General features: G+C 56.0%; 61 protein-coding genes and 1 tRNA gene (2 of these 62 cut by a window edge). 29 read left to right on the top strand and 33 right to left on the bottom strand.

Annotated features, from left to right (window positions below):
- The 9 genes from rpmC to GOV90_RS14505 form a co-directional block, all read right to left on the bottom strand.
- Nucleotides 1-117, bottom strand: the 5' portion of a protein-coding gene (gene rpmC / locus GOV90_RS14545; RefSeq protein ID WP_010437082.1) for a 50S ribosomal protein L29. 90 nt of this gene lie to the left of the window's left edge; only the first 117 of its 207 coding nucleotides appear in the window; it begins with the start codon at nucleotides 115-117; the stop codon falls past the left edge of the window.
- A 432-nt stretch (nucleotides 118-549) separates the two neighbouring features.
- On the bottom strand, nucleotides 550-1170 hold the full coding sequence (locus GOV90_RS14540) for a 2OG-Fe(II) oxygenase family protein (RefSeq protein ID WP_171091999.1): 621 nt from the start codon (nucleotides 1168-1170) through the stop codon (nucleotides 550-552).
- A 235-nt stretch (nucleotides 1171-1405) separates the two neighbouring features.
- Nucleotides 1406-1819 carry a 50S ribosomal protein L16 gene (rplP, locus tag GOV90_RS14535; RefSeq protein ID WP_117872242.1) on the bottom strand — a complete coding sequence of 138 codons (414 nt, stop codon included), beginning with the start codon at nucleotides 1817-1819 and terminating at the stop codon, nucleotides 1406-1408.
- A gap of 12 nt (nucleotides 1820-1831) precedes the next feature.
- Nucleotides 1832-2539 (bottom strand): 30S ribosomal protein S3, encoded by a 708-nt coding sequence (gene rpsC, locus GOV90_RS14530; RefSeq protein ID WP_171091997.1) that lies wholly within the window; start codon nucleotides 2537-2539, stop codon nucleotides 1832-1834.
- Nucleotides 2539-2919, bottom strand: a complete 381-nt coding sequence (rplV, locus tag GOV90_RS14525; RefSeq protein WP_039538267.1) for a 50S ribosomal protein L22 — start codon at nucleotides 2917-2919, stop codon at nucleotides 2539-2541. Before rplV ends, rpsC begins: the two co-directional genes overlap by 1 nt.
- Nucleotides 2920-2922: 3 nt before the next feature.
- On the bottom strand, nucleotides 2923-3201 hold the full coding sequence (gene rpsS, locus GOV90_RS14520; protein WP_005980699.1) for a 30S ribosomal protein S19: 279 nt from the start codon (nucleotides 3199-3201) through the stop codon (nucleotides 2923-2925).
- A 3-nt stretch (nucleotides 3202-3204) separates the two neighbouring features.
- Nucleotides 3205-4047 carry a 50S ribosomal protein L2 gene (gene rplB / locus GOV90_RS14515; protein ID WP_008757664.1) on the bottom strand — a complete coding sequence of 281 codons (843 nt, stop codon included), beginning with the start codon at nucleotides 4045-4047 and terminating at the stop codon, nucleotides 3205-3207.
- Nucleotides 4048-4299: 252 nt separating this feature from the next.
- The gene (locus tag GOV90_RS14510) at nucleotides 4300-5364 is read right to left on the bottom strand and encodes a hypothetical protein (protein ID WP_171091995.1); all 1065 of its coding nucleotides are present in this window, start codon (nucleotides 5362-5364) and stop codon (nucleotides 4300-4302) included.
- A 355-nt stretch (nucleotides 5365-5719) separates the two neighbouring features.
- On the bottom strand, nucleotides 5720-6754 hold the full coding sequence (locus GOV90_RS14505; protein WP_171091993.1) for a fatty acid desaturase: 1035 nt from the start codon (nucleotides 6752-6754) through the stop codon (nucleotides 5720-5722).
- A gap of 318 nt (nucleotides 6755-7072) precedes the next feature.
- Here GOV90_RS14505 and rplO point away from each other — a divergent pair, with 318 nt between their 5' ends.
- The 20 genes from rplO to GOV90_RS14405 all read left to right on the top strand — a co-directional run bounded on the left by rplO (nucleotide 7073) and on the right by GOV90_RS14405 (nucleotide 26687).
- On the top strand, nucleotides 7073-7546 hold the full coding sequence (rplO, locus tag GOV90_RS14500; RefSeq protein WP_171091991.1) for a 50S ribosomal protein L15: 474 nt from the start codon (nucleotides 7073-7075) through the stop codon (nucleotides 7544-7546).
- 109 nt (nucleotides 7547-7655) lie between these two features.
- Nucleotides 7656-9020: a preprotein translocase subunit SecY gene (secY, locus tag GOV90_RS14495; protein WP_171091989.1), complete on the top strand. Its 1365-nt coding sequence runs from the start codon at nucleotides 7656-7658 to the stop codon at nucleotides 9018-9020.
- On the top strand, nucleotides 9017-9592 hold the full coding sequence (locus tag GOV90_RS14490) for an adenylate kinase (RefSeq protein WP_171091987.1): 576 nt from the start codon (nucleotides 9017-9019) through the stop codon (nucleotides 9590-9592). The genes secY and GOV90_RS14490 overlap by 4 nt, the downstream gene beginning before the upstream one ends.
- Before the next feature lie 201 nt (nucleotides 9593-9793).
- Complete coding sequence (rpsM, locus tag GOV90_RS14485) at nucleotides 9794-10162, top strand: 30S ribosomal protein S13 (protein WP_170332212.1); 369 nt, start codon at nucleotides 9794-9796, stop codon at nucleotides 10160-10162.
- Nucleotides 10163-10177: 15 nt separating this feature from the next.
- The gene (gene rpsK, locus GOV90_RS14480) at nucleotides 10178-10567 is read left to right on the top strand and encodes a 30S ribosomal protein S11 (protein ID WP_008757289.1); all 390 of its coding nucleotides are present in this window, start codon (nucleotides 10178-10180) and stop codon (nucleotides 10565-10567) included.
- A 114-nt stretch (nucleotides 10568-10681) separates the two neighbouring features.
- Nucleotides 10682-11698: a DNA-directed RNA polymerase subunit alpha gene (locus tag GOV90_RS14475; RefSeq protein WP_050605850.1), complete on the top strand. Its 1017-nt coding sequence runs from the start codon at nucleotides 10682-10684 to the stop codon at nucleotides 11696-11698.
- A 117-nt stretch (nucleotides 11699-11815) separates the two neighbouring features.
- Complete coding sequence (rplQ, locus tag GOV90_RS14470; protein ID WP_170387757.1) at nucleotides 11816-12238, top strand: 50S ribosomal protein L17; 423 nt, start codon at nucleotides 11816-11818, stop codon at nucleotides 12236-12238.
- Between the two features lie 139 nt (nucleotides 12239-12377).
- Nucleotides 12378-13709 carry a DUF3300 domain-containing protein gene (locus GOV90_RS14465; protein ID WP_171091985.1) on the top strand — a complete coding sequence of 444 codons (1332 nt, stop codon included), beginning with the start codon at nucleotides 12378-12380 and terminating at the stop codon, nucleotides 13707-13709.
- Between the two features lies 1 nt (nucleotide 13710).
- A complete protein-coding gene (locus GOV90_RS14460; RefSeq protein WP_171091983.1) occupies nucleotides 13711-14601 on the top strand; it encodes a DUF2950 family protein in 891 nt (296 codons plus the stop codon).
- Between the two features lie 123 nt (nucleotides 14602-14724).
- Nucleotides 14725-15780, top strand: coding sequence for a TauD/TfdA family dioxygenase (locus GOV90_RS14455; RefSeq protein WP_171091981.1), 1056 nt, complete (start codon nucleotides 14725-14727; stop codon nucleotides 15778-15780).
- 74 nt (nucleotides 15781-15854) lie between these two features.
- Nucleotides 15855-17240 carry a trypsin-like peptidase domain-containing protein gene (locus tag GOV90_RS14450; protein ID WP_171091978.1) on the top strand — a complete coding sequence of 462 codons (1386 nt, stop codon included), beginning with the start codon at nucleotides 15855-15857 and terminating at the stop codon, nucleotides 17238-17240.
- Between the two features lie 3 nt (nucleotides 17241-17243).
- On the top strand, nucleotides 17244-18554 hold the full coding sequence (locus tag GOV90_RS14445; protein WP_171091976.1) for a replication-associated recombination protein A: 1311 nt from the start codon (nucleotides 17244-17246) through the stop codon (nucleotides 18552-18554).
- Nucleotides 18555-18652: 98 nt separating this feature from the next.
- On the top strand, nucleotides 18653-19459 hold the full coding sequence (locus GOV90_RS14440) for a crotonase/enoyl-CoA hydratase family protein (protein WP_171091974.1): 807 nt from the start codon (nucleotides 18653-18655) through the stop codon (nucleotides 19457-19459).
- Between the two features lie 120 nt (nucleotides 19460-19579).
- Nucleotides 19580-20623 (top strand): RluA family pseudouridine synthase, encoded by a 1044-nt coding sequence (locus GOV90_RS14435; RefSeq protein WP_171092035.1) that lies wholly within the window; start codon nucleotides 19580-19582, stop codon nucleotides 20621-20623.
- The gene (locus GOV90_RS14430; RefSeq protein ID WP_171091972.1) at nucleotides 20620-21291 is read left to right on the top strand and encodes an HAD-IA family hydrolase; all 672 of its coding nucleotides are present in this window, start codon (nucleotides 20620-20622) and stop codon (nucleotides 21289-21291) included. The genes GOV90_RS14435 and GOV90_RS14430 overlap by 4 nt, the downstream gene beginning before the upstream one ends.
- 3 nt (nucleotides 21292-21294) lie before the next feature.
- The gene (locus GOV90_RS14425; protein ID WP_171091971.1) at nucleotides 21295-22002 is read left to right on the top strand and encodes an ATP12 family chaperone protein; all 708 of its coding nucleotides are present in this window, start codon (nucleotides 21295-21297) and stop codon (nucleotides 22000-22002) included.
- Between the two features lie 205 nt (nucleotides 22003-22207).
- A complete protein-coding gene (locus tag GOV90_RS14420) occupies nucleotides 22208-23224 on the top strand; it encodes an amino acid ABC transporter substrate-binding protein (RefSeq protein WP_171091969.1) in 1017 nt (338 codons plus the stop codon).
- Nucleotides 23225-23348: 124 nt separating this feature from the next.
- Nucleotides 23349-24581 (top strand): amino acid ABC transporter permease, encoded by a 1233-nt coding sequence (locus GOV90_RS14415; RefSeq protein ID WP_171091967.1) that lies wholly within the window; start codon nucleotides 23349-23351, stop codon nucleotides 24579-24581.
- Between the two features lie 3 nt (nucleotides 24582-24584).
- Nucleotides 24585-25883 carry an amino acid ABC transporter permease gene (locus tag GOV90_RS14410; protein ID WP_171091965.1) on the top strand — a complete coding sequence of 433 codons (1299 nt, stop codon included), beginning with the start codon at nucleotides 24585-24587 and terminating at the stop codon, nucleotides 25881-25883.
- Between the two features lie 12 nt (nucleotides 25884-25895).
- A complete protein-coding gene (locus GOV90_RS14405) occupies nucleotides 25896-26687 on the top strand; it encodes an amino acid ABC transporter ATP-binding protein (RefSeq protein ID WP_171091963.1) in 792 nt (263 codons plus the stop codon).
- 45 nt (nucleotides 26688-26732) lie between these two features.
- Here the strand turns inward: GOV90_RS14405 and GOV90_RS14400 are convergent, their stop codons facing one another.
- The 11 genes from GOV90_RS14400 to rpmH form a co-directional block, all read right to left on the bottom strand.
- Nucleotides 26733-27230: a histidine phosphatase family protein gene (locus GOV90_RS14400; protein WP_171091961.1), complete on the bottom strand. Its 498-nt coding sequence runs from the start codon at nucleotides 27228-27230 to the stop codon at nucleotides 26733-26735.
- On the bottom strand, nucleotides 27227-27913 hold the full coding sequence (locus GOV90_RS14395; protein WP_171091959.1) for a ferredoxin: 687 nt from the start codon (nucleotides 27911-27913) through the stop codon (nucleotides 27227-27229). Before GOV90_RS14395 ends, GOV90_RS14400 begins: the two co-directional genes overlap by 4 nt.
- 22 nt (nucleotides 27914-27935) lie before the next feature.
- Nucleotides 27936-28799, bottom strand: a complete 864-nt coding sequence (argB, locus tag GOV90_RS14390; RefSeq protein WP_171091957.1) for an acetylglutamate kinase — start codon at nucleotides 28797-28799, stop codon at nucleotides 27936-27938.
- A 60-nt stretch (nucleotides 28800-28859) separates the two neighbouring features.
- Nucleotides 28860-29513 (bottom strand): ribosome biogenesis GTP-binding protein YihA/YsxC, encoded by a 654-nt coding sequence (gene yihA / locus GOV90_RS14385; RefSeq protein ID WP_171091955.1) that lies wholly within the window; start codon nucleotides 29511-29513, stop codon nucleotides 28860-28862.
- Nucleotides 29510-30247 carry an MOSC domain-containing protein gene (locus GOV90_RS14380; protein WP_171091954.1) on the bottom strand — a complete coding sequence of 246 codons (738 nt, stop codon included), beginning with the start codon at nucleotides 30245-30247 and terminating at the stop codon, nucleotides 29510-29512. Before GOV90_RS14380 ends, yihA begins: the two co-directional genes overlap by 4 nt.
- Nucleotides 30244-32073, bottom strand: a complete 1830-nt coding sequence (yidC, locus tag GOV90_RS14375; RefSeq protein WP_171106015.1) for a membrane protein insertase YidC — start codon at nucleotides 32071-32073, stop codon at nucleotides 30244-30246. Before yidC ends, GOV90_RS14380 begins: the two co-directional genes overlap by 4 nt.
- A 126-nt stretch (nucleotides 32074-32199) precedes the next feature.
- The gene (locus tag GOV90_RS14370) at nucleotides 32200-33735 is read right to left on the bottom strand and encodes a bifunctional diguanylate cyclase/phosphodiesterase (RefSeq protein ID WP_171091949.1); all 1536 of its coding nucleotides are present in this window, start codon (nucleotides 33733-33735) and stop codon (nucleotides 32200-32202) included.
- A gap of 65 nt (nucleotides 33736-33800) precedes the next feature.
- Complete coding sequence (gene ttcA, locus GOV90_RS14365) at nucleotides 33801-34694, bottom strand: tRNA 2-thiocytidine(32) synthetase TtcA (protein ID WP_171091947.1); 894 nt, start codon at nucleotides 34692-34694, stop codon at nucleotides 33801-33803.
- A gap of 56 nt (nucleotides 34695-34750) precedes the next feature.
- Nucleotides 34751-34996: a membrane protein insertion efficiency factor YidD gene (yidD, locus tag GOV90_RS14360; protein ID WP_171091944.1), complete on the bottom strand. Its 246-nt coding sequence runs from the start codon at nucleotides 34994-34996 to the stop codon at nucleotides 34751-34753.
- Entirely contained in the window at nucleotides 34993-35418 is a 426-nt protein-coding gene (gene rnpA / locus GOV90_RS14355; RefSeq protein WP_171091943.1) for a ribonuclease P protein component, read from the bottom strand. Before rnpA ends, yidD begins: the two co-directional genes overlap by 4 nt.
- 25 nt (nucleotides 35419-35443) lie before the next feature.
- The gene (rpmH, locus tag GOV90_RS14350) at nucleotides 35444-35578 is read right to left on the bottom strand and encodes a 50S ribosomal protein L34 (protein ID WP_005980833.1); all 135 of its coding nucleotides are present in this window, start codon (nucleotides 35576-35578) and stop codon (nucleotides 35444-35446) included.
- Nucleotides 35579-35874: 296 nt separating this feature from the next.
- Here rpmH and GOV90_RS14345 point away from each other — a divergent pair, with 296 nt between their 5' ends.
- The 4 genes from GOV90_RS14345 (at nucleotide 35875) to GOV90_RS14330 (ending at nucleotide 39570) form a co-directional block, all read left to right on the top strand.
- Complete coding sequence (locus GOV90_RS14345) at nucleotides 35875-36606, top strand: TVP38/TMEM64 family protein (RefSeq protein ID WP_171092033.1); 732 nt, start codon at nucleotides 35875-35877, stop codon at nucleotides 36604-36606.
- 3 nt (nucleotides 36607-36609) lie between these two features.
- On the top strand, nucleotides 36610-38028 hold the full coding sequence (locus GOV90_RS14340) for an NAD(P)/FAD-dependent oxidoreductase (protein ID WP_171091941.1): 1419 nt from the start codon (nucleotides 36610-36612) through the stop codon (nucleotides 38026-38028).
- Nucleotides 38029-38043: 15 nt separating this feature from the next.
- Nucleotides 38044-39429, top strand: a complete 1386-nt coding sequence (locus tag GOV90_RS14335) for a HAMP domain-containing sensor histidine kinase (protein ID WP_171092031.1) — start codon at nucleotides 38044-38046, stop codon at nucleotides 39427-39429.
- A gap of 64 nt (nucleotides 39430-39493) precedes the next feature.
- Nucleotides 39494-39570: transfer RNA gene (locus GOV90_RS14330), tRNA-Arg, on the top strand.
- 521 nt (nucleotides 39571-40091) lie between these two features.
- Here GOV90_RS14330 and GOV90_RS14325 read toward each other — a convergent pair.
- Complete coding sequence (locus GOV90_RS14325) at nucleotides 40092-41207, bottom strand: hypothetical protein (RefSeq protein ID WP_171091939.1); 1116 nt, start codon at nucleotides 41205-41207, stop codon at nucleotides 40092-40094.
- 89 nt (nucleotides 41208-41296) lie between these two features.
- Nucleotides 41297-42913: an amidohydrolase gene (locus GOV90_RS14320; protein WP_171091937.1), complete on the bottom strand. Its 1617-nt coding sequence runs from the start codon at nucleotides 42911-42913 to the stop codon at nucleotides 41297-41299.
- A 298-nt stretch (nucleotides 42914-43211) separates the two neighbouring features.
- On the opposite strand from GOV90_RS14320, the gene GOV90_RS14315 reads away from it, so the two are divergent.
- Nucleotides 43212-44165 carry a helix-turn-helix domain-containing protein gene (locus GOV90_RS14315; protein WP_170416191.1) on the top strand — a complete coding sequence of 318 codons (954 nt, stop codon included), beginning with the start codon at nucleotides 43212-43214 and terminating at the stop codon, nucleotides 44163-44165.
- Here the strand turns inward: GOV90_RS14315 and GOV90_RS14310 are convergent.
- From GOV90_RS14310 to GOV90_RS21075, 3 genes are read right to left on the bottom strand one after another with little or no spacing between them, the layout of a single operon-like run.
- A complete protein-coding gene (locus GOV90_RS14310) occupies nucleotides 44162-45439 on the bottom strand; it encodes a HAMP domain-containing sensor histidine kinase (RefSeq protein ID WP_171172864.1) in 1278 nt (425 codons plus the stop codon). The two genes, GOV90_RS14315 and GOV90_RS14310, sit on opposite strands and share 4 nt — an antisense overlap.
- 50 nt (nucleotides 45440-45489) lie before the next feature.
- On the bottom strand, nucleotides 45490-46149 hold the full coding sequence (locus GOV90_RS14305) for a response regulator transcription factor (RefSeq protein ID WP_171091933.1): 660 nt from the start codon (nucleotides 46147-46149) through the stop codon (nucleotides 45490-45492).
- 37 nt (nucleotides 46150-46186) lie between these two features.
- On the bottom strand, nucleotides 46187-46822 hold the full coding sequence (locus GOV90_RS21075) for a PepSY domain-containing protein (RefSeq protein ID WP_216602316.1): 636 nt from the start codon (nucleotides 46820-46822) through the stop codon (nucleotides 46187-46189).
- A gap of 192 nt (nucleotides 46823-47014) precedes the next feature.
- Between GOV90_RS21075 and GOV90_RS14295 the strand changes: the two genes are divergently transcribed.
- On the top strand, nucleotides 47015-48094 hold the full coding sequence (locus tag GOV90_RS14295) for a hypothetical protein (protein ID WP_171091235.1): 1080 nt from the start codon (nucleotides 47015-47017) through the stop codon (nucleotides 48092-48094).
- A gap of 230 nt (nucleotides 48095-48324) precedes the next feature.
- Here GOV90_RS14295 and GOV90_RS14290 read toward each other — a convergent pair whose 3' ends face one another.
- Nucleotides 48325-48513, bottom strand: coding sequence for a hypothetical protein (locus GOV90_RS14290; protein WP_171091929.1), 189 nt, complete (start codon nucleotides 48511-48513; stop codon nucleotides 48325-48327).
- Nucleotides 48514-48846: 333 nt separating this feature from the next.
- Here GOV90_RS14290 and GOV90_RS14285 point away from each other — a divergent pair, with 333 nt between their 5' ends.
- Nucleotides 48847-49236, top strand: coding sequence for a hypothetical protein (locus GOV90_RS14285; protein WP_171091928.1), 390 nt, complete (start codon nucleotides 48847-48849; stop codon nucleotides 49234-49236).
- 109 nt (nucleotides 49237-49345) lie between these two features.
- Here the strand turns inward: GOV90_RS14285 and GOV90_RS14280 are convergent, their stop codons facing one another.
- Together GOV90_RS14280 and GOV90_RS14275 are read right to left on the bottom strand one after the other, a co-directional pair.
- Nucleotides 49346-49657, bottom strand: coding sequence for a hypothetical protein (locus GOV90_RS14280; RefSeq protein WP_171091926.1), 312 nt, complete (start codon nucleotides 49655-49657; stop codon nucleotides 49346-49348).
- Between the two features lie 443 nt (nucleotides 49658-50100).
- Nucleotides 50101-50268 (bottom strand): hypothetical protein, encoded by a 168-nt coding sequence (locus GOV90_RS14275; protein ID WP_171105641.1) that lies wholly within the window; start codon nucleotides 50266-50268, stop codon nucleotides 50101-50103.
- 877 nt (nucleotides 50269-51145) lie between these two features.
- Here GOV90_RS14275 and GOV90_RS14270 point away from each other — a divergent pair.
- Nucleotides 51146-51643: an exonuclease gene (locus GOV90_RS14270; protein WP_371732488.1), complete on the top strand. Its 498-nt coding sequence runs from the start codon at nucleotides 51146-51148 to the stop codon at nucleotides 51641-51643.
- Between the two features lie 19 nt (nucleotides 51644-51662).
- Here the strand turns inward: GOV90_RS14270 and GOV90_RS21070 are convergent, their stop codons facing one another.
- The 3 genes from GOV90_RS21070 to GOV90_RS14260 all read right to left on the bottom strand — a co-directional run bounded on the left by GOV90_RS21070 (nucleotide 51663) and on the right by GOV90_RS14260 (nucleotide 53223).
- Nucleotides 51663-51890, bottom strand: coding sequence for a hypothetical protein (locus GOV90_RS21070; protein ID WP_171091923.1), 228 nt, complete (start codon nucleotides 51888-51890; stop codon nucleotides 51663-51665).
- Between the two features lie 72 nt (nucleotides 51891-51962).
- Nucleotides 51963-52367 (bottom strand): DUF4345 domain-containing protein, encoded by a 405-nt coding sequence (locus GOV90_RS14265; protein ID WP_171091921.1) that lies wholly within the window; start codon nucleotides 52365-52367, stop codon nucleotides 51963-51965.
- 28 nt (nucleotides 52368-52395) lie between these two features.
- Nucleotides 52396-53223: an NmrA family NAD(P)-binding protein gene (locus GOV90_RS14260; RefSeq protein WP_171091919.1), complete on the bottom strand. Its 828-nt coding sequence runs from the start codon at nucleotides 53221-53223 to the stop codon at nucleotides 52396-52398.
- A gap of 137 nt (nucleotides 53224-53360) precedes the next feature.
- Between GOV90_RS14260 and GOV90_RS14255 the strand changes: the two genes are divergently transcribed.
- Nucleotides 53361-54368 carry an AraC family transcriptional regulator gene (locus GOV90_RS14255; RefSeq protein WP_171091917.1) on the top strand — a complete coding sequence of 336 codons (1008 nt, stop codon included), beginning with the start codon at nucleotides 53361-53363 and terminating at the stop codon, nucleotides 54366-54368.
- Here the strand turns inward: GOV90_RS14255 and GOV90_RS14250 are convergent.
- Together GOV90_RS14250 and GOV90_RS14245 are read right to left on the bottom strand one after the other, a co-directional pair.
- Nucleotides 54335-54808, bottom strand: a complete 474-nt coding sequence (locus GOV90_RS14250) for a GNAT family N-acetyltransferase (RefSeq protein WP_171091915.1) — start codon at nucleotides 54806-54808, stop codon at nucleotides 54335-54337. The two genes, GOV90_RS14255 and GOV90_RS14250, sit on opposite strands and share 34 nt — an antisense overlap.
- A gap of 66 nt (nucleotides 54809-54874) precedes the next feature.
- Nucleotides 54875-55099 carry the 3' end of a class I SAM-dependent methyltransferase gene (locus GOV90_RS14245; RefSeq protein ID WP_171092028.1) on the bottom strand. Its footprint extends 423 nt past the window's final position, so 225 of the gene's 648 nt are visible here — the last part of the coding sequence; the start codon falls outside the window, past its right edge; the stop codon is at nucleotides 54875-54877.

Raw genomic sequence — 55099 nt, 5'->3', positions numbered from 1 at the left:
ATTTTCCAGCTGACCGGTTGCCTGTTGAAAGCGCAGGTTAAAGCTTTCTTTCTTCAGGTTGGCCAGTTCCTCGCGGAGCTGGTCCGGGGTCTTGTCACGCAGTTCTTGGGCGTTCATCGCCTTTTTCCTTTGCTCAAAACACCAGAAGGCCCCCTTGCAGGGTCACCTTGGACCTGGTGGATGAATGATAGACATGCGAATCCCCCGACTCGGCCGGGGGACTTGCAGGATGCCGCCGTATAAGGGTTTAGGGGGTGGGTGGCAAGGGAAAGTTTGGAGAGAATCTATCGGGTCAAAAAACTGATTGATCGCTACAAATCTTTACACGCTTCCAAAACCTGAAAGAATACGTAAAACGTTCCGCCCATTGTTGCTGCCCAAACAACCAATTCAAGCGTTGTGAGGTCGCCAAACCCCCGCAATCCGACCATCTTCAAGATGCTCTCTCGAAAATTCCAGCCTGTTCGATACAGCGTCAATAGGAACAACACCAAAGCGCCACCCCAGAATACCGGAGCCGCAACTTCCATTGCATGCCTGATACAGGGGTCAATCCCACTTGTAGTTGAAGCTGACACTGATCCGCTCGTCCTCGGCCATGTTCATCGGCACCTCGTGGCGCAGCCAGCTTTCCCACAGTAGGACGTCGCCTACCTGTGGCTTCATATAGATGAACGGCTGCAAATCCCGCCGTCCGCCTTTCACCCGCGTCGGCGCGGCCATCATGCGGCCTGAGCGCGGGTCTTCCAGTTTCAGCGCGCTCGCCCCTTCGGGCATCGCGACATAGGTCGTGCCCGAGATCACGCTGTGCGGGTGCAGGTGGCTGGAGTGCATACCACCTTCGGGCAGGATGTTGATCCAAAGATCCTCAAGCTTCAGCTCCCCTTCACCCAGATCAAACTCCAGATCCTTGGCAAAGGTCGCCACGTGTTGATCCAGCACTTTCACCAGATCGGCAAAAATCGGGAACCGCCAGGGCAGATCGGTCAGCGAGGCATAGCTGGTGTAGCCGGGGTAGCCGTTTTCTTCGCACCAATCCTGCCCGGCCTCGTCGTCTTCGGCGATCACAAGGCAAGAATTTTCAAGCTCCTCTGCATCGATCTTGGGACCAAATTCGGACAAAGCTGCGCGATAGAGACGGGTAACGAAAAGTGATTCAATCTGTGCCATGCGTCCTCTCTTAGACCAGTGATGCGGGGAAGGCGATGGCGGAATTGCGAGGCTCTGCCTCGCGCTCCGAGATATTTTTGGCCAGATGAAGCAGGGACCCATTTTTTATCTGGCTAAAAATACCTCGGGGGAGGCGCGGTTTGCCGTGGCGGGGGCAGCGCCCCCAACAAAAAACCCCCGCCGGTGTCCCGACGGGGGTCAATCTTTTTACGAACAGGGCCTGAGCCCCAATCGCTTACCAGTCTTCGCGAACCACGACACGGGTCTTGATCGGCAGCTTCATCGCAGCCAGGCGCAGGGCCTCGCGGGCGATGTCGTCATTGACGCCGTCGATCTCGAACATCACGCGACCGGGCTTGACCTTGCAAACCCAGCGGTCCACCGAACCCTTACCTTTACCCATACGAACTTCGATCGGCTTTGCAGTGACCGGAGTGTCGGGGAAGATACGGATCCAGACACGACCCTGACGTTTCATGTGACGGGTCATGGCACGACGTGCAGCTTCGATCTGACGCGCTGTGACGCGTTCAGGCTGCAGAGCTTTCAGACCGTAAGTGCCAAAGTTCAGATCAGAGCCGCCTTTGGCTTCACCCTTGATCCGGCCTTTGTGCATCTTGCGGAATTTTGTACGCTTTGGTTGAAGCATCTCAATTCCCCCTTAGCGACGGCCGCCTGCACCGCGAGGTGCCGGACCATCCTGGAGTTCCTGTGCTTTACGGTCACGTGCCTGCGGATCGTGCTCCATGATCTCACCTTTGAAGATCCAGACCTTGATCCCGATGATCCCGTAGGGAGTCATCGCTTCGGCATGTGCGTAATCGATGTCGGCACGCAGGGTGTGCAGAGGCACGCGACCTTCGCGGTACCACTCGGTCCGTGCGATTTCGGCACCACCCAGACGACCAGCGACGTTCACCCGGATACCCAGGGCGCCCATGCGCATGGCGTTCTGAACGGCACGCTTCATCGCGCGGCGGAACGAGACGCGGCGTTCCAGCTGCTGAGCGATCGACTCGGCAACCAGTTGACCGTCGAGTTCCGGCTTGCGCACTTCGACGATGTTCAGGTGCAGTTCGCTGTCGGTCATCTTGGCCAGCTTTTTGCGCAGAACTTCAATGTCTGCACCTTTCTTGCCGATGATGACACCCGGACGTGCGGTGTGGATCGTGACGCGGCACTTCTTGTGCGGACGTTCGATGATCACACGTGCAACACCGGCCTGCTTGCACTCTTTGTTGATGAACTCACGGATCTTGATGTCTTCCAGCAGAAGATCACCGTAGTCCTTGGTATCAGCGTACCAGCGGCTGTCCCAGGTGCGGTTGACCTGAAGGCGCATGCCGATCGGATTGACTTTATGTCCCATTAGGCTTGCTCCTCAACTTGACGCACCTTGATGGTGATCTCCGAGAACGGCTTCATGATCTTGCCGAAACGGCCACGGGCACGCGGGCGACCGCGCTTCATGACCAGGTTCTTGCCAACCCATGCTTCGGCGACGATCAGCTCGTCAACGTCCAGGTTGTGGTTGTTTTCGGCATTCGCGATTGCGGACTGCAGGCACTTCTTGACGTCCTGCGCGACACGCTTGTTGCTGAAAGTCAGGTCGGTCAGAGCCTTCTCAACTTTCTTGCCGCGGATCATTTGCGCAACCAGGTTCAGTTTCTGCGGGCTGGTGCGAAGCATGCGCGTTTTCGCCATTGCTTCGTTTTCAGCCACGCGGCGGGGGTTCTTTTCCTTGCCCATGACTTACTTCCGCTTCGCTTTTTTGTCTGCGGCGTGGCCATAATAGGTGCGGGTCGGCGAGTATTCACCGAACTTCTGACCAATCATGTCTTCCGAGACGTTGACGGGAATGTGCTTCTGGCCGTTGTACACACCAAAGGTCAGACCCACGAACTGGGGCAGAATGGTGGAACGACGCGACCAGATTTTGATGACTTCGTTGCGGCCCGACTCGCGCGCTGCTTCGGCTTTTTTCAGCACATAAGCATCGACGAAAGGACCCTTCCAAACAGAGCGAGACATAGATTAACGTCCCTTCTTCTTGGCGTGCCGCGAGCGGATGATCAGCTTCTGGGACGCTTTGTTCTTGTTGCGGGTACGCTTACCCTTGGTGTCCTTACCCCACGGCGTAACCGGTGTACGGCCACCCGAGGTACGACCTTCACCACCACCGTGCGGGTGATCGATCGGGTTCATTGCAACACCACGAACCGACGGACGCACGCCTTTGTGGCGCATACGACCGGCTTTACCGAGGTTCTGGTTCGAGTTGTCGGGGTTGGACACGGCACCGACGGTGGCCATGCATTCCTGACGGACCATGCGCAGCTCGCCCGAGCTCAGACGGATCTGAGCGTAGCCGCCATCGCGACCAACGAACTGAGCGTAAGTACCAGCCGCACGAGCGATCTGACCGCCTTTGCCAGGCTTCATCTCGATGTTGTGGACGATGGTACCAATGGGCATGCCCGAGAACGGCATTGCGTTGCCCGGCTTGATGTCGGCCTTGGCGGATGCCACGACTTTGTCACCAACAGCCAGACGCTGCGGAGCCAGGATATATGCCTGCTCGCCGTCTTCGTATTTTACCAGTGCGATGAATGCGGTCCGGTTCGGGTCATATTCGATCCGCTCGACGGTTGCCGCGACATCAAATTTGTTCCGTTTGAAGTCAACGATCCGGTAGAGACGCTTTGCGCCACCGCCGCGGCGGCGTGAAGTGATCCGTCCGGTGTTGTTCCGGCCGCCCGATTTGGTCAAACCCTCTGTGAGAGACTTGACCGGACGTCCTTTCCAAAGCTCCGAACGGTCGATCAGCACCAGCCCGCGCTGGCCCGGCGTCGTCGGCTTGTACGACTTGAGTGCCATGCTTTCTGTCTTCCGTTTAGCAAGTGCAGGGGTTTTCCCTGCTATGTGATAGGCCCCCGTAGGTGCCAAGGGTATAGGGCCCCGAAGGTCCCCGGTTACAAATATCAGAGGCCCCGGAACGAATCCGAGGCCGCAAGATTGGGTGCACTTAACAGGGTTGGGGATGGGTGTCTATAGGAGCAGAGAATTTTCCTAGGTTCCCATCCGCTATTGATTTTCCGACCTTGCGCTTGGAACAGTCGCAACGGAAATTTATAGCCTCGGAACAATTTCTGCATAGTCCTGCATAGATCCAATTTGCAAGAAGATAGGCTCCGCGTCGAATGTATTGCCGATAGGTCTAGCAGCTATTCGATACTCTTTCTGATATGAAAAGGCAAAATGCTTCATCATCTCTGGAAGGATTTTCCCATTGGGACGCCATCTGAAGGGATCAAAATATGTTACTGGCCCACAGTAAACATCGGATTGACCATACTCTTTCTTAAATGCCTTCTTTAGCTGACGCGAGAAGCTATGTGCATCACGAATGATGAGTGCTGCATTGGCCTCGAAATCAGTGGGCATCCGACGATCCAGATTGAGGCAAGTTGAGAAAAGAAAATAGTCTGGAACCACTATGGGCATGGTAATGGCACCGCCTTCGATAGGAAGGTTCGCTCCTTGGTAGTTTATATGTGTCTTTCCAGCGAGAGCTTCATTGATCGCCGGAATCCTTAACGTCTTCTGTGTTTCGAGGTCTCGTATGGATTTTAGATGCCCACCACGCGCGTAGTAGCTAGCCGGGGCAAGTCTCACCCGACCCTCTCGGAGCATTGGCTCCAAAAACTCGCGGCGTGAAAATTTGACGATACAGTTTTTTAGCCGCATTGGCATGCCTTTGAACATGGAAACGCCAGGCGGTTCGCCGTGCTCAAAGTACTTCTGTATCTCAGCATTTCCCATAGCGATAAAGTCGCCTTCAGCGCCGCCACGCGCATTGCATGCTTCCAACATATGCGTAAATGCCTCCGTCATGGACCCGGGTTTCTTAATCTCATCGGGGTCCATTCCAATCATACCATCTTCGGTTAGAATTGTTGTGTTCGCAAATACATCAATCCAGCGTTCTCGAAGCTCCTCATCCGAGCACAAAAGAAGATAAGGGTTCTGGAGATACTGTGCACGCCAGACCTCGTGGCGCGGCAGCCCTCCGTTCTCGCGTTGAGCCTGATCACAGTCTTTCAACCTTCGGTGATACCAATCAACCACGTCCGCCGGGTCTGGACCATTAGGATTTGAAGAGAACAAAGCCTGTCCAAGAGGAACACGTACCATACCAACCTCCGTCGCTGTTCAACTAGCAGTAGAAGAGGACTTTGACTTCAACAAGCCCACAAACAAAATGACAGTACCGAACGAAAGGGCCTTTTCGATTTGCTCACGCGCTTAGGGTTTCAAATCTGTGTTCAAGCCGATGAAACTCTTTACGGGGTATCATGTAATCTGCACACCAAAGCACGGGACAAGGCCGAAGGCCGCCGCTTTGGGGACGTTTGCGTCTCGCTAGGAATTCGGATGTATCTGGCACCATAAAGCGCACTGATCAGCCGTTGCAATGCCATCCCACGGGCAGTCGCAGGCGCGACGCATCGCACTGTACGGGTGGGCGGGATCAGGGACGGGTTGCCCCTCAACCATACAGCGCCCGCGCCTCGGCGAAGGACAGCAGGCGACGGCTTTGCTCATCCCACAGATGCAGCCGTGCGTTGGCGAGGCTTTCGCGGATGGTCATCCGGTTGCTGTTGGCCAGCTCATCATGATCGCGCAGCACTTCGGGCAGGCGATAGAACGGAATGCGGCTGTAGAGGTGATGCACGTGGTGGATGCCGATATTGGCGGTGAACCACTGCAATACCGACGGCAATATATAATGAGAGCTTCCGTGCAGCGCCGCTTCGTGCAGCTGCCAGTTCTCATCCGACTCCCAATGTGTGTCTTCGAACTGGTGCTGTACGTAGAACAGCCATACTCCGGCCGCTGCGGCAATCAGGGTTGAGGGCAGGAAGATCAGCAGCATCGGCATCACGCCGCCAAAATAATAGACCGTCAATAATATGACCAGAATGGCGACATTGGTGGCCATCGCACTGACCCAGAACCTGACGCTGTCTGTCAGGCCCAAGGGTAGGCGGTTCTGAAACAGGAACAGATAGCCGGGGCCAAACACAAACAGGGTGATCGGGTTCCGATAGACGCGATACCAGAACCGGTTCATCGGCGTTTTGGCCTGATATTCAGCAACAGTCAGGGTGTGGATGTCGCCCATCCCGCGCTTGCCCAAATTGCCCGAACTGTTGTGGTGCGTGGAGTGCGTGCGGCGCCATACATCATAAGGCGTCAGTGTCAGAACGCCGATCCCGCGCCCGACCCAGTCACTGACGGCCCGGTTCTTAAAGAACGCGCCGTGCCCGCAATCGTGCTGGATGGCAAATAGGCGCAGCAGAAAGGCCGCATTGAGCACGGAAATCGCAAAGGCCAGCCAATAGCAGACCGACAGCGACATCCAGGACAACGCCCAAAGCGCGAAGAAGGGGACAATGCTGACGCCCAACTCGAACGTGCTGCGCAGTTGGTCCGGTTCGCGGTATTTGGCAAGCGTTGTGACCCAGTCACGTGCGGCGGTTGTCTCCGGCTTGTCCCGAAGCGAGTGAGAAGGGTGAGTCATGCGCCTGCCAGTCTGGTGTTTTCAGGCATCCCGATAGACTACCACCCCGGCATGGCAAGTGGTTTCTGTCAAAACCGCTGCAATTCGTACTCAAATAACGGTCAGAACGCAGTGAGCTTGTCATTTAGGTATCATCTGGAAACCTCGTACAGGGGCTTGTGACCGTACCGCAGGCCAGACGGCAATCTGCAGGCTTGCCAAGCCCCGCCATCGGGCCTATACGCCTGCGGTGGCTTTCCGCCATGAGAATCAAAACCAAGAAATGCCGTGTTTGGCCCATCACGCTTCGGGGGTCATATCCGGCTTAGGAGAAGCGAAATGAAACTGAACGAATTGCGCGACAATCCTGGCGCCGCACCGAAACGCACGCGCGTTGGCCGTGGTCCGGGTTCCGGCAAAGGTAAAATGGGTGGCCGTGGTATCAAAGGCCAGAAATCCCGCTCGGGTGTGGCCATCAACGGCTACGAAGGCGGTCAGATGCCATTGTACCAGCGTCTGCCAAAGCGTGGCTTCAGCAAGCCGAACCGCAAAGCATTCGCCGTTGTTAACTTGGGCCTGATCCAGAAATTTGTCGAAGCCGGCAAGCTGGACGCCTCGGCTGCGATCACCGAAGACGCTCTGGTTGCGTCCGGTCTGGTCCGCCGCAAGCTGGACGGTATCCGCGTTCTGGCCAAAGGCGAAATCAGCGCCAAAGTGAACCTGGAAGTAACCGGTGCTTCGAAGTCTGCCGTTGAGGCAGTTGAAAAAGCGGGCGGTTCACTGAAGGTCACAAAAGCTGCTGCGGCAGAGTAATCGCTTGTGAGCGGGCCAAGACCCGCTTACATAGACCTCAGAGTTTTCCAAGACGCCGTCCGAGCCGGAAAACGGTTCCGGGCGGCGTTTGCATAAGAGAGACCGATTTATGGTATCAGCAGCAGAACAAATGGCAGCCAATACAAGCTGGGCTGCTTTGGGCAAAGCCACCGATCTGCGCAACCGCATCCTGTTCACGCTGGGTTTGCTGATCGTCTATCGTCTGGGCACCTTTATTCCGGTGCCGGGGATCGACGGGCAAGCGCTGCGCGAATTCATGGAACAGGCGGGGCAAGGCATCGGCGGCATGGTTTCGATGTTTACCGGTGGGGCGCTGGGGCGGATGGGTATCTTTGCCCTCGGCATCATGCCCTACATTTCGGCCTCGATCATTGTGCAGCTGCTGACATCCATGGTTCCCGCGCTTGAGCAACTCAAGAAAGAGGGCGAACAGGGCCGCAAGAAAATCAACCAGTACACCCGCTTCGGCACCGTGGCGCTGGCCACTGTGCAGGCCTATGGTCTAGCGGTCTCGCTGGAAGCAGGGGATCTGGCGACCGATCCGGGCATGTTCTTCCGTATGTCGACCATGATTACCCTGGTCGGCGGCACCATGTTCCTGATGTGGTTGGGTGAACAGATCACCGCGCGCGGTATCGGCAATGGTATCTCTCTGATCATCTTCGTCGGCATCATCGCCGAGGTTCCGGCCGCGCTGGCGCAGTTCTTTGCCTCGGGACGTTCGGGCGCCATCAGCCCCGCAGTGATCGTTGGCGTGATCGTGATGGTCATCGCTGTGATCACCTTTGTGGTCTTTATGGAGCGCGCGCTGCGCAAGGTTCACATTCAGTATCCGCGTCGTCAGGCCGGTATGAAAGTCTACGAAGGCGGCTCCAGCCACCTGCCGGTCAAAGTGAACCCGGCGGGCGTGATCCCTGCGATCTTTGCCAGCTCACTGCTGCTGCTGCCGGTAACGATCTCAACCTTCTCGGCGGGTGCTGCGAACGGACCGATCATGTCGTGGATGCTGGCCAATTTCGGCCCCGGACAGCCACTGTATCTGTTGTTCTTCGCTTCGATGATCGTGTTCTTTGCGTATTTCTATACGTTCAACGTGTCGTTCAAGCCCGATGACGTGGCGGACAACCTGAAAAAGCAAAACGGTTTTGTGCCGGGTATCCGTCCGGGCAAAAAGACCGCCGAGTATCTGGAATACGTGGTCAACCGCGTTCTGGTTCTGGGCTCGGCCTATCTGGCGGCGGTCTGCCTGTTGCCCGAGATTCTGCGAAACCAGTTCGCTATCCCGTTCTATTTCGGCGGCACCTCGGTTCTGATTATTGTCTCTGTAACCATGGATACAATCCAACAGGTTCAGAGCCATCTGCTGGCGCATCAATACGAAGGGCTGATTGAAAAGTCCCAACTGCGCGGTAAGAGCAAGAAACGCGGCAGGAAGGGACCCGCTCGTCGATGAACATCATTCTTTTGGGCCCCCCGGGGGCAGGCAAGGGCACGCAAGCGCAGCATCTGGTTGAAACCCGCGGCATGGTGCAACTGAGCACCGGCGACATGTTGCGCGAAGCCAAGACCAGCGGAACGGAGATGGGCCAGAAAGTTGCCGAGATCATGGACTCGGGCCAACTGGTCACCGACGAGATCGTGATCGGCCTGATCGAAGAAAAGCTGACGACCGAAAAGGGTGCAGGCTTTATCTTTGATGGCTTCCCGCGCACACTGGCGCAGGCTGACGCTTTGGCGGCTTTGCTGACTAAGATGGGCCAGTCGCTGCACACGGTGATCGAAATGCGCGTCGACGACGAGGTTCTGGTGCAGCGCATCGTGGGCCGCGCTGAAGAGGCGCGTGCGGCGGGCAAGCCGGTGCGGGCGGACGACAACGAAGACAGCGTTCGTATTCGCCTGATGGAGTACTACAAAAAGACTTCTCCGTTGATTGGGTATTATCATGCCAAGGGCGACCTGCGCCCGGTCAATGGTCTGGCCAGCATCGAAGAAGTCACCGCCTCGATCGAGGCGATTCTCGGCTGACTTCAGGTTGGGGCTTGACGCCCCTTCCAAAAGCCCATATCGACCCCCATCCCTTAAGGGAATCAAGACCGCATGCGGGATTCGTCCCAAATGCCCCGACCACCTCGAATAATGCTGAACCCTCTGGCCACACTGCCAAGGTAAAGCGTTGTGAAAAAAGGTTCTGGAGTTACGGAACCGCAACGAAAAGGAAAGTGACACGTGGCACGTATTGCCGGCGTAAACATCCCGACTGCCAAGCGGGTACCTATCGCCCTCACATATATCACCGGAATCGGCAACACCTCGGCCAAGGCGATCTGCGAAGCCGTGGGCATTGAAGCGACCCGTCGCGTCAACGAACTGTCCGATGCCGAAGTTCTGAAAATCCGCGAATACATCGACGAAAACTTCACCGTCGAAGGTGACCTGCGTCGTGAAGTTCAGATGAACGTCAAGCGCCTGATGGACCTGGGCTGCTATCGCGGTCTGCGTCACCGCCGCAACCTGCCGGTTCGCGGTCAGCGCACCCACACCAACGCTCGTACCCGCAAAGGCCCCGCAAAGGCCATCGCTGGTAAGAAGAAATAAGGGAGGGTCTGACTGATGGCACGTGACAAGACTCGCGTTAAGCGCAAAGAGCGTAAGAACATCGCATCGGGCGTTGCCCATGTGAACTCGACCTTCAACAACACCAAGATCCTGATCTCGGACGTACAGGGCAACGCCATTTCGTGGTCGTCTGCCGGTACCATGGGCTTCAAGGGATCGCGGAAATCGACCCCCTACGCCGCTCAGATGGCTGCAGAAGACGCAGGCAAAAAGGCGCAGGAACATGGCGTCAAGACGCTGGAAGTCGAAGTTCAGGGCCCCGGTTCGGGTCGTGAATCGGCTCTGCGAGCGCTGGCTGCAGTGGGCTTCAATATCACGTCGATCCGCGACGTGACCCCGATTGCTCACAACGGCTGCCGCCCGCCGAAGCGTCGCCGCGTCTAAGCGATTTTGAATTGAGCTGGGGCTGTGTATTTGCACGGCCCCAGCACGTCATTTTGAACCTCGGGCGTCTGCACCTTGTTGGTCATGGGGCGCGGACAGGAATGGAGGGATTACATGATCCACAAGAATTGGGCAGAATTGATCAAGCCGACCCAGCTGGAAGCCAAGCCGGGCAATGATCCCGCACGTCAGGCGACCCTGGTTGCCGAACCGCTGGAGCGTGGCTTTGGTCTGACCCTGGGCAACGCCCTGCGCCGCGTTCTGATGAGCTCGCTGCAAGGTGCGGCCATCACCAGCGTTCAGATCGATAACGTCCTGCACGAGTTTTCCTCGGTTGCGGGCGTTCGTGAAGACGTCACCGATATCATTCTGAACCTCAAGCAGGTTGCCCTGCGCATGGAAGTCGAAGGCCCCAAGCGCCTGTCGATCAATGCCAAAGGCCCGGCAATTGTCACTGCAGGTGACATCAGCGAAAGCGCTGGCATCGAGGTTCTGAACCGCGATCACGTCATCTGTCACCTGGACGATGGCGCCGATCTGTTCATGGAACTGACCGTCAACACCGGCAAAGGCTATGTTTCGGCTGAGAAGAACAAGCCTGAGGATGCACCTATCGGCCTGATCCCGATCGACGCGATCTATTCGCCGGTCAAAAAGGTCGCCTATGACGTTCAGCCGACCCGTGAAGGTCAGGTTCTGGACTATGACAAGCTGACCCTAAAGATCGAAACCGATGGTTCGATCACACCGGAAGACGCGTTGGCCTTTGCTGCTCGCATCCTGCAGGATCAGCTGTCGATCTTCGTCAACTTCGACGAGCCGGAATCGGCAAGCCGTCAAGACGAGGACGATGGTCTGGAGTTCAACCCGCTGCTGCTGAAGAAAGTGGACGAGCTGGAACTGTCGGTCCGTTCGGCAAACTGCCTGAAGAACGACAACATCGTTTACATCGGCGATCTGATCCAGAAAACCGAAGCCGAGATGCTGCGCACCCCGAACTTCGGCCGCAAATCGCTGAACGAGATCAAGGAAGTGCTGTCCGGAATGGGTCTGCACCTCGGCATGGATGTCGAGGATTGGCCGCCCGACAACATCGAAGATCTGGCCAAGAAATTCGAAGACGCGTTCTAAACGCGTCTTCCCCAATGCCCGGGTTTCCGGGGACGACATGGGCACTTCCGCCCCAAGGAGAGCCGGTGACACGCATCGCCGGCCAGACAAAGCAAAACGCAAGATAGGAATTGAAAAATGCGTCACGCACGTGGTTACCGCCGCCTGAACCGTACTCATGAGCACCGTAAAGCTCTGTTTGCGAACATGGCTGGCTCGCTCATCGAGCATGAGCAAATCAAGACAACTCTGCCCAAGGCAAAAGAACTGCGCCCGATCATCGAAAAGCTGGTCACTCTGGGCAAGCGCGGCGACCTGCACGCCCGCCGTCAGGCCGCAGCACAGCTGAAAGAAGACAAAGACGTCGCGAAGCTGTTCGAAGTTCTGGGCCCCCGCTACGCCGAGCGTCAGGGCGGTTATGTCCGCATCCTGAAAGCTGGCTTCCGCTATGGCGACATGGCCCCGATGGCGATCATCGAATTTGTTGATCGTGACATCGACGCCAAAGGCGCGGCTGACAAAGCTCGCGTTGCCGCCGAAGAGGCCGCAGACGAAGAATAAGAAAGCCCGGCTTTCTGATTTTGACCCCCGCGTCCCTGACGTGGGGGTTTTTTGTTTTTATGATCGTGGCGCATGTTCCGAGATTTGTTGCCAGAATCATGAACTTGGGCGATCCTCAAAGAAATTGAAGGACCGCAATATGTTTAGATATCTGATTTTTGCGCCCCTGTTTTGCGCAAGCACTGCGCTTTTCGCGCAGGAAACAACGGATGAAACGACCGAGGCGGCGTCGCAAGAAACAACTGACCTTCTGACCGACGCAGAACTGCAAACTCTGGTCGCGCCGGTTGCCTTGTATCCGGATACTCTGCTCATCCAGATACTTGTCGCCTCGACCCAGCCGCTGGAGATTGTAAAGGCCGAGCGTTTTTTAATCGACAATGCAGACCGAGATCCGGCGGAGCTTGAACCTGAAATCGAGGCCATGGGTTGGGACCCGTCGGTGAGCGTGCTTGCAACAGCGTTCCCCGCAGTCGTTGGCCAAATGGCGACGCATGTCGACTGGACCGAAACGATGGGAACAGCAATGCTGGCCCAGTCTGACGATGTGATGGATGCCGTCCAGGTGATGCGGGATCAGGCAATTGACAGCGGTGCACTGGTGTCTGGCCCGGAACAAACGGTTGAAGTCGAAGAGGATGAGACCGTCGTCATCACACCGACCAACACAGAAACCGTTTATGTTCCGCAATACGATCCTGCGACCGTCTATACCGGGCCATCAACGGGTGACGTTGTGGGGGCTGCTCTGCTGACCTTTGGCACCGTGGCGTTGATTGACGAGATTTTTGACGATGATGATGATTGGTATGGTTATTGGGGGTGTCGAAACTGCGGTGGATGGGGCGGTGGCCCGATCTACAGAAACCCGAATATCGACATAGACGTCGATGGCAACGTCAATATCGGCAACGACATTGATCTGGGTGACCGCACAGATATCGAGTGGAAACCCGATTCCAACCGACAGCAGGAAGCGCGGAACAAAATCGCCGATCACAAACGCACTGGCAGCGGTGCCGGAACATTGCCTGTTGACCGACCAAACGGCCGCACAGATGAATTGCGCTCGAAGCTCAGCCGTGAATCAGGAGCTGCCGACATAAGTCGGGACGGCTCGGGCGCTGCGGCGTTGGCGGCCGGGGCGGGCGCCGGGGCGATTGCAGGTGGTGCACTGGCCAACCGCGGCAATGACAAGCAACTGCCCAAGGTCAATCGGGGGAATGTCGACACTGACAGAGCCGCCGCGAAACAGAAGGCTGTGGACAGAACCAAGCAATCTTCTGGTGCCGCCAAGAAGCCGGTTAAAAGCAACGCCAAGACCGCGAAGAAACCCCAGGCCCAAAAGGCTGCAGTTCAGCAGAAAAAACCTGCGGCCAAAGGGAAAGCCATGCAAAAGAAAGCGTCCGGCAAGAGAACCCACAGCGCGTCAAAACGCGGGCACGCGGCCAAGGGAAAGCGGAGGAGATAAGATGCGGAATTTCATAATTTCTTCTGCCATTCTTTTGATCACGGCGAGCACAGCCGCATCCGAGGGTGCCCGATACAACAGCCCGCAAGCGGCTTTGGATGCGTTTGTCGGTGCTCTGAAGTCGGATGATCGGGACCAGTTGCTGGACGTGTTTGGGGCTGAGGCCGAAGACTTGCTTGCAACCGGCGACCCAGAAGAAGACCGAGCCAGACGAGAGGAAGTGCTTGGCATGTATGCCGAGGGCTATCGTTTCCAGCCGGACGAGGACGGTGTTGTCGTCTTGCTGGGGGAAGACAGCTGGCCCTTCCCAATCCCGATTTCTCGGGCCGGTGAGGAATGGCACTTTGACCTCGAAGCGGGCATCGAAGAAGTTTCGGCCCGCGAGATCGGGTTGAATGAGCTGGAAGTGATGGAATTGCTTGATGCTTATGTCGATCTTCAGGCCGCGTTCCGTTTGGCCGACCATAATGGCGACGGCGTGATGGAATTCGCGCGCAACATCATTTCCGATCCGGGTGTGAAAGATGGTCTGTTCTGGCCCGAGGAAGACAGCTTTGTCGGCGCGGCGCTCGCACGAGCGGTGGCTTCTGGGTGGAGTGACGGAGAAGAGGACTACGAACCTGAACCCTTCCTGGGTTATTACTATACGATCCTTCAGGGACAGGGACCCAATGCTCCGGGTGGTGCGTATTCGTACTTTGTTGGGGATCATTTTGTAGCAGGTCATGCGCTGTTGGCTGTTCCTTCCGAGTATGGCGAGACCGGAATTCACTCGTTTCTGGTTGGTGAGAACGGGATCATTTTCGAGGCGGACTTGGGTCCTGACACGCTGGAACGCGCGGAGGGTATCCTAGAATATGACCCAGGCCCTGACTGGGCCCCTGCCGAGTAGAACCCGAACCGTTCGAGCAAGCACACCGAATTGGTGTCGTGTTTTTACAAGTTTCGGTGACTTCAGGTGATGACCTGTGCTTTCTCACAAGCGAACATGCGGAAAGCGTGAGGGGAGGAAGCGATGACCGTGTTTTCTGATTTACCGGCGCAAATCTCCGGTCCATCTGTTTGGACCGGACGGGAAATGGCAGCGCGGCAGAATGAATGGCTGTTGCATCTGAGTCCAGAGGATGTCGCAGACCTTGAGCAAGCCGCGCGCCACTATCTAAGCTTGGGGCAGGATATCGGCGAAATCACCAAAACAGATTTTCCGCTGCGCCGGTTCGACTGCCATCTTGAGACTCTAAGAGACACGCTGATCAACGGTATTGGGTTCGAAGTGATCCGGGGCCTGCCGGTCGAGACTTATTCTCAGGAAATGGCCGCCGCGATCTTCTGCGGGGTGGGTGCCCATTTGGGATCGGCGCGATCCCAAAATGCGCAAGGGCATATTCTGGGTCATGTCCGTGACATCGGTGCGGACGCAAATGACCCGAACACGCGGATCTATCAGACCCACGAGCGGCAGACCTTTCACACAGACAGTGCCGATATCGTGGGGCTTTTGTGTCTTCGGGACGCCAAACAGGGCGGGGATTCACTGCTGGTCAGTGCCGAAGCCATCTACAACCAGATGCGCGCCGAATGCCCGGACCTGCTGGAGCGATTGTTCGACCCGATAACAACCGACCGGCGCGGTGAAGTGCCGGAAGGCATGCAGCCCTTTATGACTATTCCGCCCTTCAACTGGCATGATGGCAAGCTGACCGTATTCTATCAGCGACAGTACATCGACAGCGCACAGCGGTTTCCCGAAGCCATGCGTCTGACCGCAGAGCATGTCGCTGCATTGGACAAGTTCGACGCCCTGACAAACGACTCTGAATTATTTCTGACGATGCGGTTGCAACCAGGCGACATGCAATTTGTCTACAACCATTCTCAGTTACACGACCGGACGGGTTTTGTGGACTGGCCTGATCCGGCCAAGCGTCGGCATCTTTTTCGTCTATGGCTCTCACCCGACGGAGACCGGGAGTTACCCGACGTGTTCAAACAGCGTTACGGATCGATCGAAGTGGGCAATCGGGGTGGGATCATTACAAAAGGGACCCGCTTGCACGCGCCGCTGGATTGAACACGCAGGACAGGTGCTTGCATTAGTGCGCCCGTAATCGCATATCCTACGCAGCTTTTGAGGTAGAGGTATCCATGCTTCGCGCGACACTAATCGCTTTGACCTGTGTAATTTCCACATTTGCGACGGCTGAAACACGCGTGCCGCAATCGCAGGCCGAGATTTCGCTGGGCTTTGCTCCTGTGGTGAAAAAAGCCTCTCCTGCGGTCGTGAATATCTATGCCAAGATCGTGCGGCAGGGGCGCGCCAGCCCGTTCTTTTCGGACCCGTTTTTCAAAGACTTCTTTGGCCGCGGCTTTGGCACGCCACAGCCGCGTGTTCAAAACTCGTTGGGCTCTGGGGTGATCCTGTCCGATGACGGCTACGTCGTCTCCAACTATCACGTGGTTGGATCCGCGACAGAGATCCGGGTCGTCACCACGGACCGACGCGAGTTTTCGGCCACAGTTGTACTGGGTCATGAACAAAGCGACATTGCGATCCTGCGTTTGGAAGAGGCCGAAAACCTGCCGTTCCTAAGCCTGCGGGATTCCGATCAGGTCGAAGTGGGAGAGCTGGCTTTAGCAATCGGGAACCCCTTTGGCGTGGGGCAAACCGTGTCCTCGGGCATCATCTCGGGATTGGCGCGCACGGGAACGGCAACTGGCAACGGTCGCGGGTATTTCATTCAGACGGATGCGGCGATCAACCCGGGTAATTCCGGCGGCGCATTGATCGACGTGAATGGTGATCTGATCGGGATCAACACGTCGATCCTGACGCGGTCAGGTGGTTCCAACGGTATCGGCTTTGCCATCCCGGCAAATTTGGTGGCCGAGTTCCTGAAACAGGCGCAGCAAGGCAATGACAGCTTTGTCAGCCCTTGGGCGGGAATGTCGGGTCAGCACATGAGCGCGGATATCGCGGAATCTTTGGGGCTGGTTATCCCGCTGGGCGTTGTGATCTCGGACCTGCATGACCTCAGCCCGCTGCGCGAGGCGGGGCTGAAGGTGGGCGATGTTGTCACCCATGTGGACGGGGACGAGGTGAACTCCCCCGCTGAAATGAAGTTCCGCATGTCTATTGCGGGTGTGGGGGGAAGCTCGGTTCTGACGCGGCTGCGCGGCGACCAAAGCGATGAGGTCGAAGTGGCCTTGATCAAGGCGCCGGAAACACCCGCTGCCGAAGAAACCGCGCTGGACGATACGACAGTTCTGCCGGGTTTGATCGTGTCTCGGATCAATCCGGCGGTGATCACCAAGCTGGGCCTGCCCCTGTCTCTGACCGGTGTTGTTGTGGTTGATCCGGGCCCTTTTGGCGCGCGGGCCGGGTTGCGACCCGGCGATGTGATCGAGACAATCAACGCGGTTGATATTCAGCGCCCTGGTGACGTTGAACGCGCGATGACAAACCCGGGACGCCGAGTGCAGATGGGTCTTCAACGCGAGGGCCGGTCCGTGTCCTTGCGATTCCGGCTGTAACGTATGAGCGATCTGTTCGACACCGGGCCAACCGAACCCGTCGATGCCCTGCACCGCCCTTTGGCGGATCGATTGCGGCCCCAATCACTGGGCGACGTCATCGGTCAGGAGCAGGTGTTGGGGCCGGAAGCTCCGCTGGGCGTGATGCTGGCGGCGGGCAGTCTGTCCTGCCTGATCTTTTGGGGCCCGCCCGGGGTGGGAAAGACGACCATAGCGCGGCTTTTGGCGCAGGAAACCGATCTGCATTTTGTCCAGATCAGTGCGATCTTCACGGGTGTACCTGACCTGAAGAAGGTCTTCGAGGCCGCAAAGATTCGCCGTCAAAACGGGCAGGGGACGCTGTTGTTCGTGGACGAGATCCACCGTTTCAACAAGGCGCAGCAAGACGGGTTTCTACCCCATATGGAAGACGGCACCATCCTGTTGGTGGGCGCAACAACCGAGAACCCGTCATTTGAACTGAATGCAGCTGTGCTAAGCCGGTCGCAGGTTCTGGTATTGGAACGCCTCAGCCTTGCCGACCTTGAACGCCTGACGCAGCGTGCCGAGAAAGAGCTGGACCGCGCATTGCCTTTGACCCCAGCTGCGCGCGATGCGTTGCAGGAAATGGCAGACGGCGATGGGCGGGCGTTGCTGAACCTGATCGAACAGGTCTCGGCCTGGAAAGTGGACGCGCCGCTGGATCCCGATGCATTGTCGACGCGGCTGATGCGGCGGGCTGCGAAATACGACAAGTCGGGTGATGAGCATTACAACCTGATCTCGGCCCTTCATAAATCGGTACGCGGGTCTGACCCGGATGCTGCGCTGTACTGGTTCGCACGAATGCTAACCGGCGGCGAAGACCCGCGCTATCTGGCGCGCCGGATCACGCGGATGGCGGTTGAGGATATCGGTCTGGCGGACCCTCAGGCGCAGGCCATTTGCCTGCAATCGTGGGAAACGTTTGAACGGCTGGGGTCTCCCGAAGGGGAATTGGCGCTGGCGCAAGCCTTGGTTTATTTGGCGCTGGCCCCAAAATCCAACGCGGCTTATGTCGGCTACAAAGCGGCAATGCGGCTGGCCAAACAATCCGGCAGCGAGCCACCGCCAAAACATATCCTGAACGCGCCTACTTCGCTGATGAAGGATCAGGGATATGGTGCGGGTTATTCTTATGACCACGACGCCGAGGATGGGTTTTCCGGTCAGAACTACTTCCCGGAAACCATGAAACGCCCGGTACTCTATCAGCCGGTCGAACGCGGGTTCGAACGAGAGCTGAAAAAGCGCCTCGATTACTTTGCCAAGCTTCGGACACAGCGCAACAGTTAGTTACGCAGGGTCAGTATTGAACATGCCGCCGCGTCACAGGCGACAGGTTCGCAATTGAACGCTTCCCTTAGGTCAATACCAGCAAGGGAGGACGGAAAATGCCGGTTTCAATTGAAAAGACCCAAGACGTCTGGACCATTATCCACGACAGGCCGGATGCGCGGAATGCCGTTGATACGGAACACGCTGTGGCTCTGGTTGACGCGTTCCTGAGTTTTGAAGCCAGTTCTGCCAAAGCCGCTGTGTTCTGGGGCAAGGGTGGCAATTTCTGCGCGGGCTGGGATCTGAAACTCGCCGCCTCGCTGGCCGATCCTGAACTGCGTGAGGCTTATTTCGACAAACATAACTTTCCAATAGGTTCAGCCACTTCGACGCTAGGGCCGATGGGACCGTCCCGGCTGGAGCTTTCGAAACCGGTCATCGGCGCGATTGAGGGTGCCGCCGTGGCCGGTGGCATGGAGCTTGCCCTTTGGTGCGACATCCGTGTGATGGCGGAAACGGCATATCTGGGTGTTTATTGTCGCCGCTGGGGGATTACCCTGATGGATGGCGGCTCGGTCCGGTTGCCGCGTTTGGTGGGGCAGGGCAAAGCGCTGGAGATCGCCTTGACGGGTCGGAAAGTCGAGGCTGAGGAGTGTTATCGGATCGGGCTGGCGGAAAAAATTGTCCCGCAGGGTGAAGCGCGTTCTGCAGCTGAAGAAATGGCCCATGAAATTGCACGTTTTCCGCAAGAGGCTGTGCGGGCTGACCGCCGTTCGATCATCGAAACGCGGGGTATGCCGGTGCGCGAGGCGCTCAAGGTGGAGTGGGCCAACGGATTGGAGGCGATCCGTCGTGAAGGAACCTCGGGCGCGGGGCGTTTCCGGGACGGGGCGGGGCGGCACGGGGATTTCTCGAACATCTGATCGCAACGACCAGATACCTTGACTCTTGGTGCATTGCGCGCGACAGACGCCCATGATTTCTGGGACACGGACAAAGGTGCAATCCGGGCGGCTCACCCGCGCGGTGCAAGGGTTAATGGCATGAGTGGCGTACAGATGATTACAGTCGCTGAAGGGGATGGCGACCAGCGCGTTGACCGCTGGTTGCGCCGTTTGTTTCCGCATGTCAGTCAGGGCCGCATTGAAAAGATGTGCCGCAAGGGTGAACTGCGTGTCGATGGCAGCCGCGCCAAAGCCTCGACCCGGCTGGAGGTTGGGCAAGTGGTGCGTGTGCCGCCTTTGCCGGACGCGGATCACAAACCTGCTGAGGTCAAACATCGTATCTCGGATGCCGATGCCAAGATGATTCAGTCCTGTGTGATCTACCGCGATGATCACATTTTGGCGCTCAACAAGCCGCAGGGCCTGCCGGTGCAGGGCGGCAGTGGGCAGACCCGCCATGTCGACAGCCTGTCCGAAGCACTGCGGTTCGGCTATGACGAGAACCCGCGTCTGGTCCATCGCTTGGACAAAGACACGTCAGGTGTTCTGCTGCTGGCCCGCACGCGTGAGGCCGCCAAGGGTCTGACGGCCGCTTTCCGTCACCGCGACACACGCAAGATTTATTGGGCGCTGGTTGCCGGTGTTCCGACGCCATATTTGGGTGAGATCAAGACGGGCCTTGTGAAAGCGCCCGGTCATGGCAAGCACGGCGAGGGCGAAAAGATGATCCCCGTGCATATGAACGAGATCGACAGCACACCAGGCGCGAAACGCGCGCACACGCATTATGCGACCCTGTACCGGGTGGCCGGCCGTGCCGCATGGGTTGCAATGGAGCCGATCACCGGGCGGACGCACCAGCTGCGGGCCCATATGGCGGCCATCGGGCATCCGATCATTGGCGATGGTAAATACGGCGGCTCGGGTCAGGAAAACCTTGGCGACGGCTGGGGCGCTCAACTGGGCGGGATCATTAGTAAAAAGCTTCACCTACACGCCCGGCGACTGTCGTTTCAACACCCGATGACCCGCAAGCCTGTGACAGTCACGGCACCTTTGCCGGATCATATCAAGCATAGCTGGGATACGTTCGGGTGGACCGAGGATCTGGCTGCTGACGATCCGTTTGAGGATCTGCAATGAGCGCACCTTTGCGGCTGGTTCTGTTTGATGTCGACGGCACATTGGTCGACAGTCAGGGCAGTATCGTTCACTCCATGACAACCAGCTTTCAGTCTGCTTCGGTGCCTGTCCCGTCGCGCGACGCGATCCTGTCGATTGTTGGTCTGTCCTTGCCGCACGCCATTGCGCGGCTGGCACCCGATCAACCATCTTCGGTCCAGGGTGATCTGGTTGAAGGGTACAAAGAGGCTTACCACGCACATCGGCTGGATCTGGGGGCGGCCAGTTCACCGCTTTATCCCGGCGCGCGTGAGGCGATTGAAGCGTTACACGCAGTGCCCGAAGTGCTTTTAGGCGTCGCCACCGGCAAGTCACAGCGCGGTCTTGATGCGTTGATCGAGGCGCACGGGTTGGAGGCTTACTTCGTCACACGTCAGGTTGCAGATCATCACCCCTCCAAGCCGCACCCGTCGATGGTGCAAACCGCTTTGTTGGAAACCGGTGTTGATCCGGATTGCGCAGTGATGATTGGTGACACAAGCTTTGACATGGATATGGCTGCCGCCGCGGGTGTGCGCGGAATTGGGGTGACTTGGGGATACCATGATCGCTCGGCTTTGGCTTCGGCGACTTGCGTGATCGAGACATTTGACCAGTTGCCCACGGCGCTGGCTGGAATATGGAACTAGGAAATGAGCGACTGGAAACCAAAACGCTTTTGGAAAGAAAGTACCGTTGTTGAAACTGATGGCGGGTTTACGGTTGAATTGGACGGTCGGCGCGTCAAAACACCAGCCAAGGAAGGTTTGGTCCTGCCGACCCGCACCATGGCCGACGCCGTTGCTGCTGAATGGGACGCACAGGACAAAGAGGTTGATCCAGCCTCAATGCCATTCACCCGTTCTGCCAATGCTGCAATCGACAAAGTGCGCATTCAACACGCCGAGGTGGCGGACATGCTTGCGGATTATGGTGATTCAGATCTGCTGTGTTACCGGGCGACGCACCCGCAAGAGCTGCAAAACCGCCAAAGCGCCGAATGGGACCCCGCCCTTGACTGGGCCGCGGCAACCTTGTCGGCGCGTCTGGTGCCGGTCGATGGGGTGCTGCACAAACCGCAAGCTGACCCAGCTCTTGAGACACTGCGCGCGCGCGTTCACGCGTTGGATTCGTTTCAACTGGCGGCTTTCCACGACCTGGTCAGCTTGTCAGGGTCATTGATTCTCGGCTTTGCCGCAGCCATGGATTGGCGCGAACCGGACGAGATATGGCGCATTTCGCGACTGGACGAAACGTGGCAGATCGAACAATGGGGTCATGATGACGAGGCCCATGCGGTTGCCGAAACCAAAAGGATCGCGTTTTTGCACGCAAAACGCTTCTTTGATATGTCGGTTTGAGCCTTATTTCCTGATATTTGGGCAAATGTTAAAAGACCTTGGTGCATGAACCATCGATTTCGATGATCGGCCCCTTGACGTTTGTTTATGAATACGCCCAAACTCAGTCCCACTAAAGGGGAGACACCTTTGGGGTAACCTTTCCGGCATCCACTTGCCGGGCAGAGCCGCCTCGTAAGAGGTGGAAAATCAGGAAGAGGTAAAAATGAAAAAATCCGTAATCTTGGGCGCGGCAACGATTGCCGGTCTTGCAGCTGGCGCAGCCGCGGCAGGGACCGTTGACGACGTTAAAGCGCGCGGCAAGCTGAACTGTGGTGTGACCACCGGTCTGGTTGGCTTTGCTGCACCCGACGCAAATGGTGAATGGCAAGGCTTTGACGTATCGCTGTGCCGTGCTGTTGCTGCTGCTGTTCTGGGCGATGCAAACGCTGTTGAGTTTGTTCCCACCACCGGTAAGACACGCTTTACCGCTCTGGCTTCTGGCGAAATCGACATGCTGGCCCGTAACACAACTTGGACCTTCAGCCGCGACGTCGACCTGAAGTTCGAATTCACCGGCGTAAACTACTATGACGGTCAGGGCTTCATGGTTCCCAAGGCGCTGGGCGTAAGCTCTGCCAAGGAACTGGATGGCGCAACCGTCTGCATCCAGACCGGTACCACCACCGAGCTGAACCTGGCGGACTTCTTCCGCTCGAACAACATCAGCTACGAGCCGGTTCCAATCGAAACCAACGCCGAAGCTCAGCAGCAATATCTCGCTGGCTCATGTGACGTTTACACCACTGACGCATCGGGTCTGGCTGCGACACGCGCCACGTTTGAAGCACCGGACGAGCACGTTCTGCTGCCCGAAATCATCTCGAAAGAGCCTCTGGGCCCGCTGGTTCGTCATGGCGACCACGAGTGGGGTGACGTTGTCCGCTGGACTCTGAATGCTCTGATTTCGGCGGAAGAACTGGGTGTGACCTCGGCGAATATCGATGAGCTGAGCGGTGGCACCGACAACCCGGAAATCAACCGTCTGTTGGGTACCGAAGGTACTCTGGGTGAGATGCTGGGTCTGGACGCTGACTGGGCGGCCAAAGCCATCAAAGCGGGTGGCAACTATGGTGAAGTATTCGCCAAAAACATCGGTGAAGAAACACCGATTGGTCTGGCACGCGGTCTGAACGCACAGTGGACCGAAGGCGGCCTGCTGTACTCGCCTCCGTTCCGCTAAAACCTACGGAGAAGGGCGCAGGGTAACCCCTGCGCCCTCTTCACATCAAAGAGCTGCGGGAACATGCAGAGCGGGGACAAACCCGCCAAGACAAAAAAACCGCACGCTACGGGGATTTCAAAATATGTCGACTATGACTGATCCGCCGAAAGCTGACTTTCGGTTGTCCATGCTCATTAACGACACCCGCTATCGCTCCCTGACGTTTCAGGTGATCGCGGCGATCGTTATTGCGCTTTCCATCTGGTATCTCGGAAACAACCTGATCCAGAACCTTCGGGCCGCAGGGCTCAACATTTCTTACTCGTTTTTGGGCGACCCCTCCGGGTATGACATCAACCAGCGTCTGATCGAATATGACAGCCAGTCCAGTCACGGGCGAGCGGCTGTTGTTGGTATTCTCAACACGCTTCTGGTGGCATTTTTGGCGTGTATTACCGCCACGGTGTTCGGCGTGATCGCGGGTGTTCTGCGGCTTTCGAACAACTGGTTGGTTTCGAAGCTGATGGCGGTCTATGTCGAGATCTTCCGGAACATTCCGGTTCTGATCTGGATCATCATAATCTTCACCGTCATGACCGCAGTGCTGCCAGCGCCACGTGCGTTCCGGGGCGATGACGCCACATCCAGCATGCTGTTCGACGCCTTCGCCTTTACCAACCGGGGTGTTTACATTCCTCGTCCCGAATTCACAAACGGGCTGTTTGGCGCAACCATTTTGAACTGGTTGCTGGTGATTGTCGTCCTGATCGGCTCGTGGTTTGCATCGCGCGAGATTGAAAAACGTGCAACGCTGAAACAGGAAGAAACCGGCGAGCGCCCGAAGACGTTTTTGGTCAAGTTGGCAGTATGGCTGGTGCCGTTTGCTGCGTTGATGCTGATTATGGGGCTGACTTGGGATATTCCCGCTCTGAAAGGCTTCAACTTCAGTGGTGGCATCAAGGTTGGCGGTCCGCTGATTGCGCTGTGGTTTGCCCTGTCTATCTACACTGGTGCATTTATCGCAGAGAACGTGCGCGCGGGTATTCAGGCGATCAGTAAAGGCCAAACTGAGGCTGCGGCCGCGTTGGGCCTGCGTCCAGGGCGGATTATGAACCTTGTTGTTCTGCCGCAGGCGCTGCGGGTCATCATTCCGCCGCTGATTTCGCAATATCTGAACATCACCAAAAACTCGTCGTTGGCAATTGCCGTTGGCTATGCGGATATCACCGCGACCCTCGGCGGCATTACACTGAACCAGACCGGTCGCGCGATCGAGTGCGTTCTGTTGCTAATGTTGTTCTACCTCACAGCTTCGTTGCTGATTTCGATGGGGATGAACATCTACAACGCCTCCGTTAAGTTGAAGGAGCGCTGAGCCATGAGTGATCAAACAACAAACCCGATCGCCTTTGTGGCCGAAGGCACTATCCCGCCTTCACCGCCACCGGCAAATGAAGTCGGAGTGGTCAAATGGCTGCGCGAGAACCTCTTCTCGGGCGTGACAAACACCATCCTGACGGTGCTGTCGCTGGTGCTGATCTACATTCTGTTGAAAAACACGTTGCCGTGGATTTTGAACGGGGTGTGGAATGCCAACTCTTTGGCGGAATGTCGTGAAATCCTGGACGGCAAGACCGGTGCCTGTTTCGCGGTTCTGACGGAACGCTGGCCTCAGCTGATCTATGGCTTCAAATACCCTGCCGAAGCTTATTGGAGACCGAACCTGGCTTTTGTGCTGATGCTGGTCGCCCTTGCTCCGGTGTTGTTCTTTGACCTGCCACGCAAGATGCTGTTGTTTACGGCTGTCTATCCGTTTGTGGCCTTCTGGCTGATCTGGGGGGGCACGATCCTGGTTCCTCTGGTGGCGCTGGTTGGTTTCATCGCTGCGGGTGCTGTGTTCCAGAAGCTGGGCAACAACAGCTTCGCTGCCGGGTTCTTTGGCGCCATCGTGACTGCGCTGGTCATTTGGAACGTCGGCGGAGCATTGATCCCCGAAGACGCATCCGAGAATGCATGGCTCATAGCGGTCCCCAGCCGTGATCTGGGTGGCTTCATGCTGAACATGATGTTGGGTGTGACCTGTGTGTCTCTGTCGGTGCCGCTGGGCATCGCGCTGGCCTTGGGTCGTCAGTCGAACATGCCGCTGATCAAATGGGTCTGCGTTATCTTCATCGAATTCATCCGTGGCGTGCCTTTGATCACGCTGCTGTTTGTGGCTTCGGTGATGCTGGCGTATTTCTTCCCGCCTGACAGCACAGTCGACCTGTTCCTGCGCGTTGTGATCATGATCACCATGTTCTCAGCCGCCTATATCGCCGAGGTGATCCGCGGCGGTCTGGCAGCGCTTCCGCGTGGACAATACGAAGCAGCAGACAGTCTGGGTCTGGATTACCCGCAGGCGATGCGGCTGATCATCCTACCGCAGGCTCTGAAGATCTCGATCCCCGGGATCGTGAACGTGGCCGTGGGCCTGTTCAAGGACACCACACTGGTATCGGTCATCTCGATGTTCGATCTGGTGGGCATGATCCGGGGTCCCATCCTGGCGTCGACCGAATGGAACGGCGTTTATTGGGAGCTTCTGGGCTTTGCCGCGCTTCTGTTCTTCGTCGTCTGTTACGGCATCTCTCAATATTCTCAGTGGCTCGAGCGTCGCCTTGCCACAGATCATCGTTAAGGAGTTCAACACATGTCTGAACTTGCAATTGACCGCGAAATCGACCGCTCCAAAATGCAGGTGAGCGACGAGGTCGCCATCGAAATCAACGGCATGAATAAGTGGTACGGCTCGTTCCACGTGCTGCGCGACATCAATCTGACCGTCAATCAGGGCGAGCGGATTGTTATCGCGGGCCCGTCGGGTTCGGGTAAATCCACGCTGATCCGCTGCCTGAACGCGCTGGAAGAACACCAGCAGGGCAAGATCGTCGTGGACGGGATCGAGCTGTCGAATGACCTGAAAAACATCGACAAGATCCGGTCTGAGGTTGGCATGGTGTTTCAGCACTTCAACCTGTTCCCGCACCTGACCATTCTGGAAAACTGCACGCTGGCCCCGATCTGGGTGCGCAAGACGCCCAAGAAAGAGGCAGAAGAGCGCGCGATGCACTTCCTTGAGAAGGTGAAGATCCCCGATCAGGCGTTGAAGTACCCCGGTCAGCTGTCAGGTGGTCAGCAGCAGCGTGTGGCGATTGCCCGTTCGCTGTGCATGATGCCGCGGATCATGTTGTTCGACGAACCGACATCGGCGCTGGACCCCGAGATGATCAAAGAGGTGCTCGACACCATGATCGAACTGGCCGAAGAAGGCATGACCATGCTGTGTGTGACCCACGAGATGGGATTTGCCCGTCAGGTTGCCAACCGCGTGATCTTTATGGATGCTGGTCAGATTGTGGAACAGAACGAACCGGAAGAGTTCTTCAACAACCCACAGAGCGAACGGACCAAGCTGTTCCTCAGCCAGATTCTGGGTCACTAAGCGACCTGAAACCAAAAGGAAGGCGGGGTGTTGCCCCGCCTTTTTCTATTCCGGCAATTCGCGCGGAATGACGAAGCCAAGAACCGTTCCGCTGTGCCTTTGAAGTTTGGCCCAACTGTCAACGTCAAATTCCATGACGGTTGTCGCGCAGGTTGGATAATCCAGAAACCGCGGATGTTTCGGAGCATCCTGAACCAGCCACTGTGCAAACAGGGCAATCCCCGGATTGTGCCCCAGCATCAGAACTGTCTGACCCTTCGCATCAAACAGCTGGCGAAACATCTGGTCGGGACTCGCCAGATAAAGCGCATCCTGAAAGCGGACATGCTCAGCTGTCATGCCCATCCTGTCCCAGGTTTCACGAGTTCGGGCCGAGGTCGAACTCAGTACTTCATCCGGTACCCATCCATGAACGCGCAGCCATTTGGCAATTGCGGGGGCTGACTTGCGCCCGCGCTTGTTCAGTGGACGCGCATGGTCGTCCAGCACCGGGTTGTCCCAACTGGATTTGGCGTGGCGTGTCAGGATCAATGTGCGGGTCATGACGGGTGGAACGACCTCATGTGATGGGCTGACTGTTCTGATGTACGCCCCGCGCCCGCGCTAAGAGGGCAGGCAAGCCGGGCAAGACACCCACCAGTCATGCAGGTCTGCCCTTGGGACGTATCCAAATGGCTGTGACAGGCAGAAACGTCATAGAACTCTTGCGCGTTCAGGGCTCCGACGGGGCAGGCTCGCGTGCAGGGCGCGTCACAAGTGGTGCAAGGGGATTGCCCGGTTGTGTTCGGGATGTCGAATTCGTCGGTAAAATGCAGTGCACCGCGATACGAGATCATCATGCCAACGGTATCGTGCACCAATGCACCCACCGGGCTGCTGAAGGTCCGCCCCGATTTCAGGGCCCAGTCGATGAAAGGGGCATAAGGCGGCCCGCCAAAAGGGAAATAGACTTCGGCACCAAGTTTCTGGGCTATCCCACCAATCACTCTGGTCGACCAACGGTCAACCGGGTCAGGGGCACCCCACTCGGGGGATGCCTTCAAGGCTCGCCAAAAGTCCCCTCCGGCCCCCAAAAGGACCAACGTGCCTGTATCAAGCTGTTTGGCGTCTGTCTTACGGGGATGCAGAGCCCCCATAACAATCAGCCCCTCACGATGAGCCGCTTCAACGATGTGGTCATAAGATACTGCATTTTGGTCAGAGGAAGGCTGCGCAAGATTGGACATGTTTTTCCCTTCCTAAAACGGGTCAGTCCGGCCGTATCAGCGACCCGGCCCCGTGTTCCGTGAACAGCTCAAGCAATACAGCATTCGGCGCGCGCCCGTCCAAGATCACCACGGCCCGGACGCCGCTGTGCAAGGCATCCAGAGCAGTTTCAGTTTTGGGGATCATGCCGCCTGCAATCGTGCCCTCGCGGGTCATTTCGCGAATTTGCCCGGCCTTCAGTTCGGTCACAACATCCCCGGCGGCATTCTTGACGCCTGAGACATCGGTCAGCAGCAGCAGACGGTCGGCTTTCAGGGCCGAAGCAATTGCACCCGCCGCGGTATCGCCATTGACGTTGAAGGTTTCACCATCACGGCCGGCACCCAACGGGGCAATCACCGGGATTACGTCATGTGAGAACAAGTCATGCAGAATCTTCGGATTCATGTCAGAGGGGGTGCCCACATATCCCAGAGATGCGTCCGTCTGGTCGCAGACCATCAGGTTTGCATCCTTGCCAGACAGCCCCACGGCAGAACCCCCTTGATCGTTGATCGCCTGGACAATGCGCTTGTTCACAAGACCAGACAATACCATCTCGACCACTTCGACGGTTGCGGTGTCCGTCACACGCTTGCCGTTCACGAATTCGGACTGGATATCCAGCTTGTCCAGCATCGCGTTGATCATTGGACCGCCACCATGAACGATCACTGGATTAACCCCAACCTGACGCATCAGAACCACGTCACGGGCGAAGCTTTCCATTGCCTCATCGCTGCCCATCGCGTGACCGCCCAGCTTGATGACGACAATAGCCCCGTCATAGCGCTGCAGATAGGGCAGAGCGCTGTTGAGTGTGGCTGCGGTGGCGATCCAGTCCCGGTTCATATCTCTTGTCTTCATGGCTAAAGTCCCTTTGGAGACCTGTGTTAGGGCCTTTGTCCGGCCCTGCCAAGTGTGAAGCTATTCCAGATGCGCAATGATGGACCGCAGGGTTGCGATACCGTCGCCTTTCTCGGAAGAGGTCAGCACAATTTCCGGGAAAGCTGCGGGGTGCTTGGACAGGGCGGCGCGTGTTTGGTCCAGCACCTTTTCGCGTTCCTTGGCCTTGACCTTGTCCGACTTGGTCAGAACGCATTGAAATGTCACGGCACTGGTGTCCAGCAGTTTCATGATCTCGGCATCAACCGGTTTCACGCCGTGGCGCGCATCGATCAGCACAAAGGCGCGACGCAAGGTCTGGCGACCACTGAGATACTGTTTCAGCAACTTCTGCCACTTCTCCACCACTTTCAGCGGGGCGTTGGCGTAGCCATAGCCGGGTAGGTCCACCAGATAAAGCTCGGGGCCTTGGGTGAAAAAGTTGATCTCTTGCGTGCGACCGGGCGTGTTTGAGGCGCGCGCCAAACCCTTGGTTCCGGTCAGCGCGTTGATCAGGCTGGATTTGCCGACATTCGACCGGCCTGCAAAACAAACCTCAAGCCGATCAGGGGCGGGCAGGCCGTTCATGGCGACCACGCCTTTGACAAATTCAGAAGGGCCTGCAAACAGCTTGCGCCCGTGTTCTTTGGAAAGGTCATCTGGCTCTTCAGCCAGTGGAAACGGAAGCGATGTCATAGCACGCGCACCTCATCATTCAGGCGGACTTCACCACCCTGAATGACTTCGGCGTAAACACCGAAATCCTGATGGCCCCAATTGCTCAGCGCACCCAGAGTGTCTGCGTCACGTGCGCCAGTCTCTGGGTTCGCGGTGGTGGCCATGCAGCGGGTGATGCGTTCGCGGATACGGAACACGGCCTGCCCAATGCGGACGTCGCGCCCCAGCCAGTCAAACTCTTCCCACAAGGGCAGACCGTCAAACCAGATGTTCCCGCGCCAGCGGATGGTGGACAGCGATTGTCCTCGCTTTTGCTCGACCGCGCGGTGGGATGCCATATTGCACAGGCTGATGGATGGGAAATCGCTATCCGTCATGCCACGTCCTGGAACCCGGACAATTCGGGCGGATGCTGCGCGGTCCGCTGGCATCAACGGCTTCACCCAATCCAGAAAAACCTCTTGTTCGGTATCCGGCGCAAATTGCAGATCAGGTCGGTTGGGGTGGCGGAGTGTCACTTGCTCTTCAAGCAACTCGGCCGAGATCGCCGCCAGCTCGGGTGCTTTTGCGACGCGGCTGAAATTCGAACACGGGGCCCAGTCCGAACCATCTGTCTTGGCAGCCTCATGAGCCACCGCCCAAACGCGATCCCCGGGCATGGTCTGCCCGGGGATGACTGTGACTTGGCTCAGCGCTTCTCGACCATGGCTTTTGATCGGGTGACGCCAGAGGTCTGAGACTGTGCCGCTCATTTGTTGTCCGTCTTCGGCGTTTTCTTGAAGCCGGACTTTATGTTCCCGAACACGTCCGGGGTATAGCCCTGACTGCGCATGATCAGATATTGCTGCGTGAACGTGATCGTGTTGTTCGCAATCCAGTAGACAACCAGACCGCTGGCGAAACCGCCCAGCATGAACATGAAGACCCAAGGCATCCAGGCAAAGATCATCGCTTGTGTAGCGTCAGTTGGTGCCGGGTTCAGCTTTTGCTGCAGCCACATCGAGATACCCAGCAACAGCGGCAGAATACCGATGAAGATCAGCGCCATGAAGCTTTCGGGCGCGGGTGCGGCCCAGGGCAGCCAGCCAAAGAAGTTGAAGATTGAGGTCGGATCCGGCGCGCTCAGATCCTGGAACGGGCCGAACCAGGGGGCCTGACGCAGTTCGATCGTGACAAAGATCACCTTATACAGCGAGAAGAAGATCGGGATCTGCAACAGGATCGGCAAACAGCCCGCAGCCGGGTTCACCTTTTCCTTCTTGTACAGTTCCATCATGCCTTGCTGCATCTTCTGACGGTCGTCGCCGGCGGCTTCTTTCAGGGCCTCCATCTGCGGCTGCAATTCCTTCATCTTCGCCATCGAGACGTAGGACTTGAACGCCAGCGGGAACAGGATCGCCTTGATGATCAGCGTCAGGCCGATGATCGACCAACCCATGTTGCCAATCAGCACGTTGATGTTATGCAGCAGCCAAAAGATTGGTTTGGTCAGGAAGAAGAACCAGCCCCAATCAATACTGTCGATGAATTTCTGAACACCTTCAGACTGGTATTCCTGAATGGCTTCCCATTCTTTTGCACCGGCAAATAGGCGTGTTGAGACCTGCTCGGTCGCACCCGGCGCTACGGTCAGCGTCGGCAGAACCGTTTCTGTCTGATAGATCTTGCGGCGCGAGTCATATTTGGCCGCCGCTTTGAATGCGGATCCCGGGTCAGGGATCAGAGTGGTCATCCAGTAGTGATCGGTAAATCCGATCCAGCCGTTTTCCTTGACCTGATAAACCTCGGCCTGCGCGCGCTCGTTCGGATCGATGTCGAAATCACGAACGTCGCCATAGTCCACTTCTGTAAGGGTGCCGTCAGCCATGCCGATAACACCCTCATGCAGAATGAAGAAGTTTTTCAGACCAGGCAGATCACCATCTTCGCCGATACCGTGGCGCGCCAGGATGCCATAAGGGGCCATTCCAACCTCGGCCTCGGTGGCATTTTCGACCGACTGCGTAACGCTGAACATATAGTTCTCATCCACCGAAATGGTGCGGCGGAAGGTCAGACCGTTACCATTGTCCCAAACAAGCGTCACAGGGCTGTCAACGCCAAGGGTCTCGCCCTGCTCAACGGACCAGATGGTGTTGGGGCCGGGAACGTCCGCGCCACTTAGGCCAGCACCGGGGGCCCAGCCGTACAGAGCATAATGAGCTGACTCGGTCCCCACCGGCGACAGCAGTTCGACAATTGGAGAATCGTCTGCCAGAGAGACCTTGTAGTCCTTCAGCGACAGTTCATCGATGCGCCCACCAGCCAGTGAAAGGCTGCCGGTCAGGCGCGGCGTGTCGATGTTGATCCGTGGCGCCTGGGCCTCGGGCTCTGCTTCTGTCGCGGCCGCAGTTGCTTCTCCTACAGTGCCCGTATCAGCAGCGCTTGGAGCCTGAACCTCATTGCCTTCGGCGCTGGTAATTTCAGCCTGTTCCGGTGCGGGTGTTGGTTCCGGCGGAGGGAACAGCACAAACCAGACCAGGATCACGAGAAAGCTGAGCGCAGTTGCGAGGATGAGATTCTTGTTCTGATCGTCCATCGGGGACAGCCACCTTGAGCAGTGAAAGACACCCGCAGGGTTCAACAGAGTGCGGGCCCAAAGGTCAAGCGGAATCGCCCGTCATTTCGTCACGTACTGGTCTTCTTTGCCTCAATTCAGTGTTCTTTAACCTGTTTCCCGTCCAATTTTGGGCACACCATCCAATTTGCTGCGATATGACGTGATCCAGTCCTTGGTTTTTTCGAAAGGCATGGGCTTGCCAATGCCAAAGCCCTGAACGTGATCGCAACCCAATTGCGCCATGAGTGCATGCTCGCCCGGAGTTTCGACGCCTTCGGCTAACGTTTCCAGATTCAAGCGTTCAGCCATGGTCAGAATGGCGCTGGCAAGCTGCTGTTGGCTGGGGTCTTGATCGGCTTTAGTGACAAAGGAACGGTCGATCTTAATGCGCGACACGTGGAACCGCTTGATGGACGCGATCGATGCATGGCCGGTTCCAAAATCATCCAAATCAATGCAGTACCCCATTGCGGCCAATCCGGTGACGTTGCGGGTGATGACATCGTCTGGTCGACGAGAGAAAACGGTTTCAAGCACTTCGACAGCCAGCCTGTCGGGCGTCAGATCGAATTGATCCAGCTCCCATTTCAAGCGGTCGATCAGGCCCGGGTCTCGCAATTCGTCGGAAGAGAAATTGACCCCGATATGCGGTAAATGAAAACTGGACTGATCCCAGTTGCGCATAGCTGAAAAAGCATAATGCCGCACGGTCTGTCCCAACCGACCCATCAGATCGGCGTGTTCGGCAAACGGCAGAAAGACGTTAGGCCCCAGAATCCCCTTTTGGGGGTGCTCCCACCGGGCCAGCGCCTCGAAACCGGTAACGCGCCCGGTGTCGGTCGAAATCTGAGGCTGAAACCATGGGCGAATTTCGCCGTTGTCCAAGGCGGTTTCGAATTCTTTGCGCAGATTGGTACGCACCAGAGCGCGCCGCCGGGTCGCAGACGAAAAGGCGCGTATCGTGGATGGCCCGTTTTGCTGTGCCTCAAGCAAGGCATTGTTTGCAGCGTCACGCCAGTCAATGGCCGATCCTTCAGGGAAGCTACTGCTCAGGCAGAACCCGATGGAACATGACATATAAACGCCTGTACCATTTAGCATGATAGGTTCTTCAATGGCCGATTGCATTCGGCCTGACATCTGGATGCAGGTCTCAAGGTCCAGTTGTCGCTCAGGGCGCAGGACCACCATCATCTTGTTTTCGCCAATTTGCGTTGCACAGTCGCTGGTGCGGATCATGGACATGACACGTGCATAAAATTGCTGTGCGACATGGTTCGCGGCGGCCTGCCCGTGAAGATCGAGCAACGCGGTGTAATCATCCAGAACCACGGCAAAACACGCTGAGTCTTCACCCGTGCGACGGGTTTCGGCAAACACCTCAGTCAGCGCGGATGCAAAGTGATCGTTTGACAAAAGTCCAGTCGCAGACCTGCGTCGAGGACTGGACCGGGTGTTCGAAAACGCCCCGATCCCGGCGACGGCCAGAGGCAGGCCCAATGCCATCGAAACCAAGGCGCGCTCGCCCCCAAGCCAGAATGCGCCCAGACTGAGCGCCGGAACAAACGCAAGTGCAGCTGGGCCGTTCAGAATGGGTTTCAATGATTGAATGAAACGGTCGAAGGTAGAGTGGTTCCGCATCGTGCTTTGGGCCTTGGGCAAGAATGACACGCCACCGAGCCTAAGAAACCAGTCTGAGTCAGTCGTTAACGCAGCTGCGGAATTCCCTCCGAGATAGTATTTTTTTCGTCAGAATTTATTGAAAGGTTAAGGAAATCAAACAGTTTTGCGTCCAAAAGATGCGAAGGACGCGCATTTGTTAACGCGCGGAACATGACCTGACGCCGACCGGGACTGTTCTTTTCCCATTGATCAAGAATCTGTTTCACCTGTTGGCGCTGCAGCCCGTCCTGACTGCCGCACAGGTCGCAGGGAATGATCGGGTATTGCATTGCGTTGGCGAATTTCTCGCAATCGGATTCCGCGACATGGGCTAGCGGGCGGAAGACGAACAGATCGCCCTCTTCATTCACCAGCTTTGGCGGCATGGTGGCCAATCGGCCGCCATGGAAGAGGTTCATGAAGAACGTCTCAAGAATGTCGTCGCGATGATGGCCCAGTACGACGGCAGAACACCCTTCTTCCCGCGCGATGCGATACAAGTTGCCGCGGCGCAGGCGTGAACACAGCGCGCAATAGGTTCGGCCTTGCGGGACCTTGTCCATCACAACGGAATAAGTGTCTTGATACTCGATCCGGTGTGGCACACCCATGCGATCCAAAAACTCTGGCAGGACTGTCGCGGGAAAGCCGGGTTGGCCCTGATCCAGATTGCAAGCTAGCAGATCGACGGGCAGCAAGCCGCGCCATTTGAGTTCATAAAGAACGGCCAGCAGCGTGTAACTGTCCTTGCCGCCTGACAGGCAGATCAACCAGCGCGGGGGTTTGCCGTCTTTGTCATGTGCGGACGGGTCCACCATCCCGTATTGCTCGATCGCTTCACGGGTTTGGCGCACGATGCGTTTGCGCAGCTTCTTGAACTCGGTGGTCGAGGGCGCGCCAGCAAACAGCGGGTGGATATCGTCTGCATCATCAAACATGCGCTGCCCCTACAGCAGATGGCGCAACCGGGCAAGATGGTCACTGAACGCCGGGTCTAGTCCTTGTCAGTCGAGGTATCGGAGTCGGGGACCGGATCATAGCCGTCGCCACCCCACGGATGACAGCGCCCGATCCGGCGAGCGGCCAGCCATGTCCCTTTGATCGCACCGTGTTTCTCTAGCGCTTCAAGGGCATAGGCTGAACATGTTGGCTGGTAACGGCAGTTAAACCCAACCCAGGGGCTGAAGATCAGCCGGTACGCCCGAACGGGCAGGGCGACGATATGGGACAGAAGGGTCATTTGCCCGAAGCGTGTACCTTGCGCAATGCATAGCGCAAGTCGCCTAACAGTGCGTCGTATGGGCGGTTGGCCGTGACTTCGGCGCGGCCGATCAGAACGTAATCCCAGCCATCGCGGCCCGCCTCGGGCAAAATGGCCCGAGCGGCTTCGCGCAGGCGGCGCTTTGCACGGTTGCGCGCGACTGCGTTGCCCACTTTCTTCGAGCAGGTGAAACCAACACGAATGCCGCAGGTTTCGTCGGGCGCACGCTTACGGGCCTGCACCATCATGGAAGATGTGCCTTGCCGCAGCGCTCGTGCTGCTTTCAGGAAGTCTGATCGATTTTTGAGAACAGTCAAAGAGACCGGCGCACAAACGGACGCCGCCGGGGGCATGTTCCCGGGCTGGTGTTTACCATCCACAGGGGCCTCCGGCGGCGTCATGTTCATAACCTGATCGGTGAGCGGTTTACGCGCTCAGCGATTTGCGGCCGCGTGCGCGGCGTGCGTTCAGGATCTTGCGGCCGGCCTTGGTGGCCATGCGCGCGCGGAAACCGTGGCGGCGTTTGCGAACCAGGTTCGAAGGCTGATAGGTGCGTTTCATCGCTCCGTCTCCAATCTATAGCGGTCGGGTGCGGCGCGGATTCGCCTGGCCCTAGTGTTCGAAGCCCGTCCTCTACTGCTAAGCGGGGGGTAAGTCAAACCCCAACAACCGGGTTTTCGCGCCTTTTGCAACAATTCTGTAACCGCAAAGGCGAAAAGATTTCAAAACACCCAAATATCGAAGGAATCTCTCACATTCGGGGCCACAAAGATCAAGGCCCCGTGATCCCCCTGTTGCTGGACCGCCCGGCAGCGCATCTTGAGCACAAGATGAAGCAGAAAGAACCGGAAAACCTTATGTCCGAAACAAGCCAGGCGCCACGCAGCGGGTTTGCGCGCCATATTCCATTGCTGGTCATCCTTGGTGTTGCCGTCGCGGGATTTTTCACGCTTGGCGACTATCTGAGCTTTGAAACCCTGCGGGACAATCGCGAGGCTTTGTTGGCTTGGCGGGACGGTCACTATTGGGTCATGGTGGCTGCCTTTGTCGCCATTTACATCGTCATAGTGGCGTTCTCGTTGCCGGGGGCGGCGGTGGCGTCGATGACGGGTGGGTTCCTGTTTGGTCTGTTTGCGGGCACGGTTTTCAACGTTGTGGCAGCGACTATTGGAGCCTCGGCAATTTTTTTGGCTGCACGCTGGGGGTTGGGTGAGTCGCTAACCGCCCGGTTGGAATCTTCGGAAGGGACGGTCAAGAAACTGAAAGACGGTCTACGCGAGAACGAGATCTCGGTCCTGTTCCTGTTGCGGCTGGTTCCGGTTGTTCCGTTCTTTGTGGCCAATCTGGTGCCTGCTTTGGTTGGCGTAAAGTTTCGCAACTTCCTGATCACCACGGCGCTGGGCATTATTCCGGGCGGGATAGTCTACACGTGGATTGGTGTGGGGCTTGGCGGTGTGTTCGACCGCGGTGAAACCCCGGATGTGTCGTTATTGTGGGAGCCGTTCGTAATCGGGCCAATTATCGGCTTGTGCGTTCTGGCCGCTTTGCCCATCGTTATCAAAGCCTTGCGTGCAAATAAGGACAGCTGAGCCATGACCGAATTGAAAACAGACCTCCTGGTCATTGGGGCCGGGTCCGGCGGGCTGTCAGTTGCAGCTGGGGCCAGCCAGATGGGTGCGGATGTCGTTCTGTTAGAAGGGCATAAGATGGGGGGCGATTGTCTGAATTTCGGCTGCGTCCCGTCCAAAGCGCTGATTGCAAGCGGGAAGGTTGCTTACGGTCAGGCGCATTCCGCAGCATTCGGGGTCGCGGATGCGGCTCCTCAGATCGATTATGCGGCGGCCAAGGATCATGTGCATAACGTCATCGCCCAGATCGAACCGATGGACAGCCAAGAGCGGTTCGAAGGATTTGGCGTCAAGGTGATCCGCGAATACGGCACCTTTATCTCTTCCAACCAAGTGCAGGCGGGGGATTACCTGATCTCTGCGCGCCGAATCGTGATTGCGACCGGATCTTCGCCCTTGGTGCCGCCAATCCCGGGGTTGGACACGGTTCCTTATTATACGAATGAAACCATTTTCGACCTGCGCGAGCGACCGGATCACCTGCTGATCATCGGCGGCGGCCCGATTGGTGTGGAAATGGCGCAGGCCCATCGACGGCTAGGAAGCAAAGTCACTGTCATAGAAGGTCAGAAGGCGTTGGGCAAAGACGACCCCGAAGCCGCTTCGCTGGTGTTGGAGACGTTGCGCAACGAGGGCGTCGACATCCACGAAGACGCCATGGTGGCGCAGATCCGTGGCGGCGAAGGCACAGTAGAGGTCGTGACCGAGAACGGTGAGATTCACCGGGGCACCCATCTTTTGATTGCGGCCGGACGTAAGGCCAATGTTGAACGCCTGAATCTGGAAGTGGCAGGAATTGAGCGCACCCGGACCGGCATCAAAACTGATGAGGCCCTGAGGACGACAAACCGCAAGGTCTATGCGATCGGTGATGTTGGGGGTGGGCTGCAGTTTACCCACGTGGCCGGGTACCACGCGGGTATCATTATTCGCTCAGCGTTGTTTGGCCTGCCGTCCAAAGCCAAAACCGCGCATATCCCCTGGGCGACCTATACCGATCCGGAACTGGCGCAGGTTGGTATGACCGAAGCACAGGCCCGCGACCAACATGGTAACAGGTTGGAAGTTGCACGGTTTGACTATCACCACAACGACCGGGCGATATCCGAGCGTAAAACAAAAGGCTTCATCAAAGTCATGGTTGTTAAAGGCCGACCTGTCGGGGCCACAATTGTGGGCCATCAAGCAGGCGAGTTGATCAACTTGTGGTCGCTGGCTTTGGCCAATAACCTGAAGATGGGGCAGATCGCCGCTATGGTTTCGCCTTATCCGACGATCGGAGAGCTTAACAAACGCGTGGCGGGTGCTTATTTCACGCCAAGGCTGTTTGAGAATCAGACAGTTAAACGAGTGGTCAGGTTCGTCCAGCGCTGGATTCCCTGACCGTAGGAGGGGCGCATTTTGAATTCGCTGTCGGGCCGATTTCTGATCCTGACGACGGTCTTCGTCATGTTGGCCGAAATCCTGATTTTTGTCCCGTCTATCGCTCGGTTCCGCGAGGATTTCCTGCTGAACCGTCTGGAGCGCGCCCAGATTGCCTCATTGGCGTTGTTGGCAGACGATATGCTGGCCGAGGATCTCGAGGCGGAACTGCTGGCGAATGCCGGTGTCTATAACGTCGTGTTGCGTCGTGACGAAGTTCGGCAGCTTATGTTGTCTTCGCCGATTCCGGAATCGATCACCCAGACATACGATCTGCGCGATGCCGGTCCTTGGGTTTTGATCCGTGACGCCATGAGCCGGATTTTCAAGCCCGAAAACGAGATCATTCGAGTTATTGGCGAACCCGTCAAAGGCGCAGGGCTTTTGATCGAGGTCACCACGGACAGCGCCCCATTGCGCATGGCGATGGTGGATTACGGCCTGCGTATCCTCGGCCTTTCCTTTGTCATTTCGATAATCACTGCTTCGTTGCTTTTCCTGGCTGTGCGGGTGGTGCTTGTACGGCCAATCAAAAGCGTAGTGGGATATATGCAGCGCTACGCCAGCGCGCCCGAAGACGCGCGGGGCATTATCTCGCCAAACTCGAAAGTGACGGAACTGCGCGAGGCAGAAGAGGCGCTGAAAATGCTGCAGACGGATCTGACACAGGCGTTGCGACAGCGTGAAAGACTGGCGCAACTGGGTGGGGCAGTTGCCAAAGTCAGTCACGATCTGCGCAATATCTTAACGTCGGCACAGCTGTTCACCGACAGGATCGAATCCAGCGACGATCCCTTGGTTCGTCGGATGGCTCCGAAACTGGTGAACTCCATAACCCGCGCTGTGTCGCTGTGCGAAAGCACGCTGGCCTTTGGGCGCGCGGAAGAACCCGCGCCCACCTTGACGATGGTTCCTGTACGGGCGCTAGCTGCTGACGTTGCAGCCAGTGAGCAGCTTGCCGTCGCTGATGCCTGCGTTGAAATCGTAAACGAAGTGCCAGATGACCTGATTGTCCGCGCAGACCCCGAACAATTGTTCCGGGTCATCATGAACCTCGTGCGCAACGCGCGTCAGGCACTGGTCGCATCTGCCAAACCCGGGCGAGTAACAATTGCTGGCTGCGAATATGGAGACACCTGGTGCATTGAAATCAGCGATACAGGCCCGGGTCTTCCACCAAAAGCGCGCGAAAACCTGTTTACACCATTCCAGGGCGGAGTTCGAAAGGGCGGTTCGGGTTTGGGACTGGCAATTTCGCAGGAACTTGTGCGCGGACATGGTGGAGAACTGAGTTTGAAACACACCGGACCCGAAGGAACAGTGTTCGAAATAAGCCTTCCACGTGGCGACATGACTTTTTGAAAAATTTTTGAAGAATCGACTTGCACGTCCCACGCACCGGGTCTAAACACCGCTTCACCAACGCGGACCGATAGCTCAGCTGGATAGAGTACTTGACTACGAATCAAGGGGTCGGGGGTTCGAATCCTCCTCGGTCCGCCACTTTCCTTTGAATTCATTGGAAAAAATGGCGGTTTTTACCATCTACCCGCCATCATACCCGCCAACTGTGCGGATGATGTTTCTATTGATACTTTGGGATGTAAGACGACTTTGATCTTTGCGTCAAAAACTGACTCCACCAGCCCCAGCTGAACTCTACAGTTTCCACCATTGAGCGCCAGATCGTCGTTGACGAAGCCGCATTGCGGTCATTTGAACGATCAAAGTTTAGCGTCTGCACCGCGGGACAGAACGGGCATTCGTCTTATTGGCGGCAATGGCTGCAGTCAGCCCTAAGCGGACATTCATCGTCGGCCTTTGCAAACTCCGATATGCGGGACGGAGCGGCCTGATGCTGGCGCAGCAAAATTTGCCTTGTATACTCGACGGCGTCATCGGATTGCTGGCGGCGGCGCAACACGATTTACCAAAAGCGGACGTTTAAGTTGGTCAATTGGGGCAAAACACGAACCGGAGTTTGCTTCGAAGTGAGAAGAAGTCACTTCGTATCGCGCCTCAGATCAGTTTCTGATCGGCTCTAAGGATGTAAAGCCACCCACCGCTGTGGTTCTGCCCGCAGACGCATCACTGATCGCTGAGGCTGCCTGATCGGCTTGCATAAGGTACTGATGGACTGAAATTCGGTTTGCAAGCGTAAGTTCTGGGTTGGTCCGGATCGCGGCCCAGAGCGCGACTTTATGAGTCCAGTCTTCATACTGCCCGAATTGGTGTGCGATGATCGGCGCCAGCGTTGGGTCCGCTTTCAGTGCAGCCGCAACTTCTTGTCGGATCGTCTCACTCAAAGCAGCATCCGCTACAGAGCCCTGGAGTGCCAACGCTTGAGCGGCGAGTGTTCGGGCATTGGTAGAAAGCGAGGATTTAGAAACGAAGTTTCGTGCGACATGGCGGGCGGCTTCCGCTCCGACCACCTCGATGTAAGCAGTGGCATAGGCACCAAATGCTGCGCCTGCTTCATCAGATTGCTCGTCGAGACCACTTTTTAGAAGCGCGCCCCAATCGGAACCACCTGTCAGACCCAGCATCAGAATTTGAATGGGTTGCAGATAAGGGTCGGAAAGTACCACCATTCTCGACATAATATCTTCGACGGAAATATTGAGCTCAAGTTGGCGCAGTTGGGCGTAATCGATCCGGTCTAGTTCACGGAGCGCAAGACGGTGAACCCGGATGTCCGGATGACCAAGTTTTGTTGCAAAATAGGCCATCCTGTCCACATCGTCGCCCGCTCGCCATCGGTCGAGGCGGGAGAGAATGTCATCGAAAACCTCTACCATGTCGCCATCGACATTGGCCATGCGAGTCCATTTCCCATAGCTCTCGCGTGCAAAAAGAACGTAGCCGTCAGGGTTTTGGGAAAACTTCTCTATAGTCGCGGCGTCAACGCGCTGAGGGATTTCGACGTCCTCTAAATCCGACCCAATCGATGCAAGGGGGTCGTATCGCAACGCGTCGTCGAAAGCCGGATAGGCAAGTGCGATTTCCTTACTGGCTAGAAGTTGATCTACGACAGTGATCTGCGGTTCAAAATTGTGGAACGCGCAAGCGAGTGCGGTCGACGCACTCAGCGATGCTGCGAACAACGTCAGCAGTGCACTCGAGAGCTTGCAAAACTTCATTGCGTTTTCCTTTACTTGGACCTAGCGTTAAACGGTCGACCTGACGGGCTAGCAAAGCAGGCCCGTCAGCTTGGTTCGAACATAAGGATTTAGGAAACGTCCTGCCTTTCGCCCTCAAGCCAAGTCTCGCTGACGACGATGTTCTCGATTTGCATCGGGTCAACTGCCGTAGGATCGTCTTCCAGTATTGTCAGATCGGCATATTTTCCCGTTTCTAGGCTTCCCGCGATATCGTCCATGTGAAGTTGCCACGCCGCGTGAGTGGTCACACCTTTCAACGCCTCTTCGACTGGGATGCGCTGATCGGGAGCGAAGACCTCCCCGCCATCTGCCATCACGCGTGTCACCATGTCCTGAACGCAGCGCAATGGCCCCAAAGGCGAAACGGAATAGTCGCTGTGCATCGAGAACGGTATTCCCATTTCCACCGCTGTTCCGGCAGCATCGTAATATTCGACACGTTCGGGACCCAAGAGGTCGTCGCGGAAGGCCTTGCCCCACCACCGGATGTGCCCGGACAGGTATGTCGGCGATACGCCAAGCTCCTTCATTTTGACATACTGGTCCGGGTGGCCGACGCTGCAATGCTCAATCCGGTGTCGGTGATCTTGGCGCGGGTTTTCTTTTAACACACGCTCATACACTTTCAGAACCAAATCGATAGCCGCATCGCCATTGCCATGAACGGCAAGCGAGAAGCCGTCACCGTGAGCGCGTTTGACCACTTCGTAAAGTTGATCCTCAGTGTAGTTGAGCGCCCCCTGACTATCGGTTCCAAGATAAGGTTCCCGCAAATAAGAACTGTATGCTTGGGTCGCACCGTCCGACCAAGCCTTCATTTTGGCGACACGGAATTTATCGTCTCCGTATCCCATTCCAATGCCATTTTCGGCCCACAGATCCATTTCAGTAGATACGAGAAAAGCCCGATGACGGGTTGGAGCGCGGTCCCTGATACGTTCAAGCAGCCTGACATCTTCTAACCCCTTGTTTTGCCCTACACTCGGATCGCCGATGCAAGTGATACCCACCCGCGCCGCGGTGTTTAGCATTCGCAAGGTCCGCAATTCCATTTCTTCATCGGTGATTGTCTGCGCCAGATTGACCACCGGCGCGAATGCGCCTGCTTCTTCGAGACGTCCGGTTAACTCTCCGTTTTCATCCTTCACAAAACGCGACGCCACCGGATCTGGCGTATTCTTGTCAATACCAACCAGCTGCAAGGCAATTGAGTTGACGTATGCAACGTGTCCGCTGCCTTCCAAGATTAGGAAGGGATTATTGGGCGCGATGCCGTCAAGGTCCTGAAGTGTAAATTGCCGGCCACCCGGAGTGACTACGCCGTCATAGTCGGCGGCAAGCAACCATTCGCCGTCCTGCAACTGAGCGGCTCCCTCGTTCAGCTTTTGCAGCACTTCATCAAAGGAACTCACTTCAGTTGGACTAATGACAATGTAGTCGTCTTTAACCACTGACCACGTATGTGCATGACTGTCGATCATGCCCGGCATGAGCGTACGACCATCCAGATCAATAACACGCGTGCTGTTCGAGATTAGAGCATCAACTTCTTCCTGAGCCCCAACCGCGACTATCTTTCCGCCGCGCACTGCGAGAGCGTCGGCGTTTGGCTTGGTCGCGTCCATAGTCAGGATTTTGCCCCCTGTGAAAATGGTGTCGGCGGCGTCTGACTGAGCCAAAGCCATTCGGTATGGCAACATCAAGCCACCCGCGGCAAGCGATCCGGCCCTTATGACATCTCGTCTGCTTGGGCGCTTTGCGGAAAAACCTGTGCCGTATGTGTATTTCATTTTCCAAATCCTCAATTCGAAATGACAATGCGCACATGGTGCTTTTGGGGCTACCACGCTTGCCATTCAGGTTAATTGAGTCGTCCAAAATCTCGCGATAAAACAGTATTCGAATTATCCGGTTCTGAGGTATTAAACTGTAGATCTACTTTGGTTTTGCTACTTTGCACGGCATATCGTTTGGAGGAACCTGATGCAGTTGAAACCGCTGAAGAGTTTCGCACAACACTTTGCAAGAGCGCCTGCCCGGGAGTTCGAACTTGTGCAGCTCGGGAGTGGTGATCTTTCTCTGAAGGATTGCTGGCTGTACGGCAACGACAGTTTTGTCAATCTCGCGTCGAGTAAGGCGCGATCTTCTTGGACTGTGCTCGGTGATCAAGACATGATGGCTCTTATGGTGCCTCTGTCTTGGACCGGTGACTACTGCGTAAATGGTTGGAGCTCAAATCCAGGCGATGTCTATTTGCTCAACGGAAAACATGATTACTGCAATATCGGCCAAGACCGAAGGGTGCTTTTTATCGCGTTTAATCGCGAAAGACTGACGGATGAAATTTGGTCTCTGAGCGGCGCAAGCATCGCTGAACTGCCCAACGCACACAAAAAACTCAACGTTGGAACAAATCTCGCAAACGAACTCACATTTATGGTCAGTCGAGCTTTCGAGGCGGCAATGCCCTGGGACCAAGCTCATCGGCAATTTGCAATGACGCCATATGGTGAGTGCGCATTGTTTGCCGAGTTGGCGACGTGGCTTATATCATTGGAGCTGTTTTCGACCGGAAAGACAATTCAGGACAATGCAGCATTTCATTGTGTCAGATCTGCGAGAGAGGCATTCAGTGCGACCCCTATAGAGAAACTAACAATTTCGGAAATGTGTAAAGCGGCAGGTGTGGGGCGGAGCCAGCTTCATGAGAATTTCGTTGAGATATTCAAGGAGTCGCCGTGGCAATTCATTCTGAAGCGGCGCTTGACTTCGGTCCGTGAACACTTGCTCAGCGTCGAGGAACCCGCTGCATCTGTGAAGGATTCAGCACTTGCACACGGTTTTATTTCCGGAGGACATTTCGCCAAAGAATACCGGAAATTGTTTGGCGAACTACCTTCTCAGACTTTGAAACGAGCTCAGACGCAAGTTCCTTAGGGTCTAATCTTCACTTCGGAGACCAAGCCACCTAAACGTTTCGATGTTCCGAGTTGTAACTTCGCACCGTAGGCGGCCAACAAATCCACGCAAATAGAGAGGCCTAAACCAGTTCCCTTTACAGAAGTGTCCAAGCGACTGCCGGAACGAAGGACTTCGTCTCGGGCACCCTCCGGAATACCGGGACCGTCATCTTCAACGCATATTTCGATGCCGCTGTCAGTGCGCCTTGCGGTGATTTGGAATGTCGTCCGGCTCCATTTGAGGGCGTTGTCGAGGAGGTTTCCGATCACTTCCTCAATATCCTGAGGGTCCATGCGGACGTGAAGACCAGCCTCGCAATCCGAAACAAGCGTCTTCCCGTCGCGCTCTGCCATGACCGAGAACAGTCGGGACAGTCGTTCGACCGAATTCGACAAGTCTGTCCTCGAATGCGTTAGCTCTCCGGTGTTTGTTGCGCGCATACGCGCGAGTGAACGGCCAAGTTGCGCGTCAATTCGGGCAAGGGCTTCTTCCGCAGGCTCTGTTTCTACGCCAGCATCTGACAACTCCGACAGCTCGTTTCGTAGGATGGTTGCCGGTGTTTTGAGGGCATGCGCCAAATCCGCAGCTTGCTTTCTTGAGCCGGAGACAATTTCGCGATTTCGATGCAGCAATTGATTGAGATCCTCCACAAGAGGGGAAACCTCACTCGGATAGTCTTCAGGAACCAGATCATCGCCCTGATCCCAACGATGAGCTACATCGGCGCGCAATTTTCTGAGGGGACCGACAATAGCGGACATCAACAAAAGAGAACTGGCCACTCCGATCAAACCCACCAAACCGAAGACCGGTAACAAGTTTCTTTGTGCGGCGCTGCGTTCGTTGATCAACTCGCTTCTGCTTTCGGCGACAGTTACACCCCACTCCGTTCCGTCTTCGAATGTGATCTTTTGATAGGCGCTGCGTAGGGCTTCACCATCTGGACCCGAGGTGTTCCAAATGATTGTTTCGCCACTTGCGCGCGGTGGTTCGGCGATCGTTTCATCGAAAAGCGAGGCAGATGTATAGATAGCCCCGTTACTGTCCGTTACCTGCCAATACCGTCCCGAGTAGGGCGTGCTATAGGCCGGGTCGAAGATCAACTCGCGCAAGGTTTCTGGGTCATCCGTCGCGACGCTGAGACCAACGACAAGCTGGGTATGGCGGTCCTGCAACGCTCCGTCGAACTGATCAAGAACGCGCGTATTGATGTAGGAAAATACCACCAGCGTGCCGACGCCTACTGACAAAGCACCCGAGGCGATACCTCCGAGTAAGGCCCGTTGGCGCAGCGATAGCATCAGGGTGTATCAATCATGTAACCGCGCCCTCTGACCGTGGTGATCAGATCGGAACCCAGTTTCTTTCGAAGGCGCGTAACGAATACGGCAATGGTGTTGGAATCCCTGTCACCATCATATTCGTAGATGTGTTCGGACAATTCTGTGCGCGACACCATGCGGCCAATGTTATGCGCCAGATAGGTCAGAACCGCGATTTCTTGCGCGGTCAGATCGACCGGTATGCCTCCTACACTGACCCGACCGTTTCGTGTATCCAGTGAAACATCCCCCATTTCTATCACGGGGTTCAACTGGCCGCTTTGTCGCCGCAAAATTGCGCGGACCCGTGCCGCCAATTCCGGCATGTGAAACGGCTTGGTCATATAATCATCCGCACCTGCATCCAGGCCGTCGACACGTTCGCTCCAGCCATCTCTGGCCGTCAGGATCAAGACCGGAGTTTTGACACCAGCACTGCGCCATTCACGTAAAACCGATATACCGTCACGCTCAGGCAGGCCGATGTCTAGGATGATCATGTCGTAAGGCTCAGTCGCCCCCAGATGCAGGGCATCCGTACCATTGTTGGCCACGTCCACGACGTGGCTTTCCGCACCCAAAAGCTTTTTGACTTGCTCGCATAGCTGGGGTTCGTCTTCAGCAAGTAGGATTCGCATATCAGAAGGTTACAGCCAATTCGGGCTCAGCATCACTCTATTTTTTGCCGCCACCATTACCGCCGCCGTTGCCGCCACCATTACCGCCGCTGTTGCCGCCGCCGTTGCCGCCACCATTACCGCCGCTGTTGCCGCCGCCATTACCACCGCCGTTGCCGCCGCCATTACCACCGGCATTGCCACCACCGTTACCACCGCTGTTGCCGCCACCGTTACCACCGCCGTTGCCGCCACCATTACCACCGCCGTTACCACCCGCGTTGCCACGGTTTCCGCTGTTGCCACGGTTGGCAGAGGCGTTCTGACTGGTGTTGCTATTGGCATTGGTGGAATTTGAGCGCGCCGCCTTGGAAATCTCGCGCCCCACGCTTGAGCGGTTCGAGACGACAGTGCCAGTCCTCGCGTTTACAATGACACTCACGATCTTCCCGCCCGGCTTTTTGACCAGAATACGGTAATATATCTCGTCCGTTTTAAAAGCACGTGCGTCGACCGGGGTTCCACCGAATGTTTTTTCCACGCCTTTTATGACACGCTTCAGCCGGATTGCGCTTCCAGATAACGTTGCCTTGCGCAGCTCAGCCTGTTTGAGTTCGCGTGCGTCTGCATCCGCTTGTCCTGCGGACATGGCGGTCAAAAAAGCCGCAACCAACATAAACACTTTGGCCTGCATAGGTCTCTCACACTCTTTCCAACAAGACTACATGGCCGGAGGTGAACCGATGATGAACAATCAGTTAGCGCTGCGTTCAAGCCCACTCAAGTCAAATGCTGGTAACGAGCGGCGATTCGAATTCGCTTCGACCCGATAGAACGCGACCGTCAGATTCAGCAAACCGCTGTCGCAAGACCTGAGGAGATTGACATGAAAACAACCACTTGCGGACTGATAAGAGCTTCCACAATTGCGATTGCTTTGCTGGGTTCAACGGCCATAGTTGCCACTGTCGCAACTCCTGATTTTGCCTATGCCAAGGAAGGTAAGGGAAATGGTGGTGGAAATGGCAACGGCGGCGGTAAAGGTGGCGGCAACGGCGGCGGAAATGGCGGCGGTAATGGAAACGGTGCCAAAGGGGACAGCGGAGATGGCAGCTCGGCCGGAAACAGTAGCCGCGGGAAAGGAGCCGACAAGAACCGCAGTGGTTCAAAGGCCGGGAATTCCGGGCATGGCACTTCAAAGTCTCAGTCGGCTCAGTCCGGTCAAAGAAAAGGTGGCGGATTTTCACTGAAAGGCCTGTTCAGTGGCAAAGGGAACGCGCGCAAATCGTCGTCCACTTCGAATAAAACCACAACAACCCGAACACAAAACAGCAAGACGGCCCACCGTTCCAAGACTGTCGAAGAGTCTATACGTCCAGTTACCCGCCCCAGGGGCAATCGTATTGCGGAAGAACTTGAAGCGCATCCATCTGAACTGGGCGCGCTGAATGCAGCAAACGCAAGCCCAACTGCGCTGGCCAATGCCTCTCCGAATTCCCGAGTTGGTAAAATTGCCACTTATCGGGATACGGTGCTAGCCGGGGAACCGCTGCGTGAGGACCTGGCAGAAGCGCTGGAGGAACTTGAAAGTTTGGAGCCGCCGGAGCGGACCTTAACCGAGATCGAGAATGATCTGGAAGGCGCATTGCGTGATGTTCAGGACAATCGGGACAAAGTTGAAGAGCTTGAACAGGCACTGGAAGACGCTGGCGGCATGGACCCGGACATCGAAGCTGAGCTGGAAGAGGCAAAGGCTGACCTGGATAGCTCCATTGATGCCGCCGAAGAACTGAATGACGAGAAACAAGCGGCCATCGATTACAATGATGCCGTCGAAGACGTGGAAGATCTGACAGAACGCGTCGAAGAACAAAACCTGGCTGAACGAGAAGCCCTGGAAGCTGCGGCGAACAAGCCCGTCACGGATGCAGTTGAAGAGAAAGTCAAATCGCTTTTGGACCTGTAGTCCAAAGCGCGACAAGAACGCGATCGCTGTGGGATGCAGTGAAAGACGGGTCAGGCGCTTTCGGGAATTCGAAGCGCCTGACCCGAGTTGGTTGGTCCATCAACGTTGGCTCCTGAACATCGTGGTGTTGAGCAAAAAGTAATCCCGCCCCAAGCCGGGGCGGGATGTAGATTACAATTCCCTATTTTAGGACGAATATCGAGAATTGTTCGGGGTCTGCTTACTTGCCTTCAGACGTTGCTATGCGCCTCGGATAGCCGTTTGTTTTTTATGATCTCTGTCAGTGCATTTTCGATAGGAGGGAAGCGACCATTGCTCGAATTCATCGTGGTTTGCAGACGCTCTTCAACAGATTTCCTAGAGGTCCGCAGCGCAGCAGCAGTGCTACGGTCTTCAGTCACAAAGGCAGGCTTGACCATTTTGTTCCCCTTGATTCAACCAAACGAATTAGGTTTCGTCCGATCCAACCAGGTCACTATGCCCAAGCTTGGTTGAACGCACTGAGAATACACTGTTCACGTTAGGTTAATGTTGTTTACGAAATAAGAACAAATGAACTGCCTGGCCGGGCGGCTTTTCTGATGCGCTGTTCCAATTTGACGGTTTGGAAATTCGTCAGTTGAGAATGTCCTGCCGAACGAACCAACGCATCATAGAAGAAACCACTAGCGACAAGCCAGTCTCCGCCTATTGGTTGGTGAAATCCGGACGAGGATCATAACTAGGATATGGAGCCAAAGGAGGCAAAAAAGATGAAAACGACTTTGGGAATCGCGGCAGCGTTATTCATCGTTCAGACCGCGCCGGTATCGAGCGCGAGTTCCAACGCTCATTCTCACAATCCTAAACATGCTGCCGATTCAAACACGGCAATGAAGCCTGTTCTCGTGAAATCCAAAGCAGGACATTGCCCACCGGGATTGGCCAAGAAAGCGGTTCCATGTGTACCGCCAGGCCACGTAAAACGATATCGGGTTGGGGATTATATCTACGATGGGTATGTGCGTATCGACAATCCCAGCCGATATGGGCTGCGGCGAAACGGCTACTATGTGCGTGCTGGAGACTATGTTTATCAGGTGAACCGAGAGACGCACGAGGTGTTGAACCTGATAGGTGCCATAGCTGATATTCTTAACTGACTACCTTCTTCACTGATAGAGCATCGCTCGGTTTTCTGCCGTTCGGACGCAAATCGTAAACGGGGCAACAGGGCTCAATGTTGCAGTTCCCTTCGGCTTGCACCCACGACTAAACTGCACTCAGCAAATACCTTCCAACGCCGGAGCCCTGGTCTTTGGGACGTACGAGGGTACCCTCGAGGAATGCAATTGGTGTAGTCTCGCACCCGTTCATGTAGTCGCGCCGCAGGGCTGCCTCGGAGAATGCACGAACTTCAACACCTTCGACGACATCCAACAAGACAGCGCATTCAATAGGAGTTTTGGCAAGCATCGCCGCAGCCTCATTCTTGTGTTGATCCAGCGAAGTTTCATCCCAGAGTTGGATGCGGAGTTCGACCCAATTTGGGATATCTGAATGTTTGGTGAGCCGTACTGACATTCTTGGAACTTGGTCAGTTTCTCGTATGTCCGCAACCATGGTCTATGGGCCAAGCGTCAGCGCCTTATGGCGCTGGCGAGGGAAATGGAACAAGCGGCGCACTAGTCACACCTCGCCGATCACTGCAAGGAAATCTGTCGCGATATGCCACTACGGAAACGGTGTTCGAAGTAAGGCTCCTTATCCTGCAATTAGTCGGTGCCACCTACTTGTCGATCCAAGGATACCGTTGTCCTGCGCGGTATTGAACAAGCCCGCACCTGTTGCAGACTCTATCGTTTGGCGTCAAGTAATCCCACCGATGCCACTTAAAGATGCGGGAAACCGGCATAAGGAATGGGTTTGAAAAACGCATCGACCACTCCGTAGTCAAGGCTTTCGAAAATGCTTAGGAATGACACTCAACTTAAAGGCGATAATGGTTGCCTTCAAGTACCGCGCACTCAAAACGTCAAGTACTGATAGAAGTCGCCAGCGACAAAGGCCGAAAGCGCGACAACAAAACCTGATACATAGTCTGTCAGCTTAACCTGGCGCTTCTTTGGGCGTAGGGTCCACTCTGCCCATTTCTTGTAGTCGTCGCTCAGTTCAACATACGCACCACGCTTCATCGTCACCACCATTCAGACTGTCAAAGCTGTACTGTTGTTCGTTTGGAAACACTGTCAGAACTAACCTTAACCAATCGGAAACGTCTCGTTCATGCACCGTTAACAATGGATCGGCTTCGTTGCGGATCTGGAAAAGTTAACCGAGTGTTAACGGCCCGTTTTCTGCGTGTTCAACCGCATTCACTCATATTGTCATGCGATTGCTTGCCTGAAGAGGCTGATGACCGGGATGCACAATGAAATTTGAGGGATGAACGGATGCTGGACCTTACTTTGACCTTTGCAGCTTCCTCTTCATGGGTTGCCGTTGGTTTCATGTCAGGCTTTACCTTTTTTGTAACTTGAAGGGACCTTTAGGCCGATGCACAAGCCATCAACCCCTATCACGGCTGCAATGAACGCATTTCAGTTAGAAAGCGAAGACGCTGACTGCAACGCGGCGATGTGGGCTGCGTGTCAACTCATGGTATTGCTTGGAGACAGGCGGGAGTTGATGCGGGAGTACGCGGACTTGTGGGCCAATAAGTGTAATCCAAATACTCATCTGCAGTTTGGCGCAGACCCCATGTAGCAGGGGGCAACCGTCGAACTCTCGTTTCCCCTCGCGGGGGAATCCTTGCTGCCCCTCGAATTGTGTTGTCTACTGTAACCTTGACACTGCCCTAGGGGGCTGTACGGGGTTGAGTGAAGTGCCTTGGAACCCATCTTATTTGCACAGTAGATTACCCTTACTTTACGACGTTTGGCGGGGCTAGGGAGCAAGAAACTGACTACTGCCATTATCTTTGACTGCGAGTTCCTGACTGCGGAGGGCTCTCCGTCGAGGTTTTGGTGTGGGCCTTATGATCCAGATCCAGTGATTGCACAGGTGGGCCTTGTGAAACTCAGCTTAAATGACTGCGGTCGCATACTAGATACGTCGCGGTTCTACACCATTCCAATGGATAGAACGGGTCAACGCTTTCCCCTTGATCCTCTATTCATCAAACTGACCGGCATCACTGAAGAGAAACTGGACGCCAAGGGGGCATCACTATCAACCACCCTGGATGCTGTGAGGGACTTCGCTGACGGGGCGAAGCTTTGGTCTTGGGGCAAAGACGAACTCAACATGATGGCCATTAGCTGCTACGTGGAGGGTATTAAGCCGCCAATCCCTGCAGTTCAGTTCGGTAACGCCTGCGATTTGCTTTTGAAGGCAGGTATGCCCTACGAGGATCTGAAAGTGACGCGGAGCAATACTCTGGCTGCGTACTACAAAATCGATCATCCCCCATTGCGTGGCCATAATGCACTGGATGACGCGCTTTCAGTCGCCTACACTCTTCAGCACTTGCTCCAAAGCAGCAAGCTTATGCCCGAGGACTTTCTTTGATGACTTCCGCTGGCACGCACTAGCCATCTTTGATGTTTGAAGCCAAATCCACACCAACCCCTTTTGCTGTGTCATCTTCGTCAAGGAAATGAACTCGTTGGGCTTCGAAGGCGGCACGGATCGCTCCTGCGGTTCCAAGCCAGTCGCTCATCTTTGAATGACCGCTCTGGTGAAATCGGCTGCGGCGCAGCGGCGTGCGTGCCGCACTTGCGAGCAAATGCTGCGCTAGCAATAGCAGCGACTGCATAAGTCCGGAAAGTCCGCTTAGCGGTCACTCGCTGCAACTTGCTTGGACGTCTGCAATGCGGACAAAACCGTCTCAGGCAGGCGCTGCAGACTTCGCATTTCCACCGACAACCCACAAACACAACACCGCAAGCAAAACCTCTATCGCAAATGCGGCAAGAATGTTTTCGGATGGCAAGCCATCGAGGACGAAACTAATTGTCCTGCCCACGGCGAAAGCTGAGAAAACCGTGGCCCCAAGCAAGGCTGAGGCCTGGACTAACTTTTGGTAAAATGCTCCGCACAAAATGATCAGGCCAAGTACCGCGAGATTGGCAGCAGGTGCACGCAACTCACTCATCAGGTTTGGCTGCGGCGAGAGTACGATGCCGTAGTTGGCGTAGAAAGACTGTGGGTCCAGAGTGATGGCCAGACCTATGGCAAATGCCGTTAATCCGGACATACCCAAGATAAGTCTGCGTTTAAGTTCAAGTTTCATGATTGTCTCCAATGTCCTTTGGCTTGGCTTAAGCGGCTTTGGTCCACGCGCCAGACATTTCAGCTTTGTTTGCGAAGTCGGCGAAGTCGCGTGGCGCGCGTCCAAGCGCACGCTGGACCCCGTCCGCGAGGTTCGCATTGCGCCCGTCCAGCGTTTCACGCGCGATGTCCGTAATCACATCAGCGATCATCTCGCCATTCGCGTGCGCGATTTCCGCGTGGAAGTCTTCGAATGAAATGGGCAGGTATTGCACAGTCTTGCCCATTGCGCGCGAAAGCTCTGCAGCCATGTCGGCAAACGTCATGAGACGTGGTCCCGTGACTTCGTACAGTTCGCCGTCGTGTCCTTTTTCTGTCAAAGCAGCTACGGCAACATCGGCGATGTCGTCCACGTCGATGATTGGTTCGCGTACATCGCCGGCGGGCATTGGCAAGACACCTGCCATGACCGGACCAAGCAATGCCCCTTCAGAGAAGTTTTGTGCAAACCATGCTGCACGAACGATAGTGAACGGAACTCCGGAATTGCGTACGACTGCTTCCGCTCGTTGCGCATGAAACTCGCCACGCCCGGTTAGCAGCACAAAACGCCGTAATCCCTTTTCACGAGCCAATGCTGTGAAGGCTTCGACTTGCTCAACCGCACCTGGAAAAGCGATGTCAGGAAAGTAAGAAATATAGGCAGACGAGACGCCTTCCAGGATTGCGGGCCAGGTCTGCGGTTGTTCCCAGTCAAATGGCGTTTCACTGTTCCGCGATGCGCGCCGGACTGTCTGCCCTTTTTCTTCCAGACGTGTCGCGATCCGCGATCCGGTTTTGCCTGTTGCGCCAAGTACAAGAATGGTTTGCTGTGTCATTGGTCATCTCCATGAGTTCAGTTGATGACCCGAAATTAGACAGTCAATTGAGATATTCTATTCTTCAAAATCCGGTAATATTATCCAATCGTCCTAAAAGTATAGACGAAGAGCCAAATTTCAGCCAAAGTCGCCACATGAACAAGGTTGAACCACATGTCCCTGACCCAGATGCGCTGGCAAAGCCGATCGGCGATCCGCTGGGGGAAATCCTTCATCTTCTGAAACTCACTGGCACATTCTATTGCCAGTCTCGCATGACAGCACCCTGGGGCGTATCGATACCGGGATTTCCCGGTGTACTGAGCTTTGCGGTCATCACACACGGGCGGTGCTTGATGAAGGTCGGTGACGATGACCCGTTCGAGGTCGAAAAAGGCGATCTTGTCTTGATGACCAACGGAGCTCCGGTCGGTTTCTTTAGCTCAGAAGACACGCCGCTTTTAACGCTGGAGGAGTTGCCTATTCGCAAGGTAACCGAGCTTTATGAAACACTGGAATACGGCGGCGGCGGCGCGGAGACGGGCATCATGTACGGCTTGGTCCGAATAGATCACGCCGCCAGTGATATGTTGATGCGCTTGCTTCCAGATGTACTCAAAATCGACCCGTGGGAGGAGGACGCCGGAAGCTGGTTACAGGCAACTTTGCAATTCATCGCAAAAGAGGCGCGGGAATTGAGACCGGGCGGCGAAACCGTGATCACACGACTGGCCGATGTGGTTGTCATTGAGGCCATTCGTCGTTGGCTGAACAGCGCACCCGATGCGGATCGAGGCTGGTTAAAAGCTGCGCGAGACCCGCAGATCGGGCGCACGATAGTCGCAATTCACCGTGCGCCTGCTGCGGCTTGGACAGTCGAGTCACTCGCGGAGGTTGCTGGTATGTCCAGATCCGCTTTCGCGGCGCGGTTTACTGAGTTGGTAGGTGTTCCGGCAATCCAGTATCTTGCAACGTGGCGTATGCACCTGGCCAGAGAAAGGTTGGTGTCCACCGATCAACCTATCTCGCAGATTGCCGCTGACATCGGATACTTGTCAGAGCCTGCGTTCAACAAAGCCTTCAAACGGGTGTATGGCGCACCACCGGGAAAAATCAGGAAGAACGGAGTTCACTCCGTATCCAGGCGAAACTTGAGAAACTGAGCATCTTCGTATTCGATCTCGCCTATGTGTTTGGCGCCGAGTTTCCGGAGCGCACCCAGATTTTTTCGACTTGGTGGCAACAGAAACGTGACAAAGGGGATACGTTTGTCAGCGATCGCAAAGTCGATTGCCATTTTGGAAATCCGTTTCCCAAGGCCAAAGGCGTCGGGCCGCAAAACCAACCCAAAATCCCACTCGTCATCTTCTTTTTGAAAGCCCCCCCAACCAACATACTGACCGCCTGACAAAAACGCCCAATGTCCAAGACCGTCCCGCGCCCAGTAGCCTTCCTTCTTAGTGATAAACTCTCTTGCGACCTCGATACTCCATTTGAACGTCAAAAGCGGCATATGCTCTGCTACCCGGGGGTCGGACATATGAATCGCAATGTCATTCGGATCGATTTCCGAAAGGCGTGCAAATGAAATCCCATCTTTCATCATTATACTAACTTGATGGCCCGAGCTGTCCCTTGCATGCACATAATTATGGCGCGAATGCTTTTTTTACGGCTTTCTCGCGACAATGTACCGGCTCAGCAATAACCCGGCTTGATCCGCCGTCTCGACGATATCGAAGCCCGCAAGTTCAATGGCTTGCTGGAGTTCAGCTACGGACACAAAATTTACGAACGGAGCTTTCCCGAGCAACTGCATAATCGGGATCGCTATTCGGCTGATCATGCCATATTTCAACCCTCCACTCTCCGGAGCGCAGACGGTTTTGGAAAT

Source organism: Ruegeria sp. HKCCA5929 (assembly GCF_013034525.1).
Lineage (GTDB): Bacteria > Pseudomonadota > Alphaproteobacteria > Rhodobacterales > Rhodobacteraceae > Ruegeria.
Note: the sequence above shows the minus strand (reverse complement) of the source record. Positions and strands in the feature narration are given on the sequence as shown.

Bases quoted from the DNA above. Each gene is read 5' to 3' on its own strand.
- GOV90_RS14540 (WP_171091999.1), bottom strand. From the start codon at position 1,170: ATGGCACAGATTGAATCACTTTTCGTTACCCGTCTCTATCGCGCAGCT.
- rplP (WP_117872242.1), bottom strand. From the start codon at position 1,819: ATGCTTCAACCAAAGCGTACAAAATTCCGCAAGATGCACAAAGGCCGG.
- rpsC (WP_171091997.1), bottom strand. From the start codon at position 2,539: ATGGGACATAAAGTCAATCCGATCGGCATGCGCCTTCAGGTCAACCGC.
- rplV (WP_039538267.1), bottom strand. From the start codon at position 2,919: ATGGGCAAGGAAAAGAACCCCCGCCGCGTGGCTGAAAACGAAGCAATG.
- rpsS (WP_005980699.1), bottom strand. From the start codon at position 3,201: ATGTCTCGCTCTGTTTGGAAGGGTCCTTTCGTCGATGCTTATGTGCTG.
- rplB (WP_008757664.1), bottom strand. From the start codon at position 4,047: ATGGCACTCAAGTCGTACAAGCCGACGACGCCGGGCCAGCGCGGGCTG.
- GOV90_RS14510 (WP_171091995.1), bottom strand. From the start codon at position 5,364: ATGGTACGTGTTCCTCTTGGACAGGCTTTGTTCTCTTCAAATCCTAAT.
- GOV90_RS14505 (WP_171091993.1), bottom strand. From the start codon at position 6,754: ATGACTCACCCTTCTCACTCGCTTCGGGACAAGCCGGAGACAACCGCC.
- rplO (WP_171091991.1), top strand. From the start codon at position 7,073: ATGAAACTGAACGAATTGCGCGACAATCCTGGCGCCGCACCGAAACGC.
- secY (WP_171091989.1), top strand. From the start codon at position 7,656: ATGGTATCAGCAGCAGAACAAATGGCAGCCAATACAAGCTGGGCTGCT.
- GOV90_RS14490 (WP_171091987.1), top strand. From the start codon at position 9,017: ATGAACATCATTCTTTTGGGCCCCCCGGGGGCAGGCAAGGGCACGCAA.
- rpsK (WP_008757289.1), top strand. From the start codon at position 10,178: ATGGCACGTGACAAGACTCGCGTTAAGCGCAAAGAGCGTAAGAACATC.
- GOV90_RS14475 (WP_050605850.1), top strand. From the start codon at position 10,682: ATGATCCACAAGAATTGGGCAGAATTGATCAAGCCGACCCAGCTGGAA.
- rplQ (WP_170387757.1), top strand. From the start codon at position 11,816: ATGCGTCACGCACGTGGTTACCGCCGCCTGAACCGTACTCATGAGCAC.
- GOV90_RS14465 (WP_171091985.1), top strand. From the start codon at position 12,378: ATGTTTAGATATCTGATTTTTGCGCCCCTGTTTTGCGCAAGCACTGCG.
- GOV90_RS14460 (WP_171091983.1), top strand. From the start codon at position 13,711: ATGCGGAATTTCATAATTTCTTCTGCCATTCTTTTGATCACGGCGAGC.
- GOV90_RS14455 (WP_171091981.1), top strand. From the start codon at position 14,725: ATGACCGTGTTTTCTGATTTACCGGCGCAAATCTCCGGTCCATCTGTT.
- GOV90_RS14450 (WP_171091978.1), top strand. From the start codon at position 15,855: ATGCTTCGCGCGACACTAATCGCTTTGACCTGTGTAATTTCCACATTT.
- GOV90_RS14445 (WP_171091976.1), top strand. From the start codon at position 17,244: ATGAGCGATCTGTTCGACACCGGGCCAACCGAACCCGTCGATGCCCTG.
- GOV90_RS14440 (WP_171091974.1), top strand. From the start codon at position 18,653: ATGCCGGTTTCAATTGAAAAGACCCAAGACGTCTGGACCATTATCCAC.
- GOV90_RS14435 (WP_171092035.1), top strand. From the start codon at position 19,580: ATGAGTGGCGTACAGATGATTACAGTCGCTGAAGGGGATGGCGACCAG.
- GOV90_RS14430 (WP_171091972.1), top strand. From the start codon at position 20,620: ATGAGCGCACCTTTGCGGCTGGTTCTGTTTGATGTCGACGGCACATTG.
- GOV90_RS14425 (WP_171091971.1), top strand. From the start codon at position 21,295: ATGAGCGACTGGAAACCAAAACGCTTTTGGAAAGAAAGTACCGTTGTT.
- GOV90_RS14420 (WP_171091969.1), top strand. From the start codon at position 22,208: ATGAAAAAATCCGTAATCTTGGGCGCGGCAACGATTGCCGGTCTTGCA.
- GOV90_RS14415 (WP_171091967.1), top strand. From the start codon at position 23,349: ATGTCGACTATGACTGATCCGCCGAAAGCTGACTTTCGGTTGTCCATG.
- GOV90_RS14410 (WP_171091965.1), top strand. From the start codon at position 24,585: ATGAGTGATCAAACAACAAACCCGATCGCCTTTGTGGCCGAAGGCACT.
- GOV90_RS14405 (WP_171091963.1), top strand. From the start codon at position 25,896: ATGTCTGAACTTGCAATTGACCGCGAAATCGACCGCTCCAAAATGCAG.
- GOV90_RS14400 (WP_171091961.1), bottom strand. From the start codon at position 27,230: ATGACCCGCACATTGATCCTGACACGCCACGCCAAATCCAGTTGGGAC.
- GOV90_RS14395 (WP_171091959.1), bottom strand. From the start codon at position 27,913: ATGTCCAATCTTGCGCAGCCTTCCTCTGACCAAAATGCAGTATCTTAT.
- argB (WP_171091957.1), bottom strand. From the start codon at position 28,799: ATGAAGACAAGAGATATGAACCGGGACTGGATCGCCACCGCAGCCACA.
- yihA (WP_171091955.1), bottom strand. From the start codon at position 29,513: ATGACATCGCTTCCGTTTCCACTGGCTGAAGAGCCAGATGACCTTTCC.
- GOV90_RS14380 (WP_171091954.1), bottom strand. From the start codon at position 30,247: ATGAGCGGCACAGTCTCAGACCTCTGGCGTCACCCGATCAAAAGCCAT.
- yidC (WP_171106015.1), bottom strand. From the start codon at position 32,073: ATGGACGATCAGAACAAGAATCTCATCCTCGCAACTGCGCTCAGCTTT.
- GOV90_RS14370 (WP_171091949.1), bottom strand. From the start codon at position 33,735: ATGCGGAACCACTCTACCTTCGACCGTTTCATTCAATCATTGAAACCC.
- ttcA (WP_171091947.1), bottom strand. From the start codon at position 34,694: ATGTTTGATGATGCAGACGATATCCACCCGCTGTTTGCTGGCGCGCCC.
- yidD (WP_171091944.1), bottom strand. From the start codon at position 34,996: ATGACCCTTCTGTCCCATATCGTCGCCCTGCCCGTTCGGGCGTACCGG.
- rnpA (WP_171091943.1), bottom strand. From the start codon at position 35,418: ATGACGCCGCCGGAGGCCCCTGTGGATGGTAAACACCAGCCCGGGAAC.
- rpmH (WP_005980833.1), bottom strand. From the start codon at position 35,578: ATGAAACGCACCTATCAGCCTTCGAACCTGGTTCGCAAACGCCGCCAC.
- GOV90_RS14345 (WP_171092033.1), top strand. From the start codon at position 35,875: ATGTCCGAAACAAGCCAGGCGCCACGCAGCGGGTTTGCGCGCCATATT.
- GOV90_RS14340 (WP_171091941.1), top strand. From the start codon at position 36,610: ATGACCGAATTGAAAACAGACCTCCTGGTCATTGGGGCCGGGTCCGGC.
- GOV90_RS14325 (WP_171091939.1), bottom strand. From the start codon at position 41,207: ATGAAGTTTTGCAAGCTCTCGAGTGCACTGCTGACGTTGTTCGCAGCA.
- GOV90_RS14320 (WP_171091937.1), bottom strand. From the start codon at position 42,913: ATGGCTTTGGCTCAGTCAGACGCCGCCGACACCATTTTCACAGGGGGC.
- GOV90_RS14315 (WP_170416191.1), top strand. From the start codon at position 43,212: ATGCAGTTGAAACCGCTGAAGAGTTTCGCACAACACTTTGCAAGAGCG.
- GOV90_RS14305 (WP_171091933.1), bottom strand. From the start codon at position 46,149: ATGCGAATCCTACTTGCTGAAGACGAACCCCAGCTATGCGAGCAAGTC.
- GOV90_RS21075 (WP_216602316.1), bottom strand. From the start codon at position 46,822: ATGCAGGCCAAAGTGTTTATGTTGGTTGCGGCTTTTTTGACCGCCATG.
- GOV90_RS14295 (WP_171091235.1), top strand. From the start codon at position 47,015: ATGAAAACAACCACTTGCGGACTGATAAGAGCTTCCACAATTGCGATT.
- GOV90_RS14290 (WP_171091929.1), bottom strand. From the start codon at position 48,513: ATGGTCAAGCCTGCCTTTGTGACTGAAGACCGTAGCACTGCTGCTGCG.
- GOV90_RS14285 (WP_171091928.1), top strand. From the start codon at position 48,847: ATGAAAACGACTTTGGGAATCGCGGCAGCGTTATTCATCGTTCAGACC.
- GOV90_RS14280 (WP_171091926.1), bottom strand. From the start codon at position 49,657: ATGTCAGTACGGCTCACCAAACATTCAGATATCCCAAATTGGGTCGAA.
- GOV90_RS14275 (WP_171105641.1), bottom strand. From the start codon at position 50,268: ATGAAGCGTGGTGCGTATGTTGAACTGAGCGACGACTACAAGAAATGG.
- GOV90_RS21070 (WP_171091923.1), bottom strand. From the start codon at position 51,890: ATGCAGTCGCTGCTATTGCTAGCGCAGCATTTGCTCGCAAGTGCGGCA.
- GOV90_RS14265 (WP_171091921.1), bottom strand. From the start codon at position 52,367: ATGAAACTTGAACTTAAACGCAGACTTATCTTGGGTATGTCCGGATTA.
- GOV90_RS14260 (WP_171091919.1), bottom strand. From the start codon at position 53,223: ATGACACAGCAAACCATTCTTGTACTTGGCGCAACAGGCAAAACCGGA.
- GOV90_RS14255 (WP_171091917.1), top strand. From the start codon at position 53,361: ATGAACAAGGTTGAACCACATGTCCCTGACCCAGATGCGCTGGCAAAG.
- GOV90_RS14250 (WP_171091915.1), bottom strand. From the start codon at position 54,808: ATGAAAGATGGGATTTCATTTGCACGCCTTTCGGAAATCGATCCGAAT.